Genomic DNA, 55,015 nt, shown 5'->3' with positions numbered 1-55,015 from the left:
TTTCCACGGCAACCGCTCCCCGCGCGCCGATGCCTCGCTGCGCGGCATGATCTCCGGCCTGCGGCTCTCGGCGGGGGTGGAGGATCTGGCGCTGCTCTACCTCGCCACGGTGCAGGCGGTGGCCTATGGCACCCGCCACATCATCGAGACGATGAACGAAAGCGGCTATACCATTGATACCGTGATGGCCTGTGGCGGTGGAACCAAGAACCCCGTCTTCCTGCGGGAGCACGCCGATGCCACGGGCTGCGCGCTGGTGCTGCCGCGCGAGCCGGAGGCCATCCTGCTGGGCGCCGCCATGCTGGGCGCGGTGGCTGGCGGGGTGCAGCCGGACCTGCCTGCCGCCATGGCGGCCATGAGCGCCGCCGGCAGTGTGATCCAGCCCGGGGATGCCGCCGTGCGGCGCTACCATGAGGCCAAATACGCCGTCTTCCGGCGCATGCACGCGGATCAGATGGCGTATCGGGAATTGATGTTAAGCTATTGATATTTTTATTTTCTTATAAGAATTCTTCTTTTTCTGAAGAAAAAGAAGCAAAAAGACTTTCTGTCCGTTTGGCGTCCCGCCTCAGGCCTGAGGCGGGACGCCAGCGGAAAAAAGTTTTTTGGTTCTTTTTTTCAAAAAAGAACTCTTCCCCTCTGTTTCTAAACCATTTCCACCAACCGCCGGACGAGGGGCGAGGGGTCGGCCTCCCGCCAGATCATGGCGTGGATCAGGCGCGGCCCGGCCCCTTCCAGGGGCGCCAGGATGAGATCCGGCCCGGCGAAGCCGCGGGCGCTTTCGGCGGCCAGGGCGATGCCCGCCCCCGCCAGCACCAGCCCGCAGGTGGCCAGGAAATCGGGCGCCTCGGCGGCGATGCGCGGGGTGAAGCCGGCGGCACGGCAATGCAGGGTGATCTCCTCCCGCAGCGGCATGGGCAGGGGCGGCAGGATCCATTTCTCCTCGCGCAGGGCCGCGAGCGGCAGGGCGGGCGCCCCGGCCAGCGGGTGCCAGATGGGCAGGAGCACCTGCATCACCTCATCCGCCAGCACCTTGCGCGCGATATCCGGGGCATCCGGCAGGGCCCCGCCAAAGGCGGCATCGATGCGGCGCTCCCGCAGGGCGGCGGGCTGGTCCGGGCTGCTCAGCACCTGCATGTCCACCTCCACCCCCGGCCGGGCGGCGCGGAAGCGGCGGATCAGCGCCGGCACCCCGCCATAGAGCGAGGGCACGCTGAGGCCGAGGCGCAGCCGCCCCGCCTCGCCGCGCAGGGTGCGCAAGGTGGTGTCGAGGGCGCCTTCCACGGCGGCCAGGGCCTCGCGCGCCTGGGCCAGCACGGCCTCCCCCACCGGGGTGAGGGCGATGGCGTGGCGGTCCCGGTGCAGCAGGCGCTGGCCGAGCAGGTCTTCCAGCCGCTTCAGCAACTGGCTGATGGCGGGCTGGGTGGTGCCCAGGCGCAGGGCGGCGCGGCTGAAGCTGCCTTCCTCGGCGATGGCGACGAGGCAGCGCAGATGGCGGAGTTCGATGCCTTGCATCAGTCAAACTTATGCTGGTCGCCGCAAGCATTATTGGACGCCTCCCCCCCTGTCGAGATTTCCTGACCATCGCCGCCGCCGCGTGCCGGCACCTTCCCAGGGGACCCAGAATGAACACTTCCAAGGCCAGGGCCGCCATGCCTGCCGCCGCGCCCGCCGGCACGCTGCTGCTGCTGATGGCACTGACCGGCCTCGGGCAGATGGCGACCAACCTGGTGGTGCCCTCGCTCGGGCGGATGGTGTCGGACCTGGCGCTGGGGCTGGAATCGGCGGGGCTGATCCTCTCGGCGGTGCTGGCGGGGCTGGGCATCGGGCAATTGGTGGTGGGGCCGCTCTCGGACCGGCATGGCCGCCGCCCGGTGCTGCTGGCCGGGCTGGCGCTCTATGTCCTGGCCGGGATCGGCGCGGCGATGGCGGAGACGGGCGCGGGCATGCTGCTGGCCCGCCTGCTGCAGGGCATCGGGGCCAGCGCCGGCCTGGCCCTGCCGCGCGCCATCGCGCGGGATCGCTTCCAGGGGCCGCTCTTCCTGCGCGTCACCGCGCTGCTGACCCTGGCCCTGGCGGTGATGCCGGGGCTGGCGCCGGTGATCGGCAGCGCCGTGGCCGGGCGCTTCGGCTGGCGCGCCTCGCTGGCGCTGAGCGCCGTGGCGGGGGCGGCGGTGCTGCTGGCCGTGCTGCTGCGCCTGCCGGAGAGCCACCATGAGCGCGGCGCGCAGGGCGGCATGGCGGCGGTGCTGGCGGGCTATCGCCGGGTGCTGGGCAACCTGCCCTTCCTGGCGCAGGCCATCGCCTCCGGCGCCGCGATCGGCGGGGCCTATGCCGAGGTGGCGGGGGCGCAGGCGCTCTACCAGGGCGTGCTGGGCTGGGGCGCCGGCTCGGTGAGCCTGGCGACGGCGGCCTATGCGCTGGGCTTCCTGGCCGGCGGGCTGGGCGCGCCGCGGCTGAAGCTCAGCCCGGGGCAGCGGCTGCGGCTGGGCGTCCTGCTGATGGTGGCGGGCGCGGGCGGGCTGCTCGCGCTGGGCGCGCTGGGCTGGCTGAGCGGCGGGGCGGCCGTGGCGCTGGTGGCGCTGTCGCAGATGGGGGTGGGCTGCATGGCGCCACCGGCCATCGGCCTCGCCCTGCTGGCGGTGGAGGGCGCGGCGGGAACCGCCAGCGCCGTGCTCGGCGCCCTGCACATGGCCATGGGCGCGCTGGGCGCGGCGGTGATGGGGATGCTCTCCGGCGTGGTGACGCTCAGCCTGCCGGCGGTGATGCTGGGCTTCGCCCTGCTGGCGCTCGCGATGCAGGCGGTCGGGAAGGGGAAGTAAGGGTTCTTTTTTGGAAAAAAGAACCAAAAAACTTTTTCAGGCGGCGTCCCGCTTCAGGCCTGATGCGGGACGCCAGAATGGAAAAAAAATCAGGGCAGGCGGGCCAGGCGCTGCTCCAGCAGCGCGAAAAAGCGGTCCGGCGCGGCGGCGTTCAGCCACAGGGCATTGGCGGGGCGGCCGGTCACGCCATACCAGTCGGCCACGGTCATGCCGCGGGCGAAGGGGCTGGCGGTTTCCACCTCCACATTGATCTGCCGGCCCCCGAAAAGAGTGGGGTCGATCAGATGCGCGATCACGGTGGGGTCGTGCAGCGGGATGCCCTCGCGCTCGCGCTCCCGCTGCGGCGTGCCGTCGATCTCGGAGAACATGGCCACCGTGGCGCGCGCCGCCGCCGTGCCGAGGGCGCGCAGCGCCGCCAGCCGCTCCCGCGTCACCAGCAGCTGGTGGGTGAGGTCGAGCGGCATCAGCGTCAGCTTCAGCCCGCTGGCCAGCAGCACCGCCGCCGCCTCGGGGTCGGTATAGACATTGTATTCGGCGGCGGGGGTGACATTGCCGCCCTCGCTGCGGGCACCGGCCATCCACACCACCTCGGCGATGCGCGGCGCGATGTCCGGCGCCTTGGCCAGGGCCATGGCCAGGTTGGTGGCCGGGCCGAGCAGGCAGAGCGTCACCGTCCCCGGCGCCTCGGCGCGCAGGAGGCGGATGATGGCATCCACCCCGTGCTCGGCCTCCGGCGCGCGGGCGGGGGGCGGGAGTTCGAGGCCGTTCAGCCCGGTCTCGCCATGCACATGCTCGGCGGTGACGAGCGGGCGGGTGAGCGGCGCGGCGCAGCCGGGATAGACGGGGATATCGGTGCGGCCGCCGAGTTCCAGCAGGGCGGCGGCATTGGCGGCGGTGCGGGCGAGCGGCACATTGCCGGCCACGGCGACCACGGCCAGCACCTCCACCGCCTCCGGCGCGGCAAGGGCGAGCAGGATGGCCACGGCATCGTCCTTGCCGGGATCGGTGTCGATGATGATCTTGCGCGGCATCGGCGGTTCTCTTCCGGAAAGGGTCAGCGGCGGGCGGCCAGCGCCACGGCGGCCTCGAACAGGGCGAGCGAGTCGAAGGGCAGGCTCACCCCATCGGCCGGCAGCAGCATGGGGTGGCCGCCGGTCTCGGCCAGGGCGCCCAGGATCATCAGGTTGTCGGCCAGCCCGAAGCCCTCCACCGAGATGCCCGGCAGCGGGTCGGGGCACCGCGCGGTGAAGGCATGGCAGCGCGCGGCGAAGGGGGTGGCGTCGTTGGAATAGCCGATCACCGGCTTGCCGCGCCCGAGGAACCAGCCAAGCTCCACCAGCGTGCCGGAATCGGCCGAGACGCCGCGGAAGGGCGTCAGATTGGCGATGGCGATATCCGCCGCCTCCATCATGGCCACATCCTTGCGGTAGATGGTCTGCCACGCCTCGGCCGGGTCCATGCCGGCGAGGCTGGCGACATCCTCATTCAGCGGCGCCAGGGCCTCGATGCCGTGGCGGGCGCAGAGGGCGCGCTTGCGGGCGGCATGGGCCGGGGCATCGGGCAGGAAGACATCCGGCCCGGCCAGGTAGGCACGCAGCATGCTCAGCCCTCCGCCAGATGGTCGGGGCCGAAGGAATGCGGCAGCAGCTCCGCCAGGGTGAGGCGCAGCAATTCCCGCCCCGCGCCATCGACCATGCGGATGGGGGTGGCGGGGGCGGCGAATTCGCGGATCTTCTGGCGGCAGCCGCCACAGGGGGTGCAGGGCATGGCACCGCCCCCGGCCACCACCAGCTCGGCGATGCGGCGCCCGCCGGGGGTGGTGGCGGCCATCACCATGGCGGCGATGGCGCCGGCCTCGGCACAGGTGCCCTCCGGATAGGCCGCGTTCTCGACATTGCAGCCGGCATGCAGGGCGCCATCCTCGGTGCGCAGGGCGGCGCCCACGGCAAAGCGGGAATAAGGCGCGTAGGACCGGGCGCGCGCGGCCAGCGCGGCCTCAACCAGGGGGTCGGACAAGGGCGGCTCCTTCGGCGGCGAAGGGGCGGGTTATTCCGCCGCCCCCGCCCAAGTCAACCGAAGAGGCACGCCCCCAGGGCAGGTGCGTCAGGCGGCGCCGAGCTGGCGCTGCTGCGTCAGGCCGAGGATCTCGCGCGCCTCGCCCGGGCTCGCGATCTCCAGGTTCAGCTCGCGGGCGATGCGGACGGTGCGGGCCACCAGCATCTCGTTCGTCGCCAGCACGCCCTTGGCGTAATAATTGTTGTCCTCGAGCCCGACGCGGACATGGCCGCCCATCAGCAGGGCCTGGGTGGTGCCGGGCAGCTGCGCCGGGCCGATGGCCGAGAGGCACCAGATGGCGTGCGGCGGCAGCATGCGCACCATGGCCGTCAGCAGGTCGTGGCTATAGGGCATGCCGCCCTGGAAGTTACGGTCCGTGCCGAGGACGATGTTGATGTAGTAGGGCGGCTTGTCATAGCCCTTCTGGATCAGGCGGGTGACGTCCTGGAGGATATGGGCGGGGTTGAAGACCTCCCATTCCGGCTTCACGCCGCGCTCCTGGAAGCGCTTCGCCAGCGTCTCGCAGCGCGAGGGGGTGGTGACGACGAGGATCTCGCGCTCGCCGAAGACATCGACGGCGGTGAAGCCGTCGAAGGTGGCCATTTCCGCCCCGGCATCGAGGCCCTTCAGGCGTTCCTCGAAATTGTTCTCGAACATGCCATCCGGGCGCGGCAGCAGCATGTCGCCCGAGGAGCCGCCGCCGGTCGAGTTGTTGATGACGATGTCGCAGCGCTCGCGGATCAGGCCGTTGATGCGGCGGTAGATCTCGGCATTGCAGGTGGCCTGGTCGTCCGGGCGGCGGGCATGCAGGGCGGCGATGGCCGCGCCTTCCTTCCAGGACCGATGGACGGATTCGGCGATTTCCTCGGGCTGCGTCGGCAGGTTGGGGTTGGCCGCCTTGGAGGCCATGCCGCCAGTGGGCGCCACGGTGATGATGACCTTGGAACTCATGTTTCTCTCCTGGTGTACACGCTGACGAAAAGCAGATGGGTTTCCAAAGGCCTCAGGCCTTTGGTGGGGAGAGTCTGAGAGGGGCGAAGCCCCTCTCAGGACCGCGCCCTGTCTTCCTCAATCCTCCGGCTGAAACCCGGAATCGGCGATGATGCCGCCCCAGCGCTGGCGCTCCTCGGCGATCTGGGCGGCGAAGGCGGCGGGCTCGCGCGGGGCGGTGCTGTATTCGAGGCGGGCGAGGGCCTGTTGCAGCTCCGGCTGGGCGGCGGCGGCGAGCAGGGCGCGGTGCAGCCCGGCCACCACCGGCGCCGGGGTGCGCGCGGGCAGCAGCACGCCGAACCATTCCTCCGCCGTCAGGGCGGGGTATCCCTGCTCGGCGAAGGTCGGCAGTTCCGGCAGGCGCGGCAGGCGCTGCGGCGCGGAAATGCCGAGGATGCGGACATGACCGGTGCGCTGGTATTCGGTGATATCGCCCAGCACCAGCATGACGGCGGGGATCTGCCCGCCGATCAGGTCCTGCATGGCCGGGGCGCTGCCGCGATAGGGCACATGGGTGAGCGAGAGGCCGAGCGCCTTGGCCATCTGCACGCCGAGGAAATGCGGCATGGAGCCGGCGGCGGGGCTGGCGAAGGGCACGGCATTGCCCTGGGCGCGCGCCCAGGCGGCGAATTCGGCCAGGCTGCGCGCAGGGTGGTCGGCGCGCACGGCGAAGCCGAAGGGAAAGCTGCACACCGGCGTGACCGGGATGAAATCGGCCAGCGCGTCATAGCGCACGGAGCGCGGATAGATGTGCGGGTAGATGGTCAGCATGCTGGCCGGCGTCTGCAGCAGCGTGGCGCCATCGGGGCGCGCGGCCTTCACCGCCTCGATGCCGACGCGCCCGCCCGCGCCGGGGCGGTTCTCCACGATCACCTGCGGGGCGTAGGCGCCGCGCAGCCGCTCGGCATAGAGCCGCGCCACGGTGTCGGAGGAGCCGCCGGCGGGAAAGCCGACGATGGTGCGCGCCACCTGGTCCAAGACCGGCGCCGCCCCCTGCGCGCGCGCCCCGCGCGGGGCCGCCAGCGGGGCCACCAGCGCGGCCATGCCCCCCGCCATGCCACCGAGCACGGCCCGGCGGCGGAATGCCTCATCCATCTTTCCTGTCCTCCCTGTCGCGGGCCGGGTCTTGCGCCGGGCGCCGCCATGGCTGGCAGCCTGCCCGATTCCCGGCTTCCTGTTCCACTCTCGCGGCGGTAGAGGACGGGCCATCATGCCGAAGCCTCCCCGCAAGCGCCCCGCCTCCCCCGCACCCGCCGCCGCCACCCCCGGCCGACCGGGCGGGCTGGACTCGCCGCTGGCCGCCAGCCCCGGCTTCCTGGTGCGGCTGGCGCAGCTGCGCGCCTTCGATGAATTCCACCGCAGCTTCGCCGGCCTCGGCATCACCCCGGCCGGCTATGGCGTGCTGGCGCTGGTGGCCGCCAACCCCGGCGTGCGCCCCGGCGCCATTGCCGAGGAGCTGCGCGTGAAGCCCTCCAACATCGCCGTGCTGGTCAACAACCTTGTCGCCGCCGGGCTGGTGGAGCGCAGCACGGACGAGGCCGAGCTGCGCGCCAGCCTGCTGCACCTGACGGAAAAGGGCCGCGCCGCCTGGGCGGAGATGGAGCGCATCCATGAGGGCACCGATGCCCGTTTCGCCGAGGCGCTGAGCCCCGCCGAGCGGCGGCATTTCGTCGGCCTGCTGCAGAAGCTGCTGCAACGCTGAAGCCCTCCCCCCGCGCCTTGGCTCTTGCGGCCGGCGTCCGGCTTATTATTATGGAGCTTACATAAACGACGCAAGCCCGACCTGGGGGAGGAAGCGCAGCATGGAAGCCGGCCCAACCATCCGCTACGAGTTGCGCGGCCGCGTGGCGTGGCTGACGCTCGACCGCCCGCGCAAGCGCAACGCCATCAACGACGCGATGCTGCGGGAATGGCTGGCGGCGGTGCGCCGCGCCCAGGCCGAGGCGGCGGTGCTGGTGATCCAGGGCGAGGGCCCGTGCTTCTGCGCCGGGCTCGACCTCGCCGAGCACCGCGCGCGCGAGCCGGCGGAGGTGTTCCACCATTCCCGCATGTGGCACGCCGCCTTCAACGAGCTGAAGCGCGGGCGCATTCCCGTCATCGCCGCGCTGCACGGCGCCACGGTGGGCGGCGGGCTGGAGATGGCGGCGGCCTGCCATCTGCGCGTGGCGGAGGCGGGCACCTTCTTCGCCCTGCCGGAGGGCACGCGCGGCATCTATGTGGGCGGCGGCGCCTCGGTGAATGTGGCGCGGCTGCTCGGGGCCTCGCGCATGGCCGACATGATGCTGACCGGCCGCGTGCTGAGCGCCGAGGAAGCGGAGCGCGCCGGGCTGGTGCAGTATCTCACCCCCGCCGGCGAGGGCCGCGCCAGGGCGGCCGAGCTGGCGGAGCGCATCGCCGGCATGGCGCCGCTGACGCTGCTTGGCGTGTTGCAGGCGCTGCCGCGCATCCAGGACATGGCCGAGGAGGACGGGCTTTTCGTCGAGAGCATGATGGCGGCGCTGGCGCAGAGCGGGGCGGAGGCGCGGGAGCGCCTGGCCGATTTCGCCGCCGGCCGCGGCCCCAAGGTCGCCGCCCCCGATGCCGCGGACTGAGGAGCCCCGCGCGATGTTCCAGAACAGCCGCACGCGCCTGATCGAATGGGGCGATTGCGACCCGGCCGGCATCGTCTTCAACCCGCGCTATTTCGAGTGGTTCGACGCCGCGACCGCCGCGCTCTTCGCCGCCGCGCTGGGCATGCCGAAGCCCGAGATGCTGCGCCAGCACGGCATCCTTGGCATCCCGCTGGTGGATACGCGCGCCACCTTCCGCGCCCCCTGCGCCTTTGGCGACACGGTGCGGATCGACAGCGCGGTGGAGGATCTGCGGCGCAGCAGCCTCGATATCCGCCACCGGCTGTGGCGGGCCGATGGCACGCTGGCGGTGGAGGGGATCGAGACGCGCGTCTGGGCCGTGCGCGACGCGACGCGCCCCGGCGGCCTGCGCGCCGCCCCCTTCCCCGCCGAGGTGGCCGCCCGCCTGACCGGCGCCGCGCAGCCCATCCTGACCTGACGCAGGTCCAGGACCCTCAGGGTCCTGGCGGGAGAGGTCCGGAGAGGGCGGCGCCCTCTCCGGTCCATGGCCGGGCCGGGCGGCACCCCGGCAGGGAGGACAAGAATGACAGCATCACCCACCCCGCTGGCTGGCCCTGTGGCCGTGATCGGCACGGGCCTGATCGGCGCCGCCTGGGCCACGCTCTTCCTGGCGCGCGGCCTGGATGTGGTGGCCTATGACCCCGCCCCCGATGCGGAGACGCAACTGCGCGCCACCCTGGCCACACAATGGCCGGCCATGCAGTCCCTGGGCCTCGCCCCCGGTGCGAGCGTGGAGCGCCTGCGTTTCGCCGCATCCCCGGAAGACGCTGTGGCGCACGCGACTTTCGTGCAGGAAAGCGGCCCCGAGGATGGGCCGCTGAAGCGCGCCCTGTTCCAGCGCCTCGATGCCGCGGCGCCGCCGGCGGCGATCCTGGCCAGTTCCTCCTCCACCCTCGGCCCCTCGCATTATCAGGACGCCTGCGCCCGCCACCCGGAGCGCGTGCTGCTCGGCCATCCCTTCAACCCGGCGCATCTCATCCCGCTGGTGGAGGTGCTGGGCGGCCCGGCGACGGCGCCCGGGGCCATCACCCGCGCCATGGATTTCTACCGCGCCCTGGGCAAGCACCCGATCCTGCTCCACAAGGAGATCAACGGCCACGTCGCCAACCGCCTGCAGGCGGCGCTGTGGCAGGAGGCCTTCCACCTGGCGGCGGAGGGCGTGGCGAGCATCGCCGATATCGACGCCGCCATCGCGCAGGGGCCTGGCCTGCGCTGGGCCCTGCTCGGCCCTTTCCTCAACCTGCATTTCGCCGGCGGCCCTGGCGGCATCGCCGCGCTCTTCGAGAAACCGCTGTGGCGCGCGACGGAAGGCATGTGGGCGGATCTCGGCCGCGCCCATGTCGATACCCGGCTGGCGCAGGTGGCGCGGGAGGGCGTGGCCGAGGCCCTGGCTGGCCGCGAGGCGGAAGCCGTCCGCGAGGCGCGTGACGAGGCCCTCCTGGCGCTGCTGCGCCTGAAGGCCGCACAGGAATCCCTGGCATGAGCCTGAACCCGGAAGAAGCCCTGCCGCTCTACGGCGTGGGTGAGCGGCGCCCGCCCTTCGCCACCCTCGACGCGGTGTTCCGCGACGCGGTGGAAACCCGCCCGACCCGCGTGATGGCGCGACAGACCGGACAGGCGCTGCGCTATGGCGAGGCCGGGCGCGCCGTCGCCGCGCTGGCGCGCCGCATCGCCGCGCTGGCGGCGCCGGGCGAGGCCGTGGCGCTGCTGCTGCCCAATGGCATCGCCTTTTATCTCGGCTATCTGGCGGCGCTGCGGGCGCTGACGCCGCCGGCCCTGCTCAATCCGCTTTATCCCGCTCCCCAGCTGGAACCTTTGCTGCGGGAGGTGACGCCGCGCGTCATCCTCTGCACCGCGGCGACGCGGCCCCTGGTCGAGATGCTCGCCGCGCGGCTGGGCGAGCCGGCCATTCTCTGCCTGGAGGAAGGCGCGCTCACCGCCACGGCCCTGGCCGCCGAACCACCCGCGCCCTGGGCGCGCCGCCCGGTGGAACAGGGCGATATCGCGGCGCTGATGCTGACCGGCGGCACCACCGGCCTGCCCAAGGCGGTGGAGCACAGCCATGGCCGCCTCGCCGCCGCGCTGCGCCGCTTCGAATACAACTGGCCGACGCGGCGCGATGATGAAATCTGGCTGCCCATCGCGCCCTTCACGCATATCTACGGCTTCCTGCAGGGCGTTCTGGCGCCGCTCTCGGCGCGGGCGGAGATCATCATCCCCGAGCGTTTCAAGCCCGAGCATATTGTGGAGCTGCTGGCGCGGCACCGCGTCACGGTGTTCGGCGGCGGCCCGCCGGCCATCTATGCCGGGGTGCTGGCGGCGGCCAACCTGCCGGGGGCGGATCTCTCCGCGCTGCGCGTCTGCCCGGCGGGCGGGGCGCCGATGCCGGTGGACCTGCTGGAACGCTGGCGCGCCACCACGGGGCTCGATATCCACGAAGGCTATGGCATGACGGAGATGGCACCGATCAGCGGCATCACCGCGCTCAGCGGCGTGCGGCCCGGCTCGGTCGGGCGCGCCCTGCCGGGCAACGAGATCCGCATCGTCGATGTCGAGACGGGGCGGCGCGTGCTGCCCGCCGGCGCGCGCGGCGAGGTCTGCATCCGCGGGCCGCATCTCATGGCCGGCTATCGCAACCGGCCGGACGAAACGGCGGAGGTGCTGCGCGATGGCTTCCTGCACACCGGCGATGTCGGGCATCTCGATGAGGAGGGTTTTCTCTTCATCACCGACCGCAAGAAGGATGTTGTGCTGGTCAAGGGATTCAACGTCTACCCGCGCGAGGTGGAGGAGGTTCTCTATACCCATCCGGGCATCGCGGCGGCGGGGGTGGTCGGCGTGCCGGATGCGCGCAGCGGCGGGGAACGCGTCATCGCCTATGTCGTGGCGCGGCCGGGGGTGGAATTGTCCGAGGCGGCGCTGGCCGGTTTCGTGGGGGAGAGGCTCGTCGGTTATAAGTGCCCCGGGGAATTTCGCATCGTCGAGGCCCTGCCGATGACCGGCGTGCAGAAGCTGGACCGCAAGGCGCTCCGCCACCTCGCCTGCGACAGCGCCGCCTGAAGCGGGGAAGGCGCCGCCTTCCCCGCGCCCCATCCGCCGGGGAGGCAGGGCCTCCCCGGACCCCGCCTTCCGTTCAAGAGAGTTGACGGCGCTGCTGGCCATGGACATAGTTAACCGTCCGGCCGGTCAATAGAGAAGCGCAAAGCCTTCGGCCGGCCAGAGGGAGGAACCTGTGGACCAGCCCGACGCACCCCCCATCCTGGTGGAGCGCCATGCCGGCTATCGCCTGCTGCTGCTCAACCGCCCGTCCCGGCTGAACGCCTTCGACGGCGCCATGGCCCGCGCCCTGGCCGCCGCGCTGGATGAGGCCGCCGCGGACCCCACCTGCCGCGCCCTGCTGCTGGCCGGTGCAGGACGCGGCTTCTGCGCCGGGCAGGACCTCGCCGATCCCGGCCTCGCCGGCAACGCGCCCGATCTCGGCGCCACGCTGGAAGAAGGCTGGAACCCGCTGGTGCGGCGGCTGCGCGACATGCCCAAGCCCGTGGTCTGCGCGGTGCACGGCGTCGCCGCCGGGGCGGGTGCCAATCTCGCTTTGGCCTGCGACATTGTCGTCGCCGCCACGGATGCGCGCTTTCTCCAGCCCTTCGCCAGGCTCGGGCTGGTGCCGGACAGCGGCGGCACCTGGCTGCTGCCGCGCCTTGCCGGCCGCGCCCGCGCCCTCGGCCATGCGCTGCTCGGCGAGCCGCTCTCCGGCGAGGAGGCCGCCGCCTGGGGCCTCGTCTGGCGCGCCCTGCCGGCGGCGGAGCTTCTGCCCGCCGCGCGGGACATCTGCGCCCACCTCGCCCGCCTGCCGGCGGGCGCCCTCGCCGCCACCAAGCGCGCCTTCCAGGAGGCGGAGGGCAACAGCCTCAACGCGCAGCTTGACCGGGAGCGCGACCTGCAGCGCAGCCTCGGCCAGGAGGCCGATTTCGCCGAGGGGCTGCGCGCCTTCCACGAGAAGCGCGCCCCCCGTTTCGCCGGCGCCCCCGCATGAGCGCGCGCAGCCCGCAGGCCCTTGCCGAGGCCGCCGCCGCCGCGATGTGGGAGGGCGATGCCGCCTCCCGCCATCTCGGCATGGAATTGCTGCGCGTCGCGCCCGGCGAGGCGGAGATGCGCATGCCCATCGCCGCCTTCATGGCCAATGGGCACGGCACCTGCCATGGCGGATTCCTGTTTGCCCTGGCCGATAGCTGCTTCGCCTTCGCCTGCAACAGCAGCAACCGGCGCGCCGTCGCGCAGGCCTGCGACATCACCTTCCTTCGCCCCGCGCGGCCGGGCGATGTCGTCACCGCCACGGCCCGGCGCACCGCCGAGGCCGGGCGCAGCGGCGTCTATGACGTGCTGCTGCGCGGCCAGGATGGCAGCATCCTCGCCGCCTTCCGGGGCCAGTCCCGCGAAATCCAAGGCACGCTGGTGCCGGAGGAAAGCCCATGCTGAGCCTGCCCGAGACCGGAGGCCGCCAGCTCGGCGAGCCGCTGCCCAACAGCCTGCGCGATGCCGCCGAGGCCCTCACCCAGCCCGAGCTGCGCGCCCTGCAGCGCGAGCGCCTGGCCTGGACGCTGCGCCATGCCTACGCCAATGTGCCGCATTACCGCGCGGCCTTCGACGCGGCGGGCATCCGCCCCGAGGATTTCCACGACCTGCCGGACCTCGCGCGCTTCCCCTTCACCACCAAGGCGGATCTGCGCGCCAACTACCCCTTCGGCATGTTCGCCGTGCCGCAAAGCGATGTCGCGCGCATCCACGCCTCCTCCGGCACCACCGGAAAACCCACCGTGGTGGGCTATACGAAGCGTGACATCGAGACCTGGGCCGGGCTGGTCGCGCGCTCCATCCTCGCCGCCGGCGGGCGGCCGGGGATGAAGGTGCATATCGCCTATGGCTATGGCCTCTTCACCGGCGGCCTCGGCGCGCATTACGGGGTGGAGGCGGCGGGCTGCACCGCCATCCCCGTCTCTGGCGGCATGACGGAGCGGCAGGTCCAGCTCATCACCGATTTCCGCCCGGAGATCATCATGGTGACGCCGAGCTACATGCTGGCGCTGCTGGAGGAATTCCGCCGCCAGGGCATCGACCCGCGCGGCACCAGCCTGCGCATCGGCATCTTCGGCGCTGAGCCCTGGACCGAGGCGATGCGCCAGGAGATCGAGCAGGCCTTCGGCATCCATGCCGTGGATATCTACGGACTTTCAGAAGTGATGGGCCCCGGCGTCGCCAATGAATGCGTGGAGACCAAGGACGGGCCGCATATCTGGGAGGATCATTTCTACCCGGAGATCATCGACCCCGAGACAGGTGCGGTGCTGCCCGATGGCAGCCCGGGCGAACTGGTCTTCACCTCACTGAGCAAGGAGGCCATGCCCGTCATCCGCTACCGCACGCGGGACCTGACGCGGCTGCTGCCCGGCACCGCCCGCCCTGGCTTCCGCCGCATGGAGAAGGTGACGGGCCGCAGCGACGACATGATCATCCTGCGCGGCGTCAACCTCTTCCCCTCGCAGGTGGAAGAGCAGATTCTGCGCGTGCGCGGCCTCGCCCCGCATTACCAGCTGATCCTGACACGCAAGGGCCCGCTCGACTCCATGACCGTGGCGGTGGAGGCGGAACCGGGCATCATCGGTGAGGAGCGCGAGGCCTGCGCGCGCGAACTGGCGCACCACATCAAGGCGGTGATCGGCGTCAGCACCACGATCGAACTGCGCGACCCCGGCGCGATCGAGCGCAGCACCGGCAAGGCCCGGCGCGTCATCGACCGCCGCGCCCCGGCGGAGGGCTAAGCCATGGTGCTGATCCTGGAAAGCCATGCTGAGGGGCGCTGGATCCCCGCCGGCTCCACCGCACGGGAGATCCGCAGCGCCATCGATGGCCGCGTGGTGGCCCGCTGCGGCGGCGCCGATCTCGACTTCGCCGCCATGGCCCGCCATGCCCGCATGGCAGGCGGCCCGGCGCTGCGCCGCCTCACCTTCCACGGCCGCGCCGACCTGCTGAAGCGTCTCGCCCTGCATCTCGAAGCGAACAAGGAAGAACTGCACGCCCTCTCCTTCGACACCGGCACGACGCGCAAGGAAGCGTGGTTCGACATTGATGGCGGCATCGCCACGCTCTTCGCCTATGCCTCGCGCGGGCGGCGGGAATTGCCGGATGCGCCGCTGCTCGCGGAAGGCCCGGCGGAGCCTCTCGGCAAGGGTGGAAAATTCCTTGGCCAGCATGTTCTGACGCCGCTCACCGGCGTGGCGGTGCAGGTCAATGCCTACAACTTTCCCTGCTGGGGCCTGCTGGAAAAGCTGGCGCCGGCCCTTCTCGCCGGCATGCCGGTCATCGCCAAGCCGGCGACGCCGGGCGCGCAGCTCGCCCACGCCCTGGCGCGGCTGATCATCGGCTCCGGTCTTCTGCCGGAAGGTTCCTTTCAGTTCATCGCCGGCGGCACAGGCGATCTTCTCGACCATCTGACGGGGCAGGATGTGCTGGCCTTCACCGGCTCGGTGGAGACGACGGCGCTGCTGCGCAACCACCCCGCCGTCACCCGCAACGCCGTGCGCTTCGTGGCCGAGCGGGATTCGCTCAATGCCGCGCTGCTCGGCTCCGATGCCACGCCCGGCACGCCGGAATTCGATCTCTTCATCCGCGAGGTGGCCCGCGAGATGACGGTGAAGGCCGGGCAGAAATGCACCGCCATCCGCCGCATCCTCGTCCCCCGCGCGCTGGAGGGGGCGGTGGCCGAGGCCCTCATGGCGCGCCTCGCCCGCATCGTCACCGGTGACCCGCGGCGGGAGGAGGTGACGATGGGCGCCCTCGCCGGGCTCGACCAGCGCGAGGAGGTGCGCCGCCGCATCGCCCTGCTGCGCGGCGAATGCGAGATCCTGCACGGCGACCCGGATTCCTGCGCGCCGCTCGGGGCCGATGCGGCGCTGGGGGCCTTCATGGCCCCCGTGCTGCTGCGCGCGCGCGCGCCCATGGCTGCCGCGCGGCTGCACGACACGGAAGCCTTCGGCCCCGTCGCCACCCTCGCCGCCTATGAGGATCTCGGCCAGGCCATCGAACTCGCGCGGCGCGGCGAGGGCAGCCTGGTCGCCACGATCTGCACGGCGGACCCCGCCATCTCCGCCGAACTGACCCTGGGCCTCGCGCCCTTCCATGGCCGCCTGCTGCTGCTCGACCGCGACAGCGCGCCGGAATCGACCGGGCATGGCTCACCGCTGCCCGGCCTCGTGCATGGCGGCCCGGGCCGCGCCGGCGGCGGCGAGGAAATGGGCGGGCTGCGCGGCGTGCACCACCACATGCAGCGCACCGCCCTACAGGGCAGCCCGGAGCGCATCGCCGCCCTCACCGGACAATGGCTGAAGGGCGCGCCGGAACGCAGCCCGACCCAGCATCCCTTCCGCCTCGACTACGACACGCTGCGCGTGGGCGACAGCATCCGCACCCCGGCGCGCGCCATCACGCTCGAGGATATCGAGCATTTCGCGCATTTCACCGGCGACACCTTCTATGCCCATATGGACGAGGCGGCGGCGCGCGCCAATCCCTTCTTCCCGGGGCGGGTGGCGCATGGCTACCTGATCCTCTCCTTCGCCGCCGGGCTCTTCGTCGACCCCGCGCCGGGGCCGCTGCTGGCGAATTACGGGCTGGAGAATCTCCGCTTCCTCAAGCCCGTCTCGCCGGGGGACAGCATCGCCGTGCGGCTGACGGTGCAGTCCAAATCCCCGGCGCGGCAGCCGCATTATGGCGAGGTGCGCTGGGATGCCGAGGTGTTCAACCAGCACGGAGAGACCGTCGCGCGCTATCAGGTGCTGACGATGAGCGCGCGGCCCGGCGCCCTCTCCGCCGCCGCCGAGTAACTTGCGCCGAGTAACTTGAGCCGAGCCTGCCGCGCCGCCAGTTTGCGGCGCGGCAGGACAGGATGAAAGGACCACGCCCCCATGGCACGCCCCCGCGCGCAGGATCACGAGGAGAAGCGGGAGGGCATCCTGCGCCAGGCGGCGGAGCTCTTCGCCCAGCATGGCTATGACCGCGCCAGCATGGCGATGCTGGCCGAGGCCTGCGGCGTCTCCAAGGCCCTGCTCTACCACTACTACAAGGACAAGGAGGCGCTGCTCTTCGACGTGCTGGCGCTGCATCTGCACCAGCTGGTCCTCGCCGTGCGGGAGGCCGCCGACCCTGCCCTGCCGCCCCGCGCTCGGCTGGAGGCGATGGCCACCGCGCTGCTGCTGGCCTATCGCGAGGCGGATGCCATCCACCATGTGCAGATCACCTGCCTGCGCCTGCTCTCGCCCGAGCGGCAGGACAGCGTGAAGGCGCTGGAGCGCGCGCTGGTGGCCGAAGTCTCGGCCGTGGTGGCGGAGCTGGACCCGGAAACCGGCCGCACGCCACGGCTTTTGAAGCCGCTGACCATGTCGATCTTCGCCATGCTCAACTGGCATTACCACTGGCACCGTGAGGGCGGCCCGCTCTCGCGCGAGGATTACGCGCGCATCGCCATCGCCCTGGTGGCGGAAGGGCTGGAAGGCGCCAAGGCGGCGCTGCGGGTGGAAGCACAGAGCTGAAACGCCGCGCGCCTGAGGGGGCTTTGCCCCCTCACCCCCAGCAGGGGACAGGGTCCCCTGCACCCGCCCTCAGAAAGCGTCAGGCAGGCTCCGCCGCGCGGAAGCCGAGATAGGATTCGATGATGCGGCCATCCGCCTGCAAGGTGGCGGGCGGGCCTTCCATCACGACGCGGCCTCCCTCCAGCACATAGCCGTAATCGGCGATGCGCAGCGCGGCACGGGCATTCTGCTCCACCAGCAGGATCGAGACACCGGCATCGCGCAGCCGCGCCACGGCCTCCAGAATGTCGCGCACCACCAGCGGGGCGAGGCCCAGGCTCGGCTCGTCCAGCATCAGCAGGCGCGGTTCGCCCATCAGGGCGCGGCCCATGGCCAGCATCTGCCGCTCCCCGCCGGAGAGGGTGCCCGCCTGCTGGTGCCGCCGCTCCTCCAGCCGCGGGAACATGGCGAAGATTTTTTTCAGGGCGGCCTCGCCTCCGGCGCCGCGGCGCAGGCGGAAGCGGCCGAGGCGCAGATTGTCCTCCACGCTCATGCTGGAAAACAATTCGCGCTTCTCGGGCACGAGGCTGAGGCCCATGGCCACGCGCGCCTCCACACCCTCCGCCGCGAGGTCGTGCCCGGCGAAGGTGACGCACCCGGCGCAGGGCACGACGCCCATCAGCGCGTTCAGCAGCGAGGATTTTCCCGCGCCATTCGGGCCAAGGATGGTGACGATGCGCCCGGCCGGCACGGCCAGATGCACCTCCTGCACCGCCAGGATGCCGTCATAGGCGACATGCAGCGCGGCGGCGGCGAGCAGCGGCGCGCTCATGCCGCACTGCCCAGATAGGCATCGATCACCGCCGGGTTGCGCTGGATCTCGCGCGGGCGGCCCTGCGCCAGCTCGGCGCCGAAATTCATCACCACGAGGCGGTCGGTCAGGCTCATGACGAAATCCATGTCGTGCTCGACGAGAAGAATGGTCATGCCCTCCGCGCGCAGGCGGTCGAGCAGGCAGGAGAGCGCAGCCTTCTCCAGGTGGCGCAGCCCGGCGGCGGGCTCATCCAGCAGCAGCAGCACGGGGTCGAGGCAGAGGGCGCGGGCGATCTCCACCAGGCGCTGCTGCCCGAGGGCCAGGGAGTCCGCCGGCAGATGGGCGACGGCGGCGAGGCCCACGCGTTCGATCTGCGCCCAGGCGAGGGCGAGGAGGCGCGCCTCCTCCGCGCGGTCCAGGCGCAGCGCGGCGCGCAGGGCGCCGGCCCGGCCGCGCAGATGCGCGCCGAGGGCGACATTCTCCAGCACCGACATGCCATGCACCAGCTTCACATGCTGGAAGCTGCGGGCGATGCCGAGGGTGGCGATGCGGCGCGCCGGCAGGCCGGCGATGGGCGTGCCGAGGAAGCGCACCGCGCCCCGCGTCGGCGCCAGCACGCCGGTCAGCAGGTTGAAGGTGGTGCTCTTGCCGGCGCCATTCGGGCCGATGAGGCCGACCACCTCGCCCGCCTCCAGGTGGAAGCCGACGCCATTCACCGCGACCAGCCCGCCGAAGCGCTTTTGCAGGTCCTCGGCACGGAGGATCTCGGTGCCCGGGGCGGGGCGGGCGCGCTGTGGCAGGGGCGCGGCCGCCGGGGGCGGGGTGGCCGCGGCGCGGGGGCCGTTCCAGCGGGCGAAGGGGCGCATCAGCAGCGGCCACAGCCCCTGCGGCGCTCCTTGCAGCAGCATCACCAGGGCGAGGCCGAAGACGATGCTCTCGAAATTGCCCTGGGCGCCGAGCAGGGCGGGCAGCAGGCTCTGCAACTGGTCGCGCAGCAGCGTCACCAGCAGGGCGCCGAGCAGCGCGCCGCCCAGATGCTGCACGCCACCGGCCACGGCCATCAGCAGGTAGTCGATGCTCATGGTCAGGCTGAAGGGCGAGGGGTTCACCGCACGCTGCAGATGCGCGTAGAGCCAGCCGGAGAGGCCGGCCAGCAACCCGGCATAGATGAAGGCGAGCAGCTTCGCGCGGTAGGTGTCCACGCCGAAGGATTCGGCGGCGAGGGCGCCGCCGCGCAGGGCGCGGATGGCGCGGCCCACCCGGGAATCGAGCAGGTTGCGCGTCGCCAGCAAAGCGAGGCCGAGGCAGAGCAGCACCAGCGGGTAGAAGGCGCGCGCCTCGGTCAGCGCGGTCTCGCCGAGGCGGAGGGGCGGGATGCCGCTGATGCCGTCATTGCGCTGCGTCAGGTCGAGATTGGCGGCGAGGTAGTAGAAGCTGACATTCCAGGCGATGGTGGCGATGGCGAGGTAGTGGCCGCGCAGGCGCAGGGTGAGCGCGCCGATCAGCGCCGCCATCACGCCCGCGGCGAGCAGCGCCGCCGGCAGCGCCGCCCAGGGCGAGACGCCGTGGCGCGTGGTGAGGATGGCGCTGGCATAGGCGCCGAAGCCGACGAAGATGGCCTGCCCGAAGGAGGTGAGGCCGGCCACACCCGTCAGCACCACGAGGCCGAGCGCGACCAGCGCCGCCAGCCCGGCATAGCAGAGCAGGGTGACCCAGAAGGGCGGGAAGCCCGGCAGCAGCGGCAGCAGGGCCAGCGCCGCCAGGAGGGGGAGGAGGAGGCGGTGGGGCATGGTCACTCCTCGCCCTCGTCCAGCGCGGCGGGCATGCGCCAGGAGCGCCACAGCAGCACGGGGATGATGATCATGAAGACCAGCACTTCCTTGAAAGCGCTGGCGTTGAAGGCGGCGAAGCTCTCGACCAGCCCGATCAGCAGGGCGCCGAGGGCGGCCAGCGGGTAGCTGGCAAGGCCGCCGATGACGGCGGCGACGAAACCCTTCAGCGCGATGAGGAAGCCGGTGTCATAATAGAGGGTGGTTGTGGCGGAGATGAGGATGCCGCCCAGCGCCGCGATGCCGCCCGCCAGGGTGAAGGCGACATGGCCGCAGAGCGCGGGGGGGATGGCCACCAGCCGCGCGCCGAGGCGGTTGACCGCCGTGGCGCGCAGCGCCTTGCCGAGCAGGGTATGGCCGAAGAACAGCGCCAGCGCCGCGATCAGCACCAGCGTCACCGCCAGGATGATGAGGGATTGCCCGGTGACGAGCAGCGGCCCGATTTCCAGCAGGCTGTCGGCCAGGCTTTCGGTGCGGGAACCCTCGGCGCCGAAGAAGATCAGCCCCAGCCCCTGCAGGGCGAGGTGCAGGGCGACGGAGGCGATGAGCAGCACGAGCACGCTGGCCCCCGCCATGGGCCGGTAGAGCGTGTCATACAGAAAGGGCGCCATGGGCGTGACAATGGCGAGGGCGGCGAGGATGCGCAGCGGCTGCGGCGCGCCCCAGGCGAGGCAGGCCCAGGCCAGCAGCGCCGCGAGCCCCGCCGGCAGCAGCGCGGTGAGCAGGCACCGCGCCACCCCCGCCGGCGTCAGGCGCGCGCGCGCCGCCCAGAGCCGTGCCGCGGCCGCGCCCAGCCCGAGCAGGGCGGTGAGGGCCACGGTGCCCGGCATCTGCCCGGCTTCCAGCATGGCGAGGGTGAGGGCGCCGAAGGAGACGAACTCACCGATGGGCACCCAGATGATGCGGGTGACGGTGAAGACGATGACGAGCGCCAGCGCCAGCAGGCCATAGATGGCACCGTTGACGATGCCGTCCTGCACCAGCACCAGAAGGATCGAGAGGTCCATGCCAGTCCCCGGCTTGAAAGCCCACTGATGGCGGGGTCCGGGGGGACCCTGTCCCCCCGGCGGGGTTCCAGGGGCGGCGCCCCTGGAGTCTCTTCCCGTTTCTATTCCCCCAGAAGCTGCCAGCCGCCATTGCGGATGACGGCCATCACGCGGGCGCGGTGGTCCTGCCCGACATGGTCGGTGGGGGACATATTGGCGACGCCATTGACATAGACGACGTTCCGCAGCCCTTCGAGCGCGTCGCGCAGGGCGGCGCGGAACTCCGGCGTGCCGGGCGCGGCGGCACGCGCGGCGACCGGAATGGCGTGCTGCAACAGGATGCCGGCATCATAGGCATAGGAGCCGAAGGCCGAGACGCTGCCCGCGCCATGCACCGCCTCATAGGCATCGCGATACTGCCTAGCGATGGCGCGCGAGGGGTGGCTTTCCGGCAGCTGGTCCGCCAGCACGACCGGCCCGACGGGGAGGATGGTGCCCTCGACCTCCCGCCCGCCGACGCGGAGGAAATCGGCATTGGCGACGCCGTGGGTCTGGTACAGGGGGCCGCGATAGCCGCGCTCGCGCAGGGCCTTGGCCGGCAGGGCGGCGGGCGTGCCGGCGGAGATGATGAAGACGGCATCCGGCCTGGCGGCGGCCAGCTTCAGGGCCTGGCCGGTGGCGCTGGTGTCGGTGCGGGCATAGCGCTCCTCGGCGACGACGCGGATGCCGCGCGCCTCCAGCAGCGGGCGCATGGTGGCGATCCAGCCATCGCCGTAAGAGTCGCTGACGGCGATGACGCCGAGGCTCTTCACGCCCTGGGCGGCCATGGTGTCGGCCACGGCGCCGGCCATCAGCGCGTCGTTCTGCGCGGTCTTGAAGACCCAGCGGCGGCGTTCATCGACGGGGGCGACGATGGCGGCGGAGCCGGCCAGGGAGATCATGGGCACGCGCTGTTCCGCCGCCACCTCGACCATGGCGAGCGAGGCGGGGGTGACGGTGGACCCCACCACCGCATCCACCCGGTTGTCGGTGATCAGCTTGCGCATGCTGGTGACGGCGCGGGTGGTGTCGGAGCCATCGTCGAGGATGATCCATTCGACGGGCAGGCCGCCGATCTCGCGCGGCAGCAGGCGGATGGAGCGGCCCTCGGGGATGCCGAGCGAGGCGCCCGGGCCGGTTTCGGACAGCACGACGCCGACCCGGATGGGGTCGGCGGCCTCGGCGGCCGTCGCCAGGCCAAGCGCCAGCAACAGGCCCGCGGCGAATTTCCGCATGGACGTTTTCTCCTCCTTGGACGTGCCGGGGCTTCTTTGGCCCCGCCTCTGGACAGCAGAATTGACCGGCCGGACGGTCAAATCAAGCAATTTCCCCGGCCGGACGGTCCGCCCCAGCTTGCCAGCACCGCCCCGGCAGCGCCATTGCAGCCCTCCCGACCCGCCGTGCCGGAGCCGCCATGTCCCTCCCCCGCCCCTCCCCGAGCGCGGCGCCCCTCCCTGCTCCCGCGCTGTCCGGCCTGCTCGCCCGGCTGCCGCGCCCGCCGCGCACCGCCTCGCTGATCATCACGCTCTATGGCGATGTGGTGGCACCGCGCGGCGGCTCCCTCTGGCTGGGCAGCCTGCAGGCGGTGCTGGACCGCTTCGGCCTGAATGAGGGCCAGGTGCGCACCGCCATGTCGCGCCTGGTGGAAGAGGGCTGGCTGGCGCGCAGCCGGCAGGGGCGGCTCTCCTTCCACCGCCTGGGCGCGCGGGGTGAGGCGGAATTCGCCGCCGCCGCCCGCCGCATCTATGCCGCGCGGTCCCCGGACTGGGATGGCCGGCTGCATTTCGTCCTGGCCGAGGCGGCGGAGCAGCGGGAGGCGCTGCTGGCCCAGGGCTTCGCGCTGGTGGCGCCGGGGCTGCTGGCCTCGCCCTGGCGGGAGCCGCCGGCGGGGCTGCCGGCCTTCCGCGCCGAGGCGCGGGATGCGGCGGCGCTGGCGGCGGTGGGCCAGGCCTTCCCGCTGGCGCCGCTGGCGGAGGGCTATGCGGCGTTCCTCACGCTCTTCGCCCCGCTGCGGGAGGCGCCCATTCCCGCGCCGCTGGAGGCGCTGACGCTGCGGCTGCTGCTGGTGCATGAGTTCCGCCGGCTGGTGCTGCGCGACCCTGGCCTGCCGGAGGCGCTGCTGCCGCCGGGCTGGCCGGGGCGGGCGGCACGGGCGCTGGCGGGGGCGCTGTATCACCGCCTGCTGCCCGCCGCCGAATCCTGGCTGGAGGCGGAGGGCCGGGGCGAGGGCGGCGCGCTGCCGCCGCCGGGGCCGGAACTGGCGCTGCGCTTCCGCGAACGCGTTACCGATTTATCTTGAATGCCGTATTTTATGTGACATATCCTCCCGCAAAACCGCCCCCCCCGCGCGCCAGAAACGCCGGGAAAAAGGGCGGGGAGGAGGCGACCCCATGTACACCCAGGCGCTGAACCAGCGCGACGCTGCCCCCGCCGCCACCCCCGAGGATGCGGCGGCACTGGCCCGCTTCCAGGCCCGCATCGATGCCGATGAGCGCATCGAGCCGAATGACTGGATGCCCGCCGCCTATCGCCGCACCCTGGTCCGCCAGATCAGCCAGCACGCGCATTCCGAGATCATCGGCATGCAGCCGGAAGGCAACTGGATCACCCGCGCCCCCAGCCTGCGCCGCAAGGCCGCGCTGCTGGCCAAGGTGCAGGATGAGGGCGGGCATGGCCTCTATCTCTACGCCGCCGCCGAGACGCTCGGCGTCTCGCGTGAGGAATTGTCGGCGCAGCTGCTCTCCGGCGCCGCCAAATACAGCTCCATCTTCAACTACCCGACGCTGAGCTGGGCCGATATCGGCGCCATCGGCTGGCTGGTGGATGGCGCGGCGATCATGAACCAGATCCCGCTCTGCCGCTGCAGCTACGGCCCCTATGCCCGCGCCATGATCCGCGTCTGCAAGGAGGAAAGCTTCCACCAGCGCCAGGGCTATGAGCTGATGCTCGCCCTCAGCCGCGGCACCGCCGAGCAGAAGGCGATGGCGCAGGACGCGCTGAACCGCTGGTGGTGGCCCTGCCTGATGATGTTCGGCCCGCCCGACAGCGAGAGCCAGCATTCGGACCAGTCCATGCGCTGGGGCATCAAGCGCTTCAGCAACGACGCGCTGCGGCAGAAATTCGTCGATGCCACGGTGCCGCAGGGCCATTTCCTCGGCCTCAGCTTCCCCGACCCCGCGCTGCGCTATGACGCGGAGGCCGGCCACTGGCGCTTCGGCGCCATCGACTGGGCGGAGTTCCGCCGCGTGCTGGCCGGCGATGGCCCGTGCAACCGCCAGCGCCTGGAAACCCGCCGCCGCGCCGAGGCGGAGGGCGCCTGGGTGCGCGAGGCCGCCCTGGCCCATGCGGCGAAGCGCCGCGCCCGCGCCGCCACCCCGCCCCTCGCCGCCGAATGAGCCCCGCCATGGCCGAGAATCCCATGCCCCAAAACGCCATGCCGCAAAACGTCATGCCTCTCTGGGAAGTCTTCATCCGCAGCCGCACCGGCATGGCGCACCGCCACGCCGGCAGCGTGCACGCGCCGGATGCCGAAATGGCCCTCCAGGCGGCGCGCGACACCTATACCCGGCGTGGCGAGGGGCTTTCCCTCTGGGTGGTGCCCTCCGCCGCCATCATCGCCAGCGACCCGGCGGACAAGGCGGAGTTCTTCGAGCCCACGGCGGAAAAAATCTACCGCCACCCGACCTTCTACGAGATCCCGCCCGAAGTCGGGCATATGTGAGGGCGGGCGCCATGACGACCATCACCCTCGCCGAGCCGCCGCGCGTGCTGCACGCGCTGCGCCTGGCCGATACCACCCTGGTCCTCGGCCACCGCCTGTCGGAATGGACCGGGCAGGCGCCGATGCTGGAAGAAGAACTGGCCCTGGCGAATATGGGGCTGGACCTGATCGGCCAGGCCCGCGCCCTCTACACCCATGCCGCCGCACTCGATGGCCAGGGCCGCACGGAAGACGACCTCGCCTATTTCCGCGACGCGCCGCAATACCGCAACCTGCTGCTGGCCGAGCAGCCGAATGGCGATTTCGCGCAGACCATGCTGCGGCAATTCCTCTACGCCGCCTTCGCCCTGCCCTTCTGGAACGCCATGGCGGCCTCCGCCGATGCCGTGCTGGCCGCCATCGCCGCCAAGGCGGAGAAGGAAATGGCCTATCACCAGCGCCACAGCGCCGCCTGGGTGGTGCGGCTGGGCGATGGCACGGCGGAAAGCCATGCCCGCCTGCGCGCCGCCCTCGATGCGCTGTGGCCCTTCACCGGCGAGATGTTCGAGGTGGACGAGGCGGAACGCGGGCTGATCGCCCAGGGCATCGCCATCGATCCGGCGGCGCTGCGCCCGGCCTGGGAGGCCAGCATCGCCCGCGTCTTCGCCGAGGCCACCCTGCCCCTGCCCGCCGCCGGGCGCTGGATGCAGAGCGGCGGGCACCATGGCCGGCATGGCGAGCATCTCGGCCACCTGCTGGCCGTCATGCAGTCCCTGCCGCGCGCCTACCCGGATGCGCGGTGGTAGCCATGAGCGGCCTTGCCCCTGCCGGCGACACTCTGCGCGCCGCCGCCCTGGCCGCCGCCGCCACGGTGCCGGACCCGGAGATCCCGAGCCTCAGCATCGCCGATCTCGGCGTGCTGCGCGATGCGCGGCTGGCCGAGGATGGCGCGGTGGAGGTGGACATCACCCCCACCTATTCCGGCTGCCCGGCCATGGCGATGATCGCCTTCGAGGTGGAGGCCGCGCTGCTGCGCGCCGGGCTGCCGCGCCCGCGCGTGCGCACCGTGCTCGCCCCCGCCTGGACGACGGACTGGATGACCGGGGAGGCGCGCGAGAAGCTGCGCCAAGCGGGCATCGCCCCGCCGCCGCCGGGCGCCGGGCGGGCGGCGCTGCTCGGCCTGGCGCCGGACCCCGCCTGCCCGCGCTGCGCCTCGGCCGACACGGAGCGGCTCAGCGAGTTCGGCACCACCGCCTGCAAATCCCTCTGGCGCTGCCGCGCCTGCCGGGAACCCTTCGACCATTTCAAATGCATCTAGCCGGGAGGCGGCGATGAACGCCCTGACGACGCGCTTCCACAGCCTGCGCGTCACCGCGCTGCGGCGCGAGACCCCTTCGTCCATCAGCCTCACCCTCGCCGTGCCGGAGGAACTGCAAGAGAGTTTCCGTTTCACGCCGGGCCAATACCTGACGCTGCGCACCGTGCTGGAGGGCGAGGAGGTGCGGCGCAGCTATTCGCTGTGCTGCGCGCCCTCCGAGGGCGTGCTGCGCATCGGCATCAAGGCGGTGGAGGGCGGGCGCTTCTCCCACTGGGCCAATACCAGCCTTGCCGTGGGCGACAGCATCGAGGTGATGCCGCCCGAGGGCCGCTTTGGCCTGCGGCCCGACCCGGCGCGGGTGCGCGCCATCCTGGCCATCGCCGCCGGCTCGGGCATCACGCCGGTGCTCTCCATCCTCGGCGCGCTGCTGGAGCAGGAGCCGGGCAGCCGCGCCGTGCTGCTCTACGGCAACCGCAGCAGCGGCGACATCATGTTCCGCGAGGCGCTGGACGACCTGAAGGACCGCCATCTGGGCCGCCTCAGCGTGGTGCATGTCCTCTCGCGGGAGCGGCAGGAGCTGGAGGCGCTGCATGGCCGGCTGGATGGCGCGCGCATCGCCGCCCTGCTGCCCGCCCTGCTGCGGCCGGAGGAGATCGACACCGCCTTCCTCTGCGGCCCGGATGGCATGACGGAAGAGGCCGCCACGGCGCTCGCCGCCTATGGCGTGCCGGCGGCGCGCATCCAGCGCGAGCGCTTCACCCCCGCCGCCGGCACCACGCCGCGCCGCGCTGCCCCGGCGGTGGAGGCCACGCCCGCCGCCCTGGCCGAGATCACCGTGGGCGGCATCACCCGCGCCGTGCCGGTGGCCCGGGGCGAGACCATCCTGGAGGCCGGGCTGCGCGCCGGGCTGGATCTGCCCTGGTCCTGCCGGGGGGGCATGTGCTGCACCTGCCGCTGCAAGGTGACGGAGGGCAGCGCCGCGATGGAGGTGAACTACTCCCTGGAGCCGGACGAGGTCGCGGCGGGCTTTGTCCTGAGCTGCCAGGCACGGCCGGAGGGGGAGAAGATCATCGTGGATTATGATTGTTTATAATAAAGAATTCTTCTTTTTCTGAAGAAAAAGAAGCAAAAAGACTTCTTTCCGTTTAGCGTCCCGCCTCAGGCCTGAAGCGGGACGCCAACTGAAAAAAGTTTTTTGGTTCTTTTTTTCAAAAAAGAACTCTTACCGATTATTCTCCTTCCGCCATTCGGCGAAGCGCGCGAGGTTGCTTTCCTCCGTCGGCGGATAGAGGCCGAGGATGGACTGCCCGGCGCGCACCTGCTCGGTGACGAAATCCTCGAAGGCCGTCATCTCGGTGGCCTCGGCGGCGATCTCATCGGCCAGATGGGCGGGGATGATGATGACGCCGTCATTGTCGCCCACCACGACATCGCCCGGGAACACCGGCGCATCGCCGCAGCCGATCGGCACGTTGATCTCAATGGCCTGATGCAGCGTCAGGTTGGTCGGCGCGGAGGGGCGGTGGTGGAAGGCAGGCATGTCCAGCGTGGCGATTTCCGCCGAATCGCGGAAGCCGCCATCGGTGACGACGCCGGCCACGCCGCGCTGCTGCAACCGCGTCACCAGGATGCCGCCGGCCGAGGCGGCGCGGGCATCCTTGCGGCTGTCCATCACCAGCACGGCGCCGGGGGGGCATTCCTCCACCGCCTTGCGCTGCGGGTGGCCGCGGTCGCGGAACGCCTCCAGCCTGTTGAGGTCCTCCCGCGCCGGCATGTAGCGCAGGGTGAAGGCCTCGCCCACCATGCTCTCCGCCAGCGGGTGCAGCGGCCGCACATCCTGGATGAACTGGCTGCGGAAGCCGCGCTTGTAAAGCGCCGTGGCCAGGGTGGCGGTGCTGACGCGCTTCAGCTTCGCGCGGGTCTCGTCACTCAGCGGCATTGCCGGGGCTCCTGCGGTCAGTAGATGGCCGGCTCGCCGATGGGCGCGCCGAACTCGGTCTTGAGGAAGTCGAAGTCGCAGCCTTCATGCGCCTGGCGGATGTGGCGGTTGAACATCCAGCCATAGCCGCGCTCGAAGCGCGGCGGCGGCGCCACCCAGGCGGCGCGGCGGCGGGCCAGCTCTTCCTCCGGCACGCGCATGTTGATGCTGCGCGCGGCCACGTCGATCTCGATGATGTCGCCGGTTTGCAGCAGGGCGAGCGGGCCGCCGATATAGCTCTCCGGCGAGACATGCAGCACGCAGGCGCCATAGCTGGTGCCGGACATGCGCGCATCCGAGAGGCGCAGCATGTCGCGGTGGCCCTGCTTCAGCAGCGCGCGCGGCATGGGCAGCATGCCCCATTCCGGCATGCCCGGGCCGCCCTGCGGGCCGGCATTGCGCAGCACCAGCACGTGATCGGGCGTGACGTCGAGATTCTCGTCCTCCACGGCCTTCTTCATCGACGGATAGTCGTCGAAGACGAGGGCCGGGCCGCTGTGGCGCAGGAAGCGCTCCTCCATGGCGGAGGGCTTGATGACGCAGCCATCCGGCGCGAGGTTGCCGTGCAGCACGGCCAGCGCGCCCTCGCCATAGATCGGGTTGTCGAGCGGGCGGATCACATCGTCATTCGTCACCTTCGCGCCGGCGATGTTCTCCCCCACGCTGCGCCCGGTGCAGGTCAGCGCCGTGGTGTCGAGATGGCCACGGATGCGCTCCATCAGGGCGCGGATGCCGCCGGCGTAATAGAAATCCTCCATCAGGTAGGTGGTGCCGCTCGGCCGCACATTGCCGATGACGGGCACGCTGTGGCTCAGCCGCTCGAAATCATCGAGGCCGAAGCCGGTATGGCCGGCGCGGCGGCCCATGGCGATCAGGTGGATCAGCGCGTTGGTGGAGCAGCCCATGGCCATGGCCACGGCCACGGCGTTGCGGCAGGCGGCTTCCGTCGCGATGCGGGTGGGGACGAGGTCTTCCCACACCATCTCGACGATGCGCCGCCCCGTCGCGGCGGAGAGGCGCGGATGGTTGGAATCGGGCGCCGGCACGGAGGAGAAGCCGGGCAGGGTGAAGCCCAGCGCCTCGATGATCGCCGTCATCGTGCTGGCCGTGCCCATGGTCATGCAGGTGCCGTGGCTGCGGGCGATGCCCTGCTCCACGCCCGTCCAGTCCTCGGCGGTGATCTTGCCGGCGCGCAGCTCATCCCAGTATTTCCAGGAATCCGAGCCGGAGCCGAGGACCTTGCCGTTCCAGTTGCCGCGCAGCATGGGGCCGGCGGGCAGGAAGATGGCCGGCACCCCGGCGCTCATCGCGCCGAGGAGAAGGGCCGGGCCGGTCTTGTCGCAGCCGCCCATCAGCACCACGCCGTCGATCGGCAGGCTGCGGATCTGCTCCTCCGTCTCCATCGCCAGCAGGTTGCGATAGAGCATGGTGGTGGGCTTCATGTAGTTTTCCGGCAGCGCCAGCGCCGGAAGCTCCACCGGGAAACCGCCCGCCTGCAGCACGCCGCGCTTCACATCCTCGACGCGGGCGCGGAAATGCTGGTGGCAGGGGTTGATGTCGGACCAGGTGTTGAGGATGCCGATGATCGGCTTGCCCTTCCAGTCCTCCTCCGACCAGCCCATCTGCATGGCGCGCGAGCGGTGGCCGAAGGAGCGCAGATCGGCGGGGCCGAACCAGCGCGCGCTGCGCAGGCTCTCCGGCGTGCGGATGCGCGGCAGGGGAGAGTTCGTCATGAGGCGGCGTCCGGTCAGTGGTGGCCCGGCACGCCGTCGCGGCGGCGCCAGAGGCCCAGGGGATTGTCGTCGCGCAGCGCGGCGGGGTGCAGGGCCGCCGGCATGTCCTGGTAGCAGACGGGGCGCAGGAAGCGCCCGATGGCCAGGGTGCCGACCGAGGTGGAGCGCCCGTCCGAGGTGGAGGGGAAGGGCCCGCCATGCACCATGGCATGCGCCACCTCGACGCCCGTCGGGTAGCCGTTGAACAGGATGCGGCCCACCTTGCGCTCCAGCACCGGCAGGAGGGCGCGGGCCATCTCCAGATCCTCATCCTGCATCTGGATGGTGGCGGTGAGCTGGCCTTCCAGCTCCTCGGCCAGGCGCAGCATGGTGGCGGTGTCCGGGCAGCGGATCACCAGCGAGGCGGAGCCGAAGACCTCTTCCGCCAGCGCCGGGTCGTCGCGGAAATGCGCGGCGGTGGTCTCGAAGAGGGCGGCCTGGCCCTGGGTGGCGGCGCCGGCCGCGGCGCCGGAGGCGACATGGCGCACGCGGTTGTTGCCGGCCAGCCGGGCGACGCCCTGCTGATAGGCCTGGAGAATGCCGGGCGTCAGCATGGTCTGGGCCGGGGCGGCGGCCAGGGCCTCGCTGGCGGAGGCCAGGAAGCGGTCCAGCGCCGCGCCTTCCACCGCCAGGACGAGGCCCGGATTGGTGCAGAACTGCCCCGCCCCCAGGGTGAGCGAACCGACGAAGCCCTTGCCGATCGTCTCCGCCCGCGCCTCCAGCGCGCCGGGCAGCAGGAAGACGGGGTTGATGCTGCTCATCTCGGCATAGACGGGGATGGGCTCATGCCGGGCGGCGGCGGTCTTCATCAGGGCGATGCCGCCGGCGCGGGAGCCGGTGAAACCCACGGCCTTGATGCGCGGATCCGCCACCAGCCCCTGCCCCACCACGGCGCCCGAGCCGAAGAGGACGGAAAAAACGCCCTCCGGCAGGCCGCAGGCGGCGACGGCGGAGCGGATGGCGCGGCCGACCAGCTCGGAGGTGCCGGGATGGGCGGAATGCGCCTTCACCACCACCGGGCAGCCGGCGGCGAGGGCCGCGGCGGTGTCGCCGCCGCCCACCGAGAAGGCGAGCGGGAAGTTGGAGGCGCCGAACACCGCGACGGGGCCGAGCGGCACATGGCGCAGGCGCAGGTCCGGGCGCGGCAGCGGCGCGCGCTGCGGCAGGGCGGGGTCGATGCGGGCGCCCACCCAGCTGCCCTCGCGCAGTTCGGCGGCGAAGAGGCGGAGCTGGCCCACGGTGCGGCCGCGCTCGCCCTCCAGCCGGCCGCGCGGCAGGCCGCTCTCGGCCATGGCGCGCAGGATCAGGTCATCACCGATGTCGAGGATGGCCTGGGCACAGGCTTCCAGGAAGCGCGCGCGGGCTTCCGGCGTGGTCTCGCGATAGGTGTCGAAGGCGGCCCAGGCGAGGGCGCAGGCCGCGTCCACATCGGCCGCCGTGCCGCCGCCATAGGCGGGCTCCATCGGCAGGCCCGTGGCGGCCTCGATGGCGCGGACGGGCTTGTCCGTGCCGGCGATCGCGCGCGCGCCGATCAGCATTTCACCGGTGAGAGGGCGCGGGAGGGTGTCGGTGGTGGACATGAGGGCGGTCCTGCCTTGCTGGGGTTGGCGTCAGACGGTCGGGAGGAAGCGCCGCGGCGGGCGCGCGGCCTCGGCGACGGGCCGGGACAGAGCAGCAGGGCGAAAGATCTGCGGCATCGTTTCCTCGCTGCGGGGTCGTTGATGCGTTGTTAGCTCCCGCTCCCATCTGATATCTCATATATGAGTTGCCTTCAAGCCACCCCACCACTGTCTCCCGGCCCGCAGGAGCGTGTATGGACCCCGCCATGCCCCCCGATGCCCTGCCCCCCCAGCTCCCTGTTCCTGAGTCCCCCGTTCCGGATGCCTCTGTTTCGGCCCGCGATCCTGCCGCCCCGGCCCAGGGGGATGGCCAGGGGGCTGGCCAGGGCACGGGCCAGGGTGCCGCCGGGCTGCCACCGCTCGGCCCGCGCAGCTCGGCGGCCGATCTCGCCTATGCCTATCTGCGGCAGGCCATCATCACCCTCGCCCTGCCACCGGGAACGGCGCTGTCCCGCCCCGGCATCGCGGCGCATCTCCAGGTGAGCCAGACCCCGGTGCGCGAGGCGCTGCTGCGGCTGCAGGAGGAAAAGCTGGTGGAGGTGGTGCCGCATTCGGCCACGCGGGTGGCCTGCATCGACCTCGACGATGCGCGGCAGGGCCATTTCCTGCGCCTGGCGGTGGAGGTGGAGATGGTGCGGCAACAGGCGCGGCAGGCGGCCGCCGGGGGCGGGCCGGAGGGGCTGGCCCGCGCGCTGCCGGCGCATCTGGCGCGGCAGCGGGCGCTGCTGGCGGTGGGGGACGAGCCGGGCTTCGCCGCCGCCGACGATGCCTTCCACGCCGCCTTCTACGCGGCGGCGGGGATGAGCGGCCTCTGGCGGATGATCCACACCCATAGCGGCCATCTCGACCGGCTGCGCCGCCTGCACCTGCCCAGCCCCGGCAAGGCGGAAGCCATCCTGCGGGCGCATGAGGCGCTGGCCGGGGCGGTGCTCGGCGGCCGGCCGGAAGAGGCGGAGGCGCTGCTGCGCGCCCATCTCTCCGATACCTTCACCCGGGTGGAGGAAATCCGCCGCGCCCATCCGGTGTTCTTCAGCCTCTGATATCTCAGAGGATGCTGGCTATCCTCTTGAGAGGGGCTTCGCCCCTCTCAAACTCTCCCGACCAAAGGCCTGAGGCCTTTGGAAACCCTTCAGGGGGCACCTCCTGAAGGCGGGTGCAGGGGACCCCGTCCCCTGCCCAAGGGAAAGAAGGGGGGAGTTTGAGGGGGCAAAGCCCCCTCAGGCCCGCGCCATCAATCGTCGAAGAAGGGCGTCTCCTCCTCCGGGGTGCCGCGCAGGCGGATGTCGAAGCGGAAGCGGCGCAGTCCTTCCACCTTCTCCGCCTCCTCCAGCGCCAGGAGATGGGCGCGGCGCCCGGGGGGGACGAGGGTCATCACCGGGTCCGCCGCATTGGCCGGCGCGAAGGCGGGGAAGAACAGCACCGTCTGCGCCCGCCGCATCAGCCCCGCGCCCATGACGGCGAGGTTGATATGCGGCGCGCGCGGGCCGGCCGGGTCGGCATAGCCGCCGGGCAGCAGGGTGCGGAAGGAATACCACCCGTCCTCATCCGTCCAGGCGCGGCCCCAGCCGAGGAAATCGGGGTCGGCCAGGGCGTGGTCCGGGTCGGCGGGGTGGCGGAAATGGCCACCGGCATCGGCCTGCCAGGCTTCCAGGATGGAATTGACGCAGGGCTCCCCGCCCTCGCGCGTCACCCGGCCATGCAGCAGGATGGTCTCGCCGCGCTGGCTCGGCGCGGCCGTGGCGGAGAGGCGGGTCAGGTCATTGTCGCCCGCGCTGAAAAAGGTCCGCGGGAAGAAGGGGCCGATGGTGTGCTGCGAGCTGGGCGGCAGCGGGGCGGTGAGGCTGTCCGGCATGGGCGGCGTCCCTCTCAGGCCTCGGGCGTGGCGTGGCGGCCACGCAGGACGATGTCATGGGTGAAGGCCAGCCAGCCATCGCCGACCTCCGCCGGGTGGGTCTGCCGGGCGATCAGCCGGGCGCGCGCCGCCGGGTCGTGGATCGAGTGCAGGATGCGGTCCCATTCATTCATCGGGTCGCCCGGGAAATACATCTGCGTCACCAGCCGGGAGAGCGAGGAAGGGCCGAGGATGGAGAAATGCACATGCGGCGGCCGCCACCAGGTGTCCTTCACCGGCACGGGATAGGCGCCGGGCTTGATGGTGAAGAAGGCGTAGCGGCCCTCCTCATCGGTGCGGACGCGGCCATTGCCGACGAAGTTGGGGTCGAGCGGCGCGGCGCGCTGGTCGATCGGGTGGAAATAGCGGCCGGCGGCATTGGCCTGCCACAGTTCCACCACGGCGCCGCGCACGGGGCGGCCATCCTCGTCCAGGATGCGGCCGGACATGTGCATGAGCTGCCCCTGCGCCACCCTGCCGGGGGCGGGCATGGCGAGGTTGCTCTCATCGCAGGGCAGCTTGCGCCAGAGGTCGAGCGGGCCGGCCACCTCGGTGCGCGTGGCCGGGCGGCGCAGCAGCGGCTGGGCCGGGGTATGCGTCCAGGTATTGGGGTAGCCCGGCACGGGAACGGCGGGCTCGATGCCCTCCGCCAGGGGCGGGAAGACATCCGGTGCCAGGCCGGGCTTGAGCTGGCCGGGCTTGAGCAGGCCCGGTTTGGGCAGGGTGGGTTGGGTCAGGAGGTCCATGCGGGGTCTCGCTGGCGCGGCGGGAGGTGGCGGGGGCGGGGCATTCATTCGTCGGGGTGGAAGCCGGAGGCGGCGACGATCGGCTTCCAGGCCGCGGTCTCGCGCGCGATGCGCTCGCGGAAGGCGGCCGGGTCCATCGCCAGCGGGGCAATGTCGATGCGGCCGAGGGCCTGGGCGATTTCCGGCGTGGCGGCGGCGGCGGCCAGCGCCTCGTGCAGCGGCTGGAGCACGGCGGGCGCGGCCTGGGCGGGCAGCAGGATGCCGTACCATTCCTCCTGCGTCAGGCCGGGGAAGCCCGCCTCGGCGAAGGTTGGGACAGTGTCCAGCCGGGCCAGGCGCTGCGGCGCGGTGACGGCGAGCAGCCGTGCCTCGCCCGAGCGGTGGAAGGCGGTCAGCTCGCCGATGGGCAGCAGCACGGCCTGCACCGTGCCGGCCAGCAGGTCGGCCACCGCCGGGGCGGAGCCGCGATAGGGCACGTGGTTCATGGTGAGGCCGGTGGCGCGGGCCAGCTCGGTGCCGATGAAATGCGGCATGGAGCCGGGCACGGGCGAGGCCCAGTCCACCGCCGGCCGCCCCTTCCCCCATTCGATGAACTGGGCGAGGTCACGCGCCGGGTGGCGGGCGGAGACGGCGAGGCCGAAGGGAAAGACGCAGACGGGGGTGACCGGCGTGAAGTCGCGCAGCGGGTCGTAGCGCAGCGTGCTGGTGTAGAGATGCGGGTAGATGGTGAGCATCGAGGCCGGGGTGAGCAGGAAGGCATTGCCATCCGCCGGCAGGCCCTTGAGCATTTCGAGGGCGAGGCGCCCGCCGGCGCCGGGGCGGTTATCCACCACCATCTGCAAGCCGCGCGCGGCGCGCACCCGCTCGGCATAGAGGCGGGTGACGCTGTCGGCGGTGCCGCCGGGGGGGAAGCCGACGATGGCGCGGCTGCTGCGCGCCGCCTGGGCCAGGGCCGTGGTGGCGGGCAGGCTGCCCCCAAGGCTGGCGGCGGCGCCGAGCAGCGCGCGGCGGCCGATCCGGTGCGGGTGGCGGGTGGTGGTCATGCGGTTCCTCCCCGGCTGGGGCCTGGGGACCCCGCGGTCTGTTCCTGGACGCTGCGCGGCTTGCCGGATGGCACCGGTGCCGCTTGTGCCCGCAGGCTGCCATAGGGAGGCCTTTATGTCTATAAACTAGTTTTCTGACTTTTAGACACAGCCCTCACGGATGGGTTTCCAAAGGCCTCAGGCCTTTGGTGGCTGCGAGGCACTGCCTCGCAGGTCTGAGAGGGGCGAAGCCCCTCTCAGGCGCGCGGGCCATATTCTCACTCGATGCGCATTCCCGTCTCGCGCACGAAGCGGGCGAAACGCTCCGTCTCCGCCGCCATGTAGGCGGCGAACTCCTCCGGCGAGGAGGGGGTGGGCTCCAGCCCGTTCTGCCCGCACCAGGCCACCATCGCCGGATCGGCCATGATGGCGTGCAGTTCCTCGCTCAGGCGGTCGCGCTGGGCGGCGGGCAGGCCGGCGGGGGCCAGCAGCCCCAGCCAGGTGACGAAGAGGTAGTCGGCCAGCCCGGCCTCGGCCATGGTCGGCACTCCGGGCAGCAGCGGGCTGCGCTGGCGCCCCGTCACCGCCAGGGCGCGCACGCCGCCGGCGCCGATATTCGGCATGGCGGTGATCAGCGTGTCGAACATGCCCTGGATCTTGCCGCCCAGCAGGTCGGTGTTCGCCGCCGCCGCGCCGCGATAGGGGACGTGCAGGATGTCGAGCCCCGCCGCCGCCTTGTACAGTTCCAGCGCGCGGTGCGAGGCGCCGCCATTGCCGGAGGAGCCGAAGGCCAGCGCCCCCGGATGGGCGCGGGCATAGGCCGTCAGCTCCGCCAGGGTGGTGGCGGGCACGGAGGGGTGCAGCGTCAGCGCCAGCGGCGATTCCACCAGCAGCCCGATGGGGGTGAAGTCGCGCACCGGGTCGTAGGTCAGCCGGGGGTAGAGGCTGATATTCATCGCATGGGTGCCGGCGAAGCCCATGTAGAGCGTGTCCCCATTGGGCGCGGCGCGGGCCGCGGCCTCGGCGGCGAGGTTGCCGCCGGCGCCGGGGCGGTTCTCCACGACGAAGGCGCGCCCCTGGCGCTGGCCCAGCGCCTCGGCCACGCGGCGGGCGACGAGGTCGGTGATGCCGCCCGGCGGATAGGGCACGATCAGGCGCCCTGGCTGGCGCCCTGGCAGCCGCCCGGGCTGGGCATGGCCGCCCGGAGCCGGAGCGGGGGCCTGCGCCCGGGCGGCGCGCCCTGGCCAGGGCAGCGGCGCGGCGGCGGCACCGAGCGCGGCACCGAGCAGGGCGCGGCGGCCCGGCCTGGAGGGGGGACGGGTGGCGGACATGGCGTTCTCTCCCCGGCGCCAGGGCTGAGGTGCCTGGCTGCCCTGGTCTGGCGGCGGCGCGGCTTGCCGGTTTTTTCCCGGTGGGAAAGGCTGAAAGAAAACCCTGAAGGGGAAAACCCGGTGCCGCGTCTGCCCGCAGGCTGCCACGGGGCGGGCCATGTGTCTATGAACCAGCTTTTTGACTTTTCCTTCGCGCTTACCCATCCTGCCGCCACAACAGCGGCGCCGCAGGGCGGACGCCGCGGGAGGAGAATGCCCATGCTCACCCGCCGCCACGGGCTCAGCCTGCTGACTTCCAGCCTGCTGGCCACCCCTGCCCTGGCAACCCCTGCCCTGGCCACGACGCCCCCCGGCCACCCCACCGAAAGCAAACCCCGCATGGACTCCACGATCTTCGAGGCGCCCGCCGGCCCGATCGAGGTCTGGCGCGAGGGCGAAGGCCCCACCCTGCTGCTGCTGCCCTCGCTCGGGCGCGGGCAGGAGGATTTCGACGCCCTGGTGCCGCGCCTCGTCGCCGCCGGGCTGCGCGTGCTGCGGCCCGAGCCGCGCGGCATCGGCCGCTCCGCCCCGCTGCGCCCCGGCGCCACGCTGCACGACATGGCCGCCGACCTCGCCGCGCTGCTGCGGGCGGAAGCCAGCGGGCCGGCCTTCGTCGCCGGCCATGCCGCCGGCAACTGGACGGCGCGCGTCCTGGCGCATGACGCGCCGGAACTGGTCGGGCGCATCGCGCTGCTCGCCGCCGTCACCGGCACGGCGATCGACCCCGAGATCCGCCGCTCCATCACCGCCAGCTTCTCGCCCGAGCTGAGCGACGGGGAAAGGCTGGCGCATCTGCGCCGCGCCTATTTCGCGCCGGGCAATGACGCGGCGGTCTGGCTGCCGGGCTGGTACCCCGCGGTGGCCCAGGCGCAGCGCGCCGCCGCCGCCGCGACCACGGACCAGGCCTGGCTGCGCGCCGCCGAGCGCCACCCGCTGCTCTATGTGGCGGCGGCGCAGGACGCCATCGCCGCCCCGCCCTCCGAGGCGGAGCTGCGCGCGAGCCTCGGGCCGCGGGTCACCCGCGTGGTGGTGGAGAATGCCGGCCATGCCCTGCTGCCCGAGCAGCCGGAGGCCGTGGCGGCGGCGCTGATCGGCTTCGCCCGCGCACAGGGTTGAGAAACTGCGGCCATGAGGGGGGCTTTGCCCCTCACCCCCCTTCTTTTCCTGGGGCAAGGGAGACTCCCGAATGGGTTTCCAAAGGCCTCAGGCCTTTGGTCGGGAGAGTTTGAGAGGGGCGAAGCCCCTCTCAAGAGCAAGCGCCACGCCTTCTCCACCCTGCGGAGCGCGGGGGCTGCCCTGCCGCTCGCGGAATTTTGCTGCACCGCAGCGCAAAGCAGCCCTGCCAGGAGCGGGGTGGTCCGGCGGCGGCCGCGCGGCTATCGAGCCACCTCCGCCGCCAGAGTACCGGTCACACACCGCACCGATCCCGCAGAGAGCATCACAGACCCAGCAAAGCGGCTGGGGCCCAAAAGCCGCGCCAAAGGGCGCATCCCGCACCGCGCAGGCCTCAGGCCGCGCGACCGGGCAGGAAGAGGGCGAGGAGAGCAGGCCCGGAACGGGGCCGCAAAATGTTCTGAAATTTAAGCAACTGCGCATTAATTCTTAAAATAACTTAAATTGTGCGACGCACACAAACCGTGTCTCTCGCCGGCGGACCTGACGCATCCCGTATCGCTGGCGAGACCCCTCCCATGATCCGCGCTTTCTTCCACCCGCTCACCCGCAGGGACATGACCCTATGATGGCGGCCGATTTCCCGTTGCTGTCGCTGCTCGTGGCGCTGCCCTTCCTGGGCATCGGCGCCCTGCTCCTCGCCCGTGGCGAGGGGGAGGAGAAGCTGGCCCAGATCCGCCTCACCGCGCTGCTCTGCAGCCTGGTGACCTTCGCCCTCTCGCTGATGCTGTGGTTCGGCTTCGACAAGTCCCAGGCCGGGTACCAGTTCGAGGAGCGCCACGCCTGGCAGGCGGCGGCCGGGATCAGCTACCACATGGGGGTGGACGGGCTCTCGGTGCTCTTCGTGCTGCTCACCACGGTGATGACGCCGATCGGCATCCTCGCCTCCTGGCGGGCGACGCGCAGCGGCCTGCGGGAATACATGATCGCCTTCCTGCTGCTCGAGAGCATGCTGGTGGGCGTCTTCTCCGCCGTGGACCTGACGCTGTTCTACCTGTTCTTCGAAGGCGCGATGATCCCGGTCTTCCTGATCATCGGCGCCTGGGGCGGGCCGGGGCGCGTGCGCGCGGCGATGAAGCTCTTCCTCTACACCATGGTCGGCATGCTGCTGATGCTGCTGGCCATCCTGACGCTGTGGCGCATGGCCGGCTCGACCGACCTGACGGAGCTGCTCCAGCTCCAGCTCTCCCGGCCCACGCAGATCTGGCTCTTCCTCGCCTTCCTCGCCGCCTTCGGCGTGAAGATGCCGATGTGGCCGGCCCATACCTGGCAGCCGGACGCCTATTCCCAGGCCCCCACCGGCGGCTCCGTCATGCTGGCCGGCGTGATGCTGAACATGGGCGCCTACGGCTTCCTGCGCTTCGCCATCCCGCTCTTCCCGCAGGCGGTGCAGGCGCTCTCCCCGGTGATCTTCACCCTGGCCGTCATCGCCATCATCTATGCCAGCCTCGTCGCCATGGCGCAGAAGGACATGAAGCGGCTGGTGGCCTATTCCTCGGTGGCCCATATGGGCATCATCACCGTGGGCCTCTTCGCCGTCAGCCAGGAGAGCCTCTCCGGCGCGCTGCTGCAGATGCTCTCCCACGGCGTCGCCACGGCGGCCATGTTCCTCTGCATCGGCGTGCTCTCCGACCGCGCGCGGACGCATGAGCTGGACCAGTTCGGCGGCCTCGCCAAGGCGATGCCGGGCTTCGCCGCGGTGTTCATGCTCTTCACCATGGCCTCGATCGCCCTGCCCGGCACGGGCGACTTCCCGGGCGAGGTGCTGGTGGTCTTCGGCGCCTGGAAGACCAGCCCGTGGATCGCGCTCGGCATCGTCACCAGCATGGTGCTCGGCGCCTGCTACATGCTCTATCTCTACCGCCGCGTGCTCTTCGGCAGGCTGGTGCGCGAGGATCTGCGCGCCCTGGCCGACCTCTCCCCACGCGAGGTGGCGATGTTCGCCCCCCTCGCCCTGCTGACGCTGTGGATCGGCATCTACCCCTCCTCCTTCCTGGGCTTCTTCCAGGCGAGCGTGGCGGCGCTGGTGTCGCAGCAGCAGGCGGCGCTCGCCGCCACGGCGAGGCTCGCCGGCCTTTAAGGGCCGGATTGCCAGGCATCGCCTGCTCTTGAGAGGGGCTTCGCCCCTCTCAAACTCTCCCGACCAAAGGCCTGAGGCCTTTGGAAACCCATGCGCGGGCCGCTCCCTCAAGGGCCATGGGCAGCGGCGATGGCCGGCTCCTTCTCCTGCCCCGCCACCACCACCCGGTTGCGGCCCGCCGCCTTGGCGGCATAGAGCGCGGCATCAGCGGCGCGCAGCACCGCCTCGAACCTGCCCTCCGGCAGCCCCTGCTGCGGCACCGAGGCCGCCACCCCCGCGCTCAGCGTCACGCGCAGCACCATATCCTCGAACGGAATGGCCGCCCGCTCCACCGCCCGGCGCAGCGCCTCGGCCACGGCCTGCCCCTCCGCCAGCCCGGCGCGCGGCAGCAGCAGGCCGAACTCCTCGCCCCCCAGCCGCGCCGCCACATCCCCCGGCCCGGCGACACCGCGCAGCACCTGCCCCAGCGCCACCAGCACCGCATCGCCCGCCGCATGGCCGTGGCGGTCATTGACCGACTTGAAATGATCGAGGTCGCACAGGACCAGGGCGAAGCCCTCCCCCGCGCGGCCACGCAGCGCCGCCGCCGCCGCCGTGAAGCGCAGCCGGTTGGCCAGCCCCGTCAGCGGGTCGCGCCGCGCCGCATCGAAAAGGCCGCGATTGGCCGCCACCATCACCCCCATGGCGCGCTCCATCTGCCAGACGAAGGCCGCGCAGAGCGAGGCCATGGCGATCAGGCTGGCCCAGAAGGTGGACAGCGCGAAGGGCGAGAGATCCCCGCGCGCCAGCACCACCGCCGTCACCGCCAGCAGGCTGGCCCCCACCGCGCACCAGCCGGCGCGCCGCCCCAGCACCAGGAAGGCGGCGCCAACCAGGGGGAAGAACCAGGTGAAGCGCATCTCATCCTGCCGCACGACGAGCAGGGCGGAGAGGAAGAGCAGGAAGGCGCTGCCCAGATAGGCCCGGGCGATGCCACGATAGGCCGCGGGCCAGCGCCACAGCAGCCCGAGCAGCACCGCCGAGACCAGCAGGAAGGCGAGATTGCCCAGGCTCTGCGTGGGCGGGAAGGGCAGCAGCCCCGCCCAGTCCGCCCCCACCACCAGGGTGCCGCAGAGCAGCCCCGTCTGCACCAGTTGCCGCAGGACAAAGCGGCGGAAGGCGGGCAGTTCGGCCTCGGGTGGGGTCGTATCGGGGGGCATCTTGCGTCCAGGCCGGCGGTGGGGGCTGGTCCGCCCCCTCATGAGCGGGACAAGAACCCGCCCGGCCCCCCCCTGTCGAGGGCCGATCGCACCGCGGCGCCGCAAAGCCGCCCCGGCATGCCAAAGCCTGCGCGCGGCGCGGGCCAAAGGATACGCGCGGCGGCTGGCGCAGCGCCCCCCCGGCATGGGAGAAAGCGCCATGGACGACACGAGCCCCCCCCGCCCGCCGGCCGGCCCGACCGGGACCGGCAAGGTGGACCTCAGCCGCAGCGCGATCTCCCGCTATATCCAGCTGGCCACCCTGTTCCGCCGCCGCGTCGAGCAGGGCCACTGGAAGCCCGGCCAGCAGATCCCCACGGTGGACGAGCTGGCCGCCGAATGCGGCGTGGCCCGCGCCACCATCCGCCAGGCCCTCGGCCAGCTGGAGCAGGAAGGGCTGATCGAGCGCTTCCGCGCCAAGGGCACCTTCGTGCGCGAGCGCGCCGCGAGCCAGATCTGGTGCGCCGTGGAAACCGACTGGAACGGCCTGCTGCGCTCGCGCGAGGGGGCGGATATCGAGATCCTGGGCGAGACGCCGGGCATCCCCGGCGACCGCCTGCCCGCCAGCATCGGCACCCCCGCCCCCAGCTACCGCCATATCCGCCGCCGCCACTGGCGCGAGGGCAAGCCCTTCCTGCTGGCCGATGTCTATCTGGATGAGCGCCTCGCCCCGCTGGTCACGCCCGAGGATCTGCGCAGCAAGACCGCGCTGCGCCTCGTCGCCGGGCTGGAGGGGGTGCGCATCACCGATGCCCGCCAGACCCTGACCATCGGCACCGCCGATGTCGAGGCGGCCGAGGCCCTGCGCATGCCGCTCAACGCCCCCGTCGCCCTCGTCCACCGCGCCGCCGTCGATGCCCAGGGCCTCTGTGTCCTCGTCGCCGATGGCCTCTATCGCGGCGACATGGTGCGGATCGACATCAAGCTGAAATAGCACTGCCGCCGCGGCGGAAAGCAGCAGCCGGGCGGGAGGGCGCTGGACGCGCGGACGATAAGGGTCTAAAGGTCAGTTCAATGACCTAAAAGACCCGGAGGACGCGGCCGCATGCCCGCCGATGCTGACCTGACGCTGCACTGGTCCCCCCGCTCGCCCTTCGTGCGCAAGGTGATGGTGGCGGCGCATGAACTCGGCCTCACCGGCCGCATCGCGCTGCACCGCACCGTGGTGCGCATGGCCGAGCCCAACCCGGAGCTGCTGCCCGACAACCCGCTGAGCAAGATCCCGACGCTGCGCCTGCCCGATGGCACGGCACTCTTCGATTCCGTCGTCATCTGCGAATATCTCGACGAACTGGCGGGCGGCGGGCGGCTCTTCCCCGCCGGCGGCCCGGCGCGCTGGCAGGCGCTCGGCTGGCACGCGCTGGGCAATGGCTTCCTCGACCTGCTGATCCTCTGGCGCAATGAGCGCGACAAGCCCGCCGCGCGCCAGACGCCGGAATGGCTGGACAGCTTCGCCACCCGCGCCGCCGCCGTGCTGGCGCGGCTGGAGGCGGAGAGCGCCACCCTGGAAGAAACCCCCTTCGGCATTGGCCACATCGCCATCGGCTGTGCCCTCTCCTACCTGGATTTCCGCTTCCCCGACCTCGGCTGGCGCGCGGGGCGGCCGGCGCTGGCCGCCTGGCATGCCGGCTTCGCCGCCCGCCCCTCCGCCTGCGCCACGGAGATCGTCGATGCCTGACACCGCCCCGCCGCGCCCCGCCCCCGAAGCACCCGAGGCCCCGCCGCGCAGCGGCCCGCTCTCGCATGTGCGGGTGCTCGACCTCAGCCGCATCATGGCCGCGCCCTGGTGCACCCAGATCCTCGCCGATCTCGGCGCCGACGTGATCAAGGTGGAGCGCCCCGGCGCGGGCGACGACACCCGCGCCTGGGGCCCGCCCTTCCTCAAGGACCGCGACGGCCAGCCCACGCGCGAGGCCGGCTATTTCCTCGCCGTCAACCGCGGCAAGCGCTCCGTCACCGTGGACATGGCCCAGCCCGAGGGGCAGGCCATCATCCGCGAACTGGCCCGCGGCGCCGATATCGTGCTGGAGAATTTCAAGGCCGGCGCCCTGGCGCGCTACGGCCTGGACGCCGCCGCGCTGCGCGCCCTCAACCCGCGCCTGATCTACTGCTCCGTCACCGGCTTCGGCCAGGACGGGCCGCGCGCCGGGCAGGCCGCCTATGACTTCGCCATCCAGGCCATGGGCGGGCTGATGAGCATCACCGGCGAGCGCGACGGCGCCCCCGGCGGCGGGCCGCAGAAGGTGGGCGTGCCGATCGTCGACCTGATGACCGGCATGTATGCCACGGTCGCCGTGCTCGCCGCCCTCGCCCGCCGCGCCGAGACGGGGGAGGGCGAGACCATCGACCTCGCCATGCTCGACGTGCAGGCCGCCTTCCTGGCCAACCAGGCGATGAACTGGCTGGTCTCCGGCCGCACGCCGCAGCGGGGCGGCAACCGCCACCCCAATATCCAGCCGCAGGACGTCTTCGCCTGCGCCGACGGGCATCTGGTGCTCGCCGTCGGCAATGACGGGCAATTCGCGAAGCTGTGCGAGGCGCTGGAGCGGCCGGACTGGGCGGGCGACCCGCGCTTCGCCAAGAACCCTGACCGCGTCAGGAACAATCCGGCGCTGACCGCCCTGCTGGCGGAGCGCTTCGCCACCCTGCCGCGCGCCGCGCTGATGGCGGCGCTGGAGGCGGCGGGCGTGCCCTGCGCGCCCATCAACACCATCCCCGAGGTGTTCGACGACCCGCAATTGCAGCACCGCGCCATGCTGCGCCACCTGCCGCACCCTCTGGCCGGCACGGTGCCGCAGGTGGTGAGCCCGCTGCGCTTCGCGGAAAACCCGCTGCGCTTCGACCGCGCGCCGCCGCTGCTCGGCCAGCATACCGAGGAGGTGCTGGCCGAGCTGGGCCTGCCGCCAGCGGAGCGCGCCGCCCTCGCCGCGCGCGGCATCGTCTGAGACCGGGACAGGAGAAAACCCCATGCCGCGCATTCCCCTCCCCACCCCGGCGGAGATGACGCCGGAACAGCGCCGCGTCCATGATGCCGTGGTCGCCGGCCCGCGCGGGCAGGTGATCGGCCCGCTGCGCGCCGTCATCCACAGCCCGGACCTCGCCGAGCGCTGGTCGCGCCTGGGCGAGTTCCTGCGCTTCGGCACCTGCCTGCCGAAGCGGCTGAACGAGCTGGCCATCCTGGTGACGGGGCGGCGCTGGACCAGCCAGATCGAATGGTGGGTGCATGCCCGCGCCGCCGCTGAGGCCGGGCTGGACGCCGCCATCATCGAGGCCATCCGCGAGGGCCGCGCCCCCGCCTTCACCGCCGCCGACGAGGCCGAGATCTATGAATTCGCCCGCCAGCTCCAGGGCACGGGGCAGGTGGAGGAGGCCGCCTATGCCGCCATCGTCGCCCGCTGGGGCGCGCGCGGCGTGGTCGAGCTGACCGGGGTCATCGGCTACTACACCATGGTCTCGATGACGCTGAACGTGCACGACATCCCGCTGCCCGACGGCATCGCCGCGCCGCTGCGGCCGCTGGCCGAGGGGCTGACCCCCCTCCCCCCCGCGCAGCGCCTCGCCGAGGCGACCGGCGGATGAGCGCCTCCCCCCTCTCCCCCACGGAGCCTTGCATGCTGCCCGGACTGGCCGATCTCCAGCGCTTCCTCGTCACGGTGGAGGAGCATGTCGCCACCGTCACCATGAACGCGCCGCCGGTGAATGCGCAGGACCGGCTGTTCCGCCAGGAGCTGCTGCGTGTTTTCGACGTTCTGCACGACAGCCCCGCCGTGCGCGCCATCGTGCTGACCGGCGCGGGCCGCGCCTTCTCCGCCGGCGCGGATCTGCGCGAGCGGCCCAACCTGGCCGGCGAGGCCGGCGCCTATCCGGGGCATAACCGCCTCGTCCGCGCCGGCTTCGACGCGGTGATGGACTGCGGCAAGCCGGTCATCGCCGCCGTCAACGGCGCCGCCATCGGCGCGGGCTGCGTGCTCGCCCTCTGCTGCGATATCCTGCTGGTGGCCGAGGACGCCTTCCTGGCCATGACGGAGGTGGATGTCGGCCTCGCCGGCGGCGTGCGGCATGTGATGCGCTTCTTCGGCCAGTCCGATGCGCGGCTGCTGATCTACACCGCGCGCCGCGTCCATGGCCCGGAACTGCTGCGCATGAACGCCGCCTCCGCCTGCCTGCCACGCGACAGGCTGCTGGAGGAGGCGCAGGCGATCGCCCGGCAGATCGCCGCCAAGAGCCCGCTCGCCGTGCAGGCCGCCAAGCGCTCCTTCCAGCTGACGGAGGAAATGCCGCTGCGCGATGGCTACCGCTACGAGCAGACCCAGACCGTGGCGCTGGCCACCACCGAGGATACAAAGGAAGCGCAGCGCGCCTTCGCGGAGAAGCGGAAGCCTATTTTTCAAGGTAAGTAAAATCTTCTTTTTCTAAAGAAAAAGAAGCAAAAAGATTTTTCCAGGCTGCCGCCGTCTCCCGTCCAGGTGGGACGCTCAACTGATAAAAGTTTTTTGGTTCTTTTTTTTCAAAAAAGAACGAATATCTTTTTAAAAACAAGGCCGCGAGGCCCCAAGGAGGATCCAGGAATGATCACCCGCCGCCAGGGCCTTGCCCTGCTGGGCGCGGGGCTGGCGTGCCCTGCGCTGGCCCAGCCCGGCTTCCCGGACCAGCCGGTGAAGCTGATTGTCCCCTTCGCCGCCGGAGGTCCGGCCGATCTCGTGGCCCGGCTGCTCGGGCAGGCGATGGGCCCGCGCCTGCAACAGCCGGTGGTGGTGGACAGCCGCTCCGGCGCCGGCGGCATGCTGGGGGTGGAGGCGGCGGCGCGCAGCAGGCCGGACGGGCTGACCCTGGTGCTGGCCTCCACCGGCGCGCTGGTCATCCTGCCGCAGCTCATGCCGCGCATGGCCTATGACGCGCAGAAGGATCTGGCGCCGCTGCTGCATGTCATCTCCGTGCCGCAGGTGCTGGTGGTGCGCCGCGCCCGCGGCATCACGACGGCGCAGGCCCTGGTGGCCGAGGCGCGCAAACAGCCGGGGCGGCTGACCTATGGCTCCGCCGGCAATGGCAGCTCGCTGCACATGGCCGGGGAATTGTTCCGCCTGCGCGCGGGGCTCGACATCACCCATGTGCCCTATCGCGGCGCCGCCCCGGCGGTGACGGACCTGCTGGGCGGCACCATCGACATGCTGCTGGCCGATATCCCCGTGGTGCTGCCGCATCTGCGCGGCGGGGAGCTGGTGCCGCTGGCCCTCACCGCGCCGGAGCGCGCCGCCGTGCTGCCGGAGGTGCCGACCATGGCCGAGGTGGGCCTGCCCGGCGTGCTGTCGGACACCTGGTATGCCCTCTTCGCCCCGGCCGGCACGCCGCCGGAGCGGCTGGCCATCCTGCACCGCGCCGCCGCCGCCAGCCTGGAGGACCCGGAACTGCGCCGCGCCCTGGCCGAGCAGGGTGGCATGGTGGCCGGCGGCACGCCGCAGCAGCTCGCCGCCCTGCTGGTGTCGGAGCGCGCCAAATGGGGCGAGGTGATCCGCACCGCCGGCATCCGCCTCGACTGAACGGGGAAAGGCGAGGCCCATGCCCATCACCTATGAGCGGATGAAAGAGGCGACCGCGCGGCTCTACGAGTGGTCGCTGCGCAAGGTGCCGGATGACACGCTGGAGGCCCTGCGCCGTGCCCGGGCGGCGGAGAGCAACCCGGTGGCGCAGCGCACCCTCGGCATCCTGCTGCGCAGCGCCGAGATGGCGGAGACGCAGGACCGGCTGGTCTGCTCCGATTCCGGCGTGCCGACCTACAGCATCGGCATCGGCACCGCGGCGCGGCTGGAGGGGGATATCCGCCGCGCCATCACCGACGGCTTCCAGGAACTCGTCGCCACCACCACGCCGCCGCTGCTCAAGCACGTCACCAACCCGCTGACCAATGAGCGCAGCCACAGCGGCAAGGACATGCCGCTGGTCACCTGGGACGTGATCGACGGCGCGGCCTATCTGGACATCACCTGCCAGCCCAAGGCGCTCGGCTCGGGCCGCTGGGCGGCGCTGGAGATCTTCACCTTCCCGACGCTGGAGCAGATCGAGGCCTATGTGATGGACTGCGTGCTGAAGGCCGGCTCGCAGCATTGCCCGCCGGTGCATATCGGCGTGGGCATTGGCGGCACCTTCGAGCATTGCGCCCGCCTCGCCGCCAAGGCCACGCTGCGCCCCTACGGCACCCGCAACCCGGAGCCGGTGCTGGCCGCGATGGAAGAGCGCCTGCTGAAGGCCGTCAACGCCACCGGCTTCGGCCCGATGGGCACGGGGGGCGATACCACGGCGCTCGGCGTGCATATCGAATACGCGGCGGGGCATGGCTTCACCCCCGTCGCCGTCGCCTTCAACTGCTGGATCAACCGCCGCACCCGCGCCCGCCTGCACGAGGACGGCACGCTGGAGCGCATCGAATGACCGCACCGCCCCCCGAAGCCAGCCTGGACGGGCTGCGCCGCCTGCGCCTGCCGCTGTCGCGGGAGGATGCCCTCTCGCTGCGCGCCGGGGATATGGTGGTGCTGGATGGCGAGATCGTCATCACCGCCGGCCTGCCCACCCATCAGCGCCTGCTGGAGGCCAGCCGGGGGGAGCGCCCTTTGCCGCTCGACCTGGAGGGCGCGGCGCTGTTCCACCTCGGCAGCTATTCGCGGGAGACGGCGGAGGGCGGCTTCGAGCTGCTCTACATGAACCCCACCACCAGCACGCGCTTCAACGCGCTGATGCCGCCGCTGATCCGCCATTTCGGCCTGCGCGCCGTGGGCGGCAAGGGCGGGCTGGACGCCGCCTGCGCCGAGGCGATGCGGGAGGCGGGCTGCGTCTACTTCGCCTTCGTCGGCGGCGGCGCGCCGCTGCTGTCGGACGCCATCCGCGAACTCGTCTCGGTACACTGGAATGACCTCGTCTCGCATTACCGGCTGGTGAAGCTGAAGGTCGAGGGGCTGGGGCCGGTCACCGTCGGCATCGATGCCCGGGGCAACAGCCTCTATGCCGACCTCGCCGGGGCGGCGCGGGCGCGGCTGCCCGCCATCCTGGCCGGGCTGGCGGCGGCGCGGGAGGCGGCGAAATAGGCCGGATCAGGGGGGCTGGACGCGGCGGCGGCGCCATGCCACGCGCGGCGTCACAAGACTGGAATCCGCCATGCCCGCCCGTGCTATGCTGCGCCCCATGACGATCGCCCTCCGCAAGCCGATGAGCCTGCAGGATTTCCTCTCCTGGGAGAGGGAGCAGGAGCTGCGCTTCGAATTCGACGGCCAGCGGCCCGTGGCCATGACGGGCGGCACGGCGGCCCATGCGCTGTTGCAGGGCAACCTGGCCGCCGCCCTCATCCCCCGCCTGCGCGGCCAGCCCTGCCGCTTCCTCGGCAGCGATATCAAGGTGCAGGTGGCGGGCAGCATCCGCTACCCGGACGGGCTGGTCACCTGCGCGCCCCTGCCGCCGCGCAGCACCGTGGTGCGGGAGCCGGTGGTGGTCTTCGAGGTGCTCAGCCCCCGCACCGCCAGCACCGACCGCATCACCAAGAACCACGAATACGCCTCCACCCCCTCCATCCGGCGCTATGTCATGCTGGAGCAGGACCGGGTGGGCGCCACCGTCTTCAGCCGCCAAGGGACTGGCCAAGGGACTGGCGAGGGCACTGGCGAGGGGGCGGATTGGGTGGGGCATATCCTGCTGGATGACGCCGTGCTGGATCTGCCGGAAATCGGCATCAGCCTGCCGCTGCGCGAACTCTATGAGGGGATCGAGGTCGCGGGCGAGGACAGCGCGGAAGAGATCTGAAAAACTGAAAAAAGAGTCCGGGGCGCTGCCCCGGACCCCGCTGGGGAGGCAGGGCCTCCCCAGACCCCGCCTTCCGTCAGCGCCAGCCCAGCGCCGGGGCGATATGCTTCAGGATGCCCTCGATGACATGGGCGCAGTATTCCACCCCCAGCTGGTTCGGGATGGTCAGCAGCAGGGTATCGGCGGCGGCCACGGCCTCGTCGGCGCGAAGCTGCTCGATCAGGCGCTCCGGTTCGGCGGCATAGCCACGGCCGAAAATGGCGCGCGTCTTCTCGCCGAGGAAGCCCACCTGGTCCTCCTCCTGGGCGGAGCGGCCGAAATAGGCGCGGTCCCGCTCGTCGAGCAGCGGAAAGATGCTGCGGCTGACGGAAACGCGCGGCGCACGCGCATGGCCCGCCGCCTTCCAGGCCTCGTGATAGGCGCGGATCTGCGCGGCCTGCTGGATGTGGAAGGGCTCGCCGCTCTCGTCATCCTTCAGGGTGGAGCTTTGCAGGTTCATCCCCTGCTGCGCCGCCCAGACCGCCGTGGCGTTGGAGCCGGAGCCCCACCAGATGCGCTCGCGCAGCCCTTCCGAATGCGGCTCCAGCCGCAGCAGGCCGGGCGGGTTGGGAAACATCGGGCGCGGGTTCGGCCGGGCGAAGCCCTCGCCCCGCAGCACCTCCAGGAAGAGCTGCGCGTGGCGGCGGCCCATATCGGCATCGCTCTCGCCCTCGGCCGGGGCATAACCGAAATGGCGCCAGCCATCGACCACCTGCTCCGGCGAGCCGCGGCTGAGGCCGAGCTGCAGGCGGCCGCCGCTGATGAGATCCGCCGCCCCGGCATCCTCGGCCATGTAGAGCGGGTTCTCATAGCGCATGTCGATGACGGCGGTGCCAAGCTCGATGCGCTTCGTCCGCGCCGCCATCGCGGCCAGCAGCGGAAAGGGGGAGGCGAGCTGGCGCGCGAAGTGGTGGACGCGGATATAGGCGCCATCGGCGCCGAGTGCCTCCGCCGCCTCGGCCAGTTCGATCGACTGGAGGAGGGCATCGGCGGCGGAACGCGTGCCGGATTGGCGCGAGGGGGCCCAATGGCCGAAGGACAGGAAACCGATCTTCTTCATGGTCTGACAGGGTCCGGAAAGGCGGGAGGGAACCGTGGGGCGGATATAAGGCCCCAGGCCCGCAACGCCTCATCACCCGCGCCAATGATGGTCATGCCAGACCCTGGCAGGGCGCGCCCCCTCAGCGCGGGCGGACGAAGAAGCGCGGCGCCAGCGCCTCGCCCCGCAGCAGGGAGAGCACGTTGCGGCAGGTCATCAGCGAGACCTCGCGCCGCGCCTCGGGCGTCACGCCGCCGATATGCGGGCTGACGAGGACATTGGGCAGCGACCAGAGCGGGTTCTCCGCCGCCGGCGGCTCGGGCGCGAAGCTGTCGAGGCCGGCGCCGGCGATGCGGCCCGCCCGCAGCGCCGCCACCAGCGCGGCCTCATCCACCACCTCGCCGCGCGCGGTGTTGATGAGGAAGGCGCTCTTCTTCATCAGCCCGATTTCGCGCGCGCCGATCAGGTTCTCCGTGGCGGGCGTCAGCGGGCAGTGCAGGCTGACCACGTCGCTCGCCTCCAGCAGCGCCTCCAGCGTGGCGACGCGGCGGGCATGCGGGCCGAAGGCTTCCTCCGGCGCGAAGGGATCGAAGGCGATGGTGCTCATGCCCAGCGGCTCGGCCATGGCGGCGAAGGCGCGGCCGATCTGCCCGATGCCGACGAGGCCGAGCACGCTGCCGCGCAGCTCCCGCCCGCCATAGGCCTTCTTCTCCCACCCGCCGCCGCGCACGAAGGCGTCCTGGCTGCGCAGTTCCTTGGCGAGGCCAAGCATCAGCGCCAGGGCGTGCTCGGCCACGGAATGGGCATTGGCGCCCACCGCCGCCAGCACCGGCACCCCGAGTTCCGCCGCCGCCGCGACGTCGATATCATTGGTCCCCGCCCCGTGCTTGGCGATGACCTTCAGCCGTGGCGAGGCGCGCAGGATCTCCGCATCGACGCGCTCGACAAGGCGCACGATGATGGCCTCCGCCGCGCTATCGCGCAGCAGGGCGATAACCTCTTCCTTCTTCGGATAGGGCCCGGTGGAGAGGGACCGCACACCGGCGGCGCGGAAGATGTCCTCGCCCTCGGCGGCGACGGGGCCGCCCAGGCTGACAACGGTGAAGGCCATGTCTCGCACTCCGTCGCGCATCAGGACTTTTCCCAGCGCCTGCCTTGCCCGCGCAGCCCGCTGAAAAAAGTTTTTTGGTTCTTTTTTCCAAAAAAGAACCCTCTCCCACACCCCAGGCATGGGCTGCCGGGCCCGTGGCGGACGCCCCGGGCCCGGCCCGGCATCAGCCGACCGCCTCGACGAACTTCTTCGACACGATGGCGACCTTGGCATGCGTCTCGTCGGAGACGATGGCCGGGCCACGGCTCCTGCCCACCGCCGGCATGGCGATGCTGAGGGCGCGCTTGACCATGGTGGGCGGGAAGCCGTGGGCGTAGAGCTCCTTGCGCAGCTCGCCGTAATGGGCCTGCTGCTTCTCCGCCTCGGCCGCGTCGCCGGCGGAGAAGGCGCGCCAGATGGCGTTCAGCGTCAGCGGCGCGATGTTGCCGAGGCCGGAGATGCAGCCGGCCGCGCCGTTCTTCAGCCCGTAGAGGATCAGGTGGTCCGGCCCGACCAGCACGTCGAAGTCATCGCGCGCGCGGGCGATGGCGAGGTAGCCGTCGAGGCTCTCCTGCGAGCCGGCGCTGTCCTTGATGCCGATGATGTTGGGGTGGCTGGCGAGCCGGGCCGCCGTCTCCGGGGTGATGGTGTTCCCGGTGCGGGCGGGGATGTTGTAGAGATAGACGGGCACCGTCAGCGCATCGGCCACCGCCGTGTAGTAGGCGACCAGCTCGTCCTGCGAGCAGGCGATGAAGGAGGGGGTGACGACGGAGACCGCCTTCACGCCGAGGGCCTGCACCGCCTGGCCGAGGCGGATGGTCTGCTTGGTCGACACCTCGCCGATATGGGCGAGCACCGGCACGCGGCCGGCCGCGGCCTCGACGCAGACGCGGGCGGCTTCCACCTTCTCCTCGAAGGAGAGGGCGAAGAACTCGCCATTGGTGCCGGCGCAGAAGACGCCGTTGCCGGCCCTGGCCTGGCGGTCCACCTGGCGGGCGAGCTCGGCGTAGTCGACATCCTCCTGCGCATCGAAGGGGGTGACGATGGCGACGAAGGGGCCGGTGATCTTCGGCATGCTCTGGTTCTTTCCAGCGATCAGAAGGCGGCGCGGTACATGGCCAGGATTTCCTCCCGGCTCAGATCGCGCGGATTGTTGTCCAGCAGGCGGCGGATGGCGTGCGCCTCCGTCGCCATGGTCTCCAGGTCGTCCTGCGGCACGCCGAGCGCGGAGAGCTTCATCTCAACGCCCAGATCGGCGCAGAAGCGATAGGTCGCATCCCGCACCGTGGCAACGTCGGAGGAGGCGGGCAGGCCGAGGGCGCCGAGCACCAGCGCCGTCTTCTCCGGCACCACGGGGGCGTTGAAGGCCAGGGTGTGCGGGAAGATCAGGGCGCAGGCGAGGCCGTGCGGGATGTGGTGGCGCGTGCCCAGCGGATAGGCCACCGCATGGCCCGCCGTGGTGTTCACCGGCCCGAGGCAGAAGCCGCCATAGAGCGAGGCGATGGCGAGGCCGGCGCGGGCCTCCTTGTCGCTGCCATCCTCCACCGCGCGGCGCAGGAAGCGGCCGACGAGGCGGATGCCCTCCAGCGCGTAGAGGTCGATCAGCGGGTGCGCCTTCCTGCTGGTGAAGGCCTCCACGCAATGGGCCATGGCATCGACGCCGGTGGCCGCGGTGACGGCGCGCGGCACCGTCATGGTCAGGTCCGGGTCGATGATGGCGATATCGGCCAGCATGTGCAGGCTCTGCACCGCCAGCTTGTTCTGCGTCGCCGGGTCGGTGACGAGGGCGCGGGTGCCGCCCTCGCTGCCGGTGCCGGCGGTGGTCGGGATCTGCGCCAGCTTCACGCGGCGGCCGGCCACCTTCTCCGGCCCCACCACCTCGTGCAGCGTCTGCCCGCTGCCGGGCAGGACGGCGACGAGCTTGGCGAGGTCCATGGCGCTGCCGCCGCCGAAGCCCACCACCAGCTCCGCCCCGGCCTGCGCGGCGAGGGCCAGGGCCTTCTCCAGGTTGGGCAGGTCCGGCTCCGGCTTGACCTCGCCGAACACCACCACCTCGCCCGGCAGGTCGAGCAGGCCGACGCGGCCGGCGTTGAAGGCGTCCGCCACGACGAGGGTGCGGGTGATGCCCTGCTCGCGCGCCCAGCGGCCGAGGCGCGGCGCCAGGCCGCTGCCCACCATCAGCATGGGCGGGCGCGGGATTTCGATGGGGGAGGCGTAGGTGTTCATGCGCGGGGTTCCGGTGGTCGGAAAGGGCGGGAGGGGCGGCGGGGCCTCAGTCGGCGCGGGCGCCGGAATCCTGGATGACCTTACGCCACATCGGGCGCTCACGCGCGGCGCGGGCGGCGGCGTCTTCCGGCGTGGTCCAGATCGGCCGGGCGCCGACCTTGGCGAAGCGCTCGCGCAGGGCCGGGTCGTCGACGACCTGCTTCAGGCCGGCATTGATCTTCTGCACCACCGCGGCGGGCGTGCCGGCGGGCACCACGAAGCCGCCCCAGACGGTGACGACGAAATCCGCCATCCCGGCTTCCGCCATGGTCGGCACCTCGGGCACCGAGGGCCAGCGCTCGGCGGTGGTGACGGCGAGGGCGCGGATATCGCCATTGCCGATCAGCCCCTGATAGGAGGCGACGCCGTCGATGGCGAAATCGACCTCGCCATTCAGCAGAGCGGGGATGATCTGCGCGGCGCCGCGATAGGGGACGTGCACCGCCTCGATGCCGAGGCGGGAGAACAGCATGGCGGAGGAGAGATGCGTCGTCGTGCCGATGCCGGTCGAGCCGTAGGTGATGCCGCCGCTCCTGCCGCGCGCCCAGGCGACGAACTCGGCCAGCGTCCGCGCCTGCACCTTGCGCGGCGCGACGACGGCGACATTGGGGAATTCCCAGCCCAGCGCGACGGGCGTCAGGTCCTTCTCCACGTTGTAGGCGACGCTGGCGTAGAGGAACTGGTTGATCGAGAAGTTGCTGACCGTGGCGGCGCCGATCGTGTAGCCGTCGGCCGGCGACTTGGCGACGGCGTCGATGCCGATATTGCCGCTGGCGCCCGGGCGGTTCTCCACCACGACGGTCTGGCCGAGGATGGCGCCGAGATGCTCGGCATAGAGGCGGCCGAGCACATCGGTGGCACCGCCCGGCGGATAGGGGACGACGAGGCGCACGGGGCGCTGCGGCCAGCTGGTGGCCGCCGCCCCTTGCGCCGCCACCCCGCGCCCGAGCGCGAGGGCGGGCGCGGCGAGGCCGAGGGAGAGGATCAGGCGGCGGCGGTCGAGCATGGCGGGAGGGTTCCTTGGACGGTGTGCGGGGAGCCGTTCAGGAGGGGTCCATGGCTTCGTTCCGGATGGGCGCGCTGGCGGAGCGATGCCGGCGCCCACCGCCCCGGATGCGGGGCGACCATGTTGTCCCTTCCCTGGCCCACCAGGCAGTGGGCCGTTTCTACGGCAGATGCGCGAAACGCGCAATCGGCTTGCTCTTTTCGCGCAAAAATCTTGAAGCGCCGATGAAACCCGCTAAGATGCCCGCCAGCCGCGCCGCCCCGCGCGCCCCGCCCTCTCGCGCCTCACGCCCATCCAAGGTTCACCGCTGCATGCCGCACCAGGCGGGCCGCCTGCCGGACCCCTCCCCGCAAGCCCAGTCCCACGGCGATTCCCCGGATGCCTGGCTTGTGGTGGCCGATGACCTGACGGGCGCGGCCGAATGCGCGGTGGCCTTCGCGCGGCGCGGGCATGGCGCGCTGGTGGCCTGGGAGGATGCCCCGGAAGGCACGCCCGGTGGCAGCGCCGCCACCCCCCTGCCCGACAGCCCCCTGCCCGACAGCCCCCTGCCCGACAGCCCTGGCCCATCCAGCCCTGTCCTGGCCCTCGACGCCGATAGCCGCCGCCTGCCAGCCGCGCAGGCTTCTGCGCGACATGAGCAGATTTTCGCGCGGCATGCCCGCCCCGGGCTGGGGCTGCTGAAGAAGATCGATTCCACCCTGCGCGGCCAGCCGCTCGCCGAACTGGCCGGCACGCTGGCGCTGCTGCGGGGGCGGGGGATGCCCCGGCTGGCGGTGCTGGCCCCGGCCTTTCCGGCCAATGGCCGCACCCTGCGCGCCGGGCGCGTCCACCTCCAGGGCGCGCCGCTGGAGCAGAGCGCGCTCTGGGCGCGCGAGCACAGCTATCCCAGCGCCTGCCTGCCGGAGTTGCTGGCGGCGGCGGGGCTGAAGGCGGCGCATCTCCCGCTGCCGGCGCTGCGCGCGGGGGAGGAGGCGCTGCGCGCCGCGCTGCGCCACGCCCTGGCGCAGGGCCTGGAGGCCGTGGTCTGCGATGCCGAGGTGACGGAAGACCTGGAAGCCCTGGCCCGCGCCGGGCTGCCGCTTTCGGCGCAACTGCTCTGGGTGGGCGCGGGCGGGCTGGCGCATGCCCTGGCCGCCGCCGGGCCGCGGGGCACGGCGC

Annotated in this window: 54 protein-coding genes (1 of these 54 cut by a window edge); 31 read left to right on the top strand and 23 right to left on the bottom strand. The window is 71.8% G+C overall.

The window, feature by feature from the left end; all coding sequences use genetic code 11:
• Positions 1–487 carry the 3' end of an FGGY-family carbohydrate kinase gene (locus NON00_RS08885; protein WP_256019951.1) on the top strand. 1,145 nt of this gene lie to the left of the window's left edge, so only the last 487 of its 1,632 coding nucleotides appear in the window; its start codon lies off the left edge, out of view; the stop codon is at positions 485–487.
• Positions 488–645: 158 nt separating this feature from the next.
• On the opposite strand, the gene NON00_RS08880 is transcribed toward NON00_RS08885, so the two are convergent.
• Positions 646–1,515 carry a LysR family transcriptional regulator gene (locus NON00_RS08880; protein WP_256019950.1) on the bottom strand — a complete coding sequence of 290 codons (870 nt, stop codon included), beginning with the start codon at positions 1,513–1,515 and terminating at the stop codon, positions 646–648.
• A gap of 110 nt (positions 1,516–1,625) precedes the next feature.
• Here NON00_RS08880 and NON00_RS08875 point away from each other — a divergent pair, with 110 nt between their 5' ends.
• Positions 1,626–2,822, top strand: a complete 1,197-nt coding sequence (locus tag NON00_RS08875; protein WP_256019949.1) for an MFS transporter — start codon at positions 1,626–1,628, stop codon at positions 2,820–2,822.
• Positions 2,823–2,911: 89 nt separating this feature from the next.
• On the opposite strand, the gene NON00_RS08870 is transcribed toward NON00_RS08875, so the two are convergent.
• The 5 genes from NON00_RS08870 to NON00_RS08850 form a co-directional block, all read right to left on the bottom strand.
• Positions 2,912–3,853, bottom strand: a complete 942-nt coding sequence (locus NON00_RS08870; protein ID WP_256019948.1) for a nucleoside hydrolase — start codon at positions 3,851–3,853, stop codon at positions 2,912–2,914.
• Between the two features lie 23 nt (positions 3,854–3,876).
• Positions 3,877–4,422 (bottom strand): nucleoside 2-deoxyribosyltransferase, encoded by a 546-nt coding sequence (locus tag NON00_RS08865; RefSeq protein ID WP_256019947.1) that lies wholly within the window; start codon positions 4,420–4,422, stop codon positions 3,877–3,879.
• A gap of 2 nt (positions 4,423–4,424) precedes the next feature.
• The gene (gene cdd / locus NON00_RS08860; protein ID WP_256019946.1) at positions 4,425–4,838 is read right to left on the bottom strand and encodes a cytidine deaminase; all 414 of its coding nucleotides are present in this window, start codon (positions 4,836–4,838) and stop codon (positions 4,425–4,427) included.
• Positions 4,839–4,925: 87 nt separating this feature from the next.
• Positions 4,926–5,828 carry a 3-keto-5-aminohexanoate cleavage protein gene (locus tag NON00_RS08855; protein ID WP_256019944.1) on the bottom strand — a complete coding sequence of 301 codons (903 nt, stop codon included), beginning with the start codon at positions 5,826–5,828 and terminating at the stop codon, positions 4,926–4,928.
• A gap of 117 nt (positions 5,829–5,945) precedes the next feature.
• A complete protein-coding gene (locus NON00_RS08850) occupies positions 5,946–6,962 on the bottom strand; it encodes a tripartite tricarboxylate transporter substrate-binding protein (RefSeq protein WP_256019943.1) in 1,017 nt (338 codons plus the stop codon).
• A 115-nt stretch (positions 6,963–7,077) separates the two neighbouring features.
• On the opposite strand from NON00_RS08850, the gene NON00_RS08845 reads away from it, so the two are divergent.
• From NON00_RS08845 to NON00_RS08800, 10 genes are all read left to right on the top strand, one after another.
• Positions 7,078–7,569, top strand: coding sequence for a MarR family winged helix-turn-helix transcriptional regulator (locus tag NON00_RS08845; protein ID WP_256019942.1), 492 nt, complete (start codon positions 7,078–7,080; stop codon positions 7,567–7,569).
• Between the two features lie 100 nt (positions 7,570–7,669).
• The gene (locus tag NON00_RS08840; RefSeq protein WP_256019941.1) at positions 7,670–8,458 is read left to right on the top strand and encodes a crotonase/enoyl-CoA hydratase family protein; all 789 of its coding nucleotides are present in this window, start codon (positions 7,670–7,672) and stop codon (positions 8,456–8,458) included.
• Positions 8,459–8,471: 13 nt separating this feature from the next.
• On the top strand, positions 8,472–8,915 hold the full coding sequence (locus NON00_RS08835; protein ID WP_256019939.1) for a thioesterase family protein: 444 nt from the start codon (positions 8,472–8,474) through the stop codon (positions 8,913–8,915).
• A 105-nt stretch (positions 8,916–9,020) separates the two neighbouring features.
• Positions 9,021–9,980 carry a 3-hydroxyacyl-CoA dehydrogenase NAD-binding domain-containing protein gene (locus NON00_RS08830; protein ID WP_256019938.1) on the top strand — a complete coding sequence of 320 codons (960 nt, stop codon included), beginning with the start codon at positions 9,021–9,023 and terminating at the stop codon, positions 9,978–9,980.
• Complete coding sequence (locus NON00_RS08825; RefSeq protein ID WP_256019937.1) at positions 9,977–11,557, top strand: class I adenylate-forming enzyme family protein; 1,581 nt, start codon at positions 9,977–9,979, stop codon at positions 11,555–11,557. Before NON00_RS08830 ends, NON00_RS08825 begins: the two co-directional genes overlap by 4 nt.
• Positions 11,558–11,729: 172 nt before the next feature.
• Entirely contained in the window at positions 11,730–12,530 is an 801-nt protein-coding gene (locus NON00_RS08820; RefSeq protein WP_256019936.1) for an enoyl-CoA hydratase-related protein, read from the top strand.
• On the top strand, positions 12,527–12,973 hold the full coding sequence (paaI, locus tag NON00_RS08815; RefSeq protein WP_256019934.1) for a hydroxyphenylacetyl-CoA thioesterase PaaI: 447 nt from the start codon (positions 12,527–12,529) through the stop codon (positions 12,971–12,973). The genes NON00_RS08820 and paaI overlap by 4 nt, the downstream gene beginning before the upstream one ends.
• Positions 12,967–14,313 (top strand): phenylacetate--CoA ligase PaaK, encoded by a 1,347-nt coding sequence (paaK, locus tag NON00_RS08810; RefSeq protein ID WP_256019933.1) that lies wholly within the window; start codon positions 12,967–12,969, stop codon positions 14,311–14,313. The genes paaI and paaK overlap by 7 nt, the downstream gene beginning before the upstream one ends.
• Before the next feature lie 3 nt (positions 14,314–14,316).
• The gene (gene paaZ, locus NON00_RS08805; protein WP_256019932.1) at positions 14,317–16,374 is read left to right on the top strand and encodes a phenylacetic acid degradation bifunctional protein PaaZ; all 2,058 of its coding nucleotides are present in this window, start codon (positions 14,317–14,319) and stop codon (positions 16,372–16,374) included.
• Positions 16,375–16,455: 81 nt separating this feature from the next.
• Complete coding sequence (locus NON00_RS08800) at positions 16,456–17,079, top strand: TetR/AcrR family transcriptional regulator (RefSeq protein ID WP_256019930.1); 624 nt, start codon at positions 16,456–16,458, stop codon at positions 17,077–17,079.
• Positions 17,080–17,158: 79 nt separating this feature from the next.
• Here NON00_RS08800 and NON00_RS08795 read toward each other — a convergent pair whose 3' ends face one another.
• From NON00_RS08795 to NON00_RS08780, 4 genes are all read right to left on the bottom strand, one after another.
• Positions 17,159–17,890, bottom strand: coding sequence for an ABC transporter ATP-binding protein (locus NON00_RS08795; protein ID WP_256019929.1), 732 nt, complete (start codon positions 17,888–17,890; stop codon positions 17,159–17,161).
• Positions 17,887–19,662: an ABC transporter permease subunit gene (locus NON00_RS08790; RefSeq protein WP_256019928.1), complete on the bottom strand. Its 1,776-nt coding sequence runs from the start codon at positions 19,660–19,662 to the stop codon at positions 17,887–17,889. The genes NON00_RS08795 and NON00_RS08790 overlap by 4 nt, the downstream gene beginning before the upstream one ends.
• A 2-nt stretch (positions 19,663–19,664) precedes the next feature.
• Positions 19,665–20,708 (bottom strand): branched-chain amino acid ABC transporter permease, encoded by a 1,044-nt coding sequence (locus NON00_RS08785; RefSeq protein ID WP_256019927.1) that lies wholly within the window; start codon positions 20,706–20,708, stop codon positions 19,665–19,667.
• Positions 20,709–20,809: 101 nt separating this feature from the next.
• Positions 20,810–21,961: an ABC transporter substrate-binding protein gene (locus NON00_RS08780; protein WP_256019926.1), complete on the bottom strand. Its 1,152-nt coding sequence runs from the start codon at positions 21,959–21,961 to the stop codon at positions 20,810–20,812.
• 179 nt (positions 21,962–22,140) lie between these two features.
• On the opposite strand from NON00_RS08780, the gene NON00_RS08775 reads away from it, so the two are divergent.
• The 6 genes from NON00_RS08775 to paaE all read left to right on the top strand — a co-directional run bounded on the left by NON00_RS08775 (position 22,141) and on the right by paaE (position 26,837).
• A complete protein-coding gene (locus NON00_RS08775) occupies positions 22,141–23,025 on the top strand; it encodes a PaaX family transcriptional regulator C-terminal domain-containing protein (RefSeq protein WP_256019925.1) in 885 nt (294 codons plus the stop codon).
• Positions 23,026–23,116: 91 nt separating this feature from the next.
• Positions 23,117–24,121, top strand: a complete 1,005-nt coding sequence (gene paaA / locus NON00_RS08770; protein WP_256019924.1) for a 1,2-phenylacetyl-CoA epoxidase subunit PaaA — start codon at positions 23,117–23,119, stop codon at positions 24,119–24,121.
• A gap of 38 nt (positions 24,122–24,159) precedes the next feature.
• Positions 24,160–24,447 carry a 1,2-phenylacetyl-CoA epoxidase subunit PaaB gene (gene paaB / locus NON00_RS08765; RefSeq protein WP_256019963.1) on the top strand — a complete coding sequence of 96 codons (288 nt, stop codon included), beginning with the start codon at positions 24,160–24,162 and terminating at the stop codon, positions 24,445–24,447.
• 11 nt (positions 24,448–24,458) lie between these two features.
• A complete protein-coding gene (gene paaC, locus NON00_RS08760) occupies positions 24,459–25,232 on the top strand; it encodes a 1,2-phenylacetyl-CoA epoxidase subunit PaaC (protein WP_256019923.1) in 774 nt (257 codons plus the stop codon).
• 2 nt (positions 25,233–25,234) lie between these two features.
• Positions 25,235–25,744: a 1,2-phenylacetyl-CoA epoxidase subunit PaaD gene (gene paaD, locus NON00_RS08755; RefSeq protein ID WP_256019921.1), complete on the top strand. Its 510-nt coding sequence runs from the start codon at positions 25,235–25,237 to the stop codon at positions 25,742–25,744.
• Positions 25,745–25,757: 13 nt separating this feature from the next.
• The gene (gene paaE / locus NON00_RS08750; RefSeq protein WP_256019919.1) at positions 25,758–26,837 is read left to right on the top strand and encodes a 1,2-phenylacetyl-CoA epoxidase subunit PaaE; all 1,080 of its coding nucleotides are present in this window, start codon (positions 25,758–25,760) and stop codon (positions 26,835–26,837) included.
• 129 nt (positions 26,838–26,966) lie between these two features.
• On the opposite strand, the gene NON00_RS08745 is transcribed toward paaE, so the two are convergent.
• The 3 genes from NON00_RS08745 to NON00_RS08735 are packed head-to-tail and all read right to left on the bottom strand — an operon-like array spanning position 26,967 to position 31,074.
• A complete protein-coding gene (locus tag NON00_RS08745) occupies positions 26,967–27,683 on the bottom strand; it encodes a ribonuclease activity regulator RraA (RefSeq protein WP_256019916.1) in 717 nt (238 codons plus the stop codon).
• A gap of 17 nt (positions 27,684–27,700) precedes the next feature.
• Positions 27,701–29,455 carry an L-arabinonate dehydratase gene (gene araD, locus NON00_RS08740; RefSeq protein ID WP_256019913.1) on the bottom strand — a complete coding sequence of 585 codons (1,755 nt, stop codon included), beginning with the start codon at positions 29,453–29,455 and terminating at the stop codon, positions 27,701–27,703.
• 14 nt (positions 29,456–29,469) lie between these two features.
• Positions 29,470–31,074: an aldehyde dehydrogenase (NADP(+)) gene (locus NON00_RS08735; protein WP_256019910.1), complete on the bottom strand. Its 1,605-nt coding sequence runs from the start codon at positions 31,072–31,074 to the stop codon at positions 29,470–29,472.
• A gap of 233 nt (positions 31,075–31,307) precedes the next feature.
• Between NON00_RS08735 and NON00_RS24735 the strand changes: the two genes are divergently transcribed.
• Complete coding sequence (locus NON00_RS24735) at positions 31,308–32,153, top strand: GntR family transcriptional regulator (RefSeq protein WP_305123275.1); 846 nt, start codon at positions 31,308–31,310, stop codon at positions 32,151–32,153.
• Between the two features lie 191 nt (positions 32,154–32,344).
• On the opposite strand, the gene pcaG is transcribed toward NON00_RS24735, so the two are convergent.
• From pcaG to NON00_RS08705, 4 genes are all read right to left on the bottom strand, one after another.
• A complete protein-coding gene (pcaG, locus tag NON00_RS08720) occupies positions 32,345–32,965 on the bottom strand; it encodes a protocatechuate 3,4-dioxygenase subunit alpha (protein ID WP_256019907.1) in 621 nt (206 codons plus the stop codon).
• A gap of 14 nt (positions 32,966–32,979) precedes the next feature.
• Positions 32,980–33,750, bottom strand: a complete 771-nt coding sequence (locus tag NON00_RS08715) for a protocatechuate 3,4-dioxygenase subunit beta (protein WP_256019904.1) — start codon at positions 33,748–33,750, stop codon at positions 32,980–32,982.
• 44 nt (positions 33,751–33,794) lie between these two features.
• A complete protein-coding gene (locus tag NON00_RS08710) occupies positions 33,795–34,793 on the bottom strand; it encodes a tripartite tricarboxylate transporter substrate binding protein (RefSeq protein ID WP_256019900.1) in 999 nt (332 codons plus the stop codon).
• Between the two features lie 257 nt (positions 34,794–35,050).
• Positions 35,051–36,103 (bottom strand): tripartite tricarboxylate transporter substrate binding protein, encoded by a 1,053-nt coding sequence (locus NON00_RS08705; RefSeq protein ID WP_256019899.1) that lies wholly within the window; start codon positions 36,101–36,103, stop codon positions 35,051–35,053.
• 258 nt (positions 36,104–36,361) lie between these two features.
• Here NON00_RS08705 and NON00_RS08700 point away from each other — a divergent pair, with 258 nt between their 5' ends.
• Together NON00_RS08700 and NON00_RS08695 are read left to right on the top strand one after the other, a co-directional pair.
• On the top strand, positions 36,362–37,258 hold the full coding sequence (locus tag NON00_RS08700) for an alpha/beta fold hydrolase (protein ID WP_256019897.1): 897 nt from the start codon (positions 36,362–36,364) through the stop codon (positions 37,256–37,258).
• Between the two features lie 622 nt (positions 37,259–37,880).
• Positions 37,881–39,395 (top strand): NADH-quinone oxidoreductase subunit M, encoded by a 1,515-nt coding sequence (locus tag NON00_RS08695; protein WP_256019894.1) that lies wholly within the window; start codon positions 37,881–37,883, stop codon positions 39,393–39,395.
• A 107-nt stretch (positions 39,396–39,502) separates the two neighbouring features.
• Here NON00_RS08695 and NON00_RS08690 read toward each other — a convergent pair whose 3' ends face one another.
• Complete coding sequence (locus NON00_RS08690) at positions 39,503–40,594, bottom strand: GGDEF domain-containing protein (protein ID WP_256019891.1); 1,092 nt, start codon at positions 40,592–40,594, stop codon at positions 39,503–39,505.
• Positions 40,595–40,793: 199 nt separating this feature from the next.
• On the opposite strand from NON00_RS08690, the gene NON00_RS08685 reads away from it, so the two are divergent.
• From NON00_RS08685 to NON00_RS08645, 9 genes are all read left to right on the top strand, one after another.
• Positions 40,794–41,567: a GntR family transcriptional regulator gene (locus NON00_RS08685; protein ID WP_256019889.1), complete on the top strand. Its 774-nt coding sequence runs from the start codon at positions 40,794–40,796 to the stop codon at positions 41,565–41,567.
• Positions 41,568–41,678: 111 nt separating this feature from the next.
• Positions 41,679–42,311 (top strand): glutathione S-transferase family protein, encoded by a 633-nt coding sequence (locus NON00_RS08680; protein ID WP_256019886.1) that lies wholly within the window; start codon positions 41,679–41,681, stop codon positions 42,309–42,311.
• Complete coding sequence (locus NON00_RS08675) at positions 42,304–43,578, top strand: CaiB/BaiF CoA-transferase family protein (protein WP_256019882.1); 1,275 nt, start codon at positions 42,304–42,306, stop codon at positions 43,576–43,578. Before NON00_RS08680 ends, NON00_RS08675 begins: the two co-directional genes overlap by 8 nt.
• 22 nt (positions 43,579–43,600) lie before the next feature.
• Positions 43,601–44,212: a carboxymuconolactone decarboxylase family protein gene (locus tag NON00_RS08670; RefSeq protein WP_256019879.1), complete on the top strand. Its 612-nt coding sequence runs from the start codon at positions 43,601–43,603 to the stop codon at positions 44,210–44,212.
• Entirely contained in the window at positions 44,209–45,033 is an 825-nt protein-coding gene (locus NON00_RS08665; protein WP_256019876.1) for an enoyl-CoA hydratase/isomerase family protein, read from the top strand. The genes NON00_RS08670 and NON00_RS08665 overlap by 4 nt, the downstream gene beginning before the upstream one ends.
• Positions 45,034–45,201: 168 nt before the next feature.
• The gene (locus NON00_RS08660; RefSeq protein WP_256019873.1) at positions 45,202–46,170 is read left to right on the top strand and encodes a tripartite tricarboxylate transporter substrate binding protein; all 969 of its coding nucleotides are present in this window, start codon (positions 45,202–45,204) and stop codon (positions 46,168–46,170) included.
• Positions 46,171–46,189: 19 nt separating this feature from the next.
• Positions 46,190–47,059, top strand: a complete 870-nt coding sequence (locus NON00_RS08655) for a fumarate hydratase (protein WP_256019872.1) — start codon at positions 46,190–46,192, stop codon at positions 47,057–47,059.
• Positions 47,056–47,709, top strand: coding sequence for a fumarate hydratase C-terminal domain-containing protein (locus NON00_RS08650; RefSeq protein ID WP_256019871.1), 654 nt, complete (start codon positions 47,056–47,058; stop codon positions 47,707–47,709). The genes NON00_RS08655 and NON00_RS08650 overlap by 4 nt, the downstream gene beginning before the upstream one ends.
• A 70-nt stretch (positions 47,710–47,779) precedes the next feature.
• A complete protein-coding gene (locus NON00_RS08645; RefSeq protein ID WP_256019869.1) occupies positions 47,780–48,418 on the top strand; it encodes a Uma2 family endonuclease in 639 nt (212 codons plus the stop codon).
• A gap of 76 nt (positions 48,419–48,494) precedes the next feature.
• On the opposite strand, the gene NON00_RS08640 is transcribed toward NON00_RS08645, so the two are convergent.
• From NON00_RS08640 to NON00_RS08620, 5 genes are all read right to left on the bottom strand, one after another.
• Entirely contained in the window at positions 48,495–49,517 is a 1,023-nt protein-coding gene (locus NON00_RS08640) for an LLM class flavin-dependent oxidoreductase (protein WP_256019867.1), read from the bottom strand.
• A 121-nt stretch (positions 49,518–49,638) separates the two neighbouring features.
• Complete coding sequence (locus tag NON00_RS08635) at positions 49,639–50,628, bottom strand: hydroxyacid dehydrogenase (protein ID WP_256019864.1); 990 nt, start codon at positions 50,626–50,628, stop codon at positions 49,639–49,641.
• 142 nt (positions 50,629–50,770) lie between these two features.
• Positions 50,771–51,661 (bottom strand): dihydrodipicolinate synthase family protein, encoded by an 891-nt coding sequence (locus tag NON00_RS08630; RefSeq protein WP_256019861.1) that lies wholly within the window; start codon positions 51,659–51,661, stop codon positions 50,771–50,773.
• Positions 51,662–51,681: 20 nt separating this feature from the next.
• Complete coding sequence (locus NON00_RS08625) at positions 51,682–52,812, bottom strand: iron-containing alcohol dehydrogenase (protein WP_256019858.1); 1,131 nt, start codon at positions 52,810–52,812, stop codon at positions 51,682–51,684.
• 46 nt (positions 52,813–52,858) lie between these two features.
• A complete protein-coding gene (locus NON00_RS08620) occupies positions 52,859–53,857 on the bottom strand; it encodes a tripartite tricarboxylate transporter substrate binding protein (protein ID WP_256019855.1) in 999 nt (332 codons plus the stop codon).
• Between the two features lie 311 nt (positions 53,858–54,168).
• Between NON00_RS08620 and NON00_RS08615 the strand changes: the two genes are divergently transcribed.
• Positions 54,169–55,015 (top strand): four-carbon acid sugar kinase family protein (locus tag NON00_RS08615; protein ID WP_256019852.1); only part of this gene is annotated, 847 nt, incomplete at its 3' end.

Source organism: Roseomonas sp. GC11, from assembly GCF_024437745.1.
GTDB lineage: Bacteria > Pseudomonadota > Alphaproteobacteria > Acetobacterales > Acetobacteraceae > Pseudoroseomonas.
This window is presented reverse-complemented; position numbering and strand designations above follow the sequence as displayed.

Coding starts and splice junctions, on each gene's coding strand:
- NON00_RS08880 (WP_256019950.1), bottom strand. CDS start 1,515: ATGCAAGGCATCGAACTCCGCCATCTGCGCTGCCTCGTCGCCATCGCC.
- NON00_RS08875 (WP_256019949.1), top strand. CDS start 1,626: ATGAACACTTCCAAGGCCAGGGCCGCCATGCCTGCCGCCGCGCCCGCC.
- NON00_RS08870 (WP_256019948.1), bottom strand. CDS start 3,853: ATGCCGCGCAAGATCATCATCGACACCGATCCCGGCAAGGACGATGCC.
- NON00_RS08865 (WP_256019947.1), bottom strand. CDS start 4,422: ATGCTGCGTGCCTACCTGGCCGGGCCGGATGTCTTCCTGCCCGATGCC.
- NON00_RS08855 (WP_256019944.1), bottom strand. CDS start 5,828: ATGAGTTCCAAGGTCATCATCACCGTGGCGCCCACTGGCGGCATGGCC.
- NON00_RS08850 (WP_256019943.1), bottom strand. CDS start 6,962: ATGGATGAGGCATTCCGCCGCCGGGCCGTGCTCGGTGGCATGGCGGGG.
- NON00_RS08845 (WP_256019942.1), top strand. CDS start 7,078: ATGCCGAAGCCTCCCCGCAAGCGCCCCGCCTCCCCCGCACCCGCCGCC.
- NON00_RS08840 (WP_256019941.1), top strand. CDS start 7,670: ATGGAAGCCGGCCCAACCATCCGCTACGAGTTGCGCGGCCGCGTGGCG.
- NON00_RS08835 (WP_256019939.1), top strand. CDS start 8,472: ATGTTCCAGAACAGCCGCACGCGCCTGATCGAATGGGGCGATTGCGAC.
- NON00_RS08830 (WP_256019938.1), top strand. CDS start 9,021: ATGACAGCATCACCCACCCCGCTGGCTGGCCCTGTGGCCGTGATCGGC.
- NON00_RS08825 (WP_256019937.1), top strand. CDS start 9,977: ATGAGCCTGAACCCGGAAGAAGCCCTGCCGCTCTACGGCGTGGGTGAG.
- paaI (WP_256019934.1), top strand. CDS start 12,527: ATGAGCGCGCGCAGCCCGCAGGCCCTTGCCGAGGCCGCCGCCGCCGCG.
- paaK (WP_256019933.1), top strand. CDS start 12,967: ATGCTGAGCCTGCCCGAGACCGGAGGCCGCCAGCTCGGCGAGCCGCTG.
- paaZ (WP_256019932.1), top strand. CDS start 14,317: ATGGTGCTGATCCTGGAAAGCCATGCTGAGGGGCGCTGGATCCCCGCC.
- NON00_RS08800 (WP_256019930.1), top strand. CDS start 16,456: ATGGCACGCCCCCGCGCGCAGGATCACGAGGAGAAGCGGGAGGGCATC.
- NON00_RS08795 (WP_256019929.1), bottom strand. CDS start 17,890: ATGAGCGCGCCGCTGCTCGCCGCCGCCGCGCTGCATGTCGCCTATGAC.
- NON00_RS08790 (WP_256019928.1), bottom strand. CDS start 19,662: ATGCCCCACCGCCTCCTCCTCCCCCTCCTGGCGGCGCTGGCCCTGCTG.
- NON00_RS08785 (WP_256019927.1), bottom strand. CDS start 20,708: ATGGACCTCTCGATCCTTCTGGTGCTGGTGCAGGACGGCATCGTCAAC.
- NON00_RS08780 (WP_256019926.1), bottom strand. CDS start 21,961: ATGCGGAAATTCGCCGCGGGCCTGTTGCTGGCGCTTGGCCTGGCGACG.
- NON00_RS08775 (WP_256019925.1), top strand. CDS start 22,141: ATGTCCCTCCCCCGCCCCTCCCCGAGCGCGGCGCCCCTCCCTGCTCCC.
- paaA (WP_256019924.1), top strand. CDS start 23,117: ATGTACACCCAGGCGCTGAACCAGCGCGACGCTGCCCCCGCCGCCACC.
- paaB (WP_256019963.1), top strand. CDS start 24,160: ATGCCGCAAAACGTCATGCCTCTCTGGGAAGTCTTCATCCGCAGCCGC.
- paaC (WP_256019923.1), top strand. CDS start 24,459: ATGACGACCATCACCCTCGCCGAGCCGCCGCGCGTGCTGCACGCGCTG.
- paaD (WP_256019921.1), top strand. CDS start 25,235: ATGAGCGGCCTTGCCCCTGCCGGCGACACTCTGCGCGCCGCCGCCCTG.
- paaE (WP_256019919.1), top strand. CDS start 25,758: ATGAACGCCCTGACGACGCGCTTCCACAGCCTGCGCGTCACCGCGCTG.
- NON00_RS08745 (WP_256019916.1), bottom strand. CDS start 27,683: ATGCCGCTGAGTGACGAGACCCGCGCGAAGCTGAAGCGCGTCAGCACC.
- araD (WP_256019913.1), bottom strand. CDS start 29,455: ATGACGAACTCTCCCCTGCCGCGCATCCGCACGCCGGAGAGCCTGCGC.
- NON00_RS08735 (WP_256019910.1), bottom strand. CDS start 31,074: ATGTCCACCACCGACACCCTCCCGCGCCCTCTCACCGGTGAAATGCTG.
- NON00_RS24735 (WP_305123275.1), top strand. CDS start 31,308: ATGGACCCCGCCATGCCCCCCGATGCCCTGCCCCCCCAGCTCCCTGTT.
- pcaG (WP_256019907.1), bottom strand. CDS start 32,965: ATGCCGGACAGCCTCACCGCCCCGCTGCCGCCCAGCTCGCAGCACACC.
- NON00_RS08715 (WP_256019904.1), bottom strand. CDS start 33,750: ATGGACCTCCTGACCCAACCCACCCTGCCCAAACCGGGCCTGCTCAAG.
- NON00_RS08710 (WP_256019900.1), bottom strand. CDS start 34,793: ATGACCACCACCCGCCACCCGCACCGGATCGGCCGCCGCGCGCTGCTC.
- NON00_RS08705 (WP_256019899.1), bottom strand. CDS start 36,103: ATGTCCGCCACCCGTCCCCCCTCCAGGCCGGGCCGCCGCGCCCTGCTC.
- NON00_RS08700 (WP_256019897.1), top strand. CDS start 36,362: ATGCTCACCCGCCGCCACGGGCTCAGCCTGCTGACTTCCAGCCTGCTG.
- NON00_RS08695 (WP_256019894.1), top strand. CDS start 37,881: ATGATGGCGGCCGATTTCCCGTTGCTGTCGCTGCTCGTGGCGCTGCCC.
- NON00_RS08690 (WP_256019891.1), bottom strand. CDS start 40,594: ATGCCCCCCGATACGACCCCACCCGAGGCCGAACTGCCCGCCTTCCGC.
- NON00_RS08685 (WP_256019889.1), top strand. CDS start 40,794: ATGGACGACACGAGCCCCCCCCGCCCGCCGGCCGGCCCGACCGGGACC.
- NON00_RS08680 (WP_256019886.1), top strand. CDS start 41,679: ATGCCCGCCGATGCTGACCTGACGCTGCACTGGTCCCCCCGCTCGCCC.
- NON00_RS08675 (WP_256019882.1), top strand. CDS start 42,304: ATGCCTGACACCGCCCCGCCGCGCCCCGCCCCCGAAGCACCCGAGGCC.
- NON00_RS08670 (WP_256019879.1), top strand. CDS start 43,601: ATGCCGCGCATTCCCCTCCCCACCCCGGCGGAGATGACGCCGGAACAG.
- NON00_RS08665 (WP_256019876.1), top strand. CDS start 44,209: ATGAGCGCCTCCCCCCTCTCCCCCACGGAGCCTTGCATGCTGCCCGGA.
- NON00_RS08660 (WP_256019873.1), top strand. CDS start 45,202: ATGATCACCCGCCGCCAGGGCCTTGCCCTGCTGGGCGCGGGGCTGGCG.
- NON00_RS08655 (WP_256019872.1), top strand. CDS start 46,190: ATGCCCATCACCTATGAGCGGATGAAAGAGGCGACCGCGCGGCTCTAC.
- NON00_RS08650 (WP_256019871.1), top strand. CDS start 47,056: ATGACCGCACCGCCCCCCGAAGCCAGCCTGGACGGGCTGCGCCGCCTG.
- NON00_RS08645 (WP_256019869.1), top strand. CDS start 47,780: ATGCCCGCCCGTGCTATGCTGCGCCCCATGACGATCGCCCTCCGCAAG.
- NON00_RS08640 (WP_256019867.1), bottom strand. CDS start 49,517: ATGAAGAAGATCGGTTTCCTGTCCTTCGGCCATTGGGCCCCCTCGCGC.
- NON00_RS08635 (WP_256019864.1), bottom strand. CDS start 50,628: ATGCGCGACGGAGTGCGAGACATGGCCTTCACCGTTGTCAGCCTGGGC.
- NON00_RS08630 (WP_256019861.1), bottom strand. CDS start 51,661: ATGCCGAAGATCACCGGCCCCTTCGTCGCCATCGTCACCCCCTTCGAT.
- NON00_RS08625 (WP_256019858.1), bottom strand. CDS start 52,812: ATGAACACCTACGCCTCCCCCATCGAAATCCCGCGCCCGCCCATGCTG.
- NON00_RS08620 (WP_256019855.1), bottom strand. CDS start 53,857: ATGCTCGACCGCCGCCGCCTGATCCTCTCCCTCGGCCTCGCCGCGCCC.